The sequence below is a fragment of the Nitrobacter sp. CN101 genome, assembly GCF_055390255.1.
On sequence record NZ_AP038833.1, the window covers coordinates 1 to 57,437 of the forward strand.

49 protein-coding genes, 1 tRNA gene, 3 pseudogenes and 2 riboswitches are annotated in these 57,437 nt (G+C 61.2%); of the genes and pseudogenes, 27 read left to right on the forward strand and 26 right to left on the reverse strand.

Annotated features, from left to right (window positions below; genetic code table 11):
* The 5 genes from dnaA (at position 1) to gyrB (ending at position 9,194) form a co-directional block, all read left to right on the forward strand.
* On the forward strand, positions 1–1,428 hold the full coding sequence (dnaA, locus tag ACZ5IL_RS00005; RefSeq protein WP_464594443.1) for a chromosomal replication initiator protein DnaA: 1,428 nt from the start codon (positions 1–3) through the stop codon (positions 1,426–1,428).
* A gap of 202 nt (positions 1,429–1,630) precedes the next feature.
* The gene (gene dnaN / locus ACZ5IL_RS00010) at positions 1,631–2,749 is read left to right on the forward strand and encodes a DNA polymerase III subunit beta (protein ID WP_079445283.1); all 1,119 of its coding nucleotides are present in this window, start codon (positions 1,631–1,633) and stop codon (positions 2,747–2,749) included.
* A gap of 165 nt (positions 2,750–2,914) precedes the next feature.
* On the forward strand, positions 2,915–4,066 hold the full coding sequence (recF, locus tag ACZ5IL_RS00015; protein WP_464596959.1) for a DNA replication/repair protein RecF: 1,152 nt from the start codon (positions 2,915–2,917) through the stop codon (positions 4,064–4,066).
* A gap of 196 nt (positions 4,067–4,262) precedes the next feature.
* Positions 4,263–6,410, forward strand: coding sequence for a hypothetical protein (locus ACZ5IL_RS00020; RefSeq protein WP_464594444.1), 2,148 nt, complete (start codon positions 4,263–4,265; stop codon positions 6,408–6,410).
* Positions 6,411–6,752: 342 nt separating this feature from the next.
* Positions 6,753–9,194 (forward strand): DNA topoisomerase (ATP-hydrolyzing) subunit B, encoded by a 2,442-nt coding sequence (gene gyrB, locus ACZ5IL_RS00025; protein WP_464594445.1) that lies wholly within the window; start codon positions 6,753–6,755, stop codon positions 9,192–9,194.
* Between the two features lie 55 nt (positions 9,195–9,249).
* On the opposite strand, the gene ACZ5IL_RS00030 is transcribed toward gyrB, so the two are convergent.
* Positions 9,250–9,816, reverse strand: a complete 567-nt coding sequence (locus ACZ5IL_RS00030) for a PAN domain-containing protein (protein ID WP_464594446.1) — start codon at positions 9,814–9,816, stop codon at positions 9,250–9,252.
* 223 nt (positions 9,817–10,039) lie between these two features.
* Complete coding sequence (locus tag ACZ5IL_RS00035; RefSeq protein WP_464594447.1) at positions 10,040–11,410, reverse strand: glutamate--cysteine ligase; 1,371 nt, start codon at positions 11,408–11,410, stop codon at positions 10,040–10,042.
* A 636-nt stretch (positions 11,411–12,046) separates the two neighbouring features.
* On the opposite strand from ACZ5IL_RS00035, the gene ACZ5IL_RS00040 reads away from it, so the two are divergent.
* The 3 genes from ACZ5IL_RS00040 (at position 12,047) to ACZ5IL_RS00050 (ending at position 17,133) form a co-directional block, all read left to right on the forward strand.
* Positions 12,047–15,241 carry a tetratricopeptide repeat protein gene (locus ACZ5IL_RS00040; RefSeq protein ID WP_464594448.1) on the forward strand — a complete coding sequence of 1,065 codons (3,195 nt, stop codon included), beginning with the start codon at positions 12,047–12,049 and terminating at the stop codon, positions 15,239–15,241.
* A 180-nt stretch (positions 15,242–15,421) separates the two neighbouring features.
* A complete protein-coding gene (locus tag ACZ5IL_RS00045; RefSeq protein ID WP_464594449.1) occupies positions 15,422–16,348 on the forward strand; it encodes a sulfite exporter TauE/SafE family protein in 927 nt (308 codons plus the stop codon).
* A gap of 2 nt (positions 16,349–16,350) precedes the next feature.
* Positions 16,351–17,133, forward strand: a complete 783-nt coding sequence (locus ACZ5IL_RS00050; protein WP_464594450.1) for a TIGR02186 family protein — start codon at positions 16,351–16,353, stop codon at positions 17,131–17,133.
* Between the two features lie 19 nt (positions 17,134–17,152).
* Here ACZ5IL_RS00050 and ACZ5IL_RS00055 read toward each other — a convergent pair.
* The 4 genes and pseudogenes from ACZ5IL_RS00055 to ACZ5IL_RS00070 all read right to left on the reverse strand — a co-directional run.
* Positions 17,153–17,380 (reverse strand): annotated as a pseudogene (locus ACZ5IL_RS00055) (divalent metal cation transporter); the annotation flags it as partial.
* Positions 17,381–17,467: 87 nt separating this feature from the next.
* Entirely contained in the window at positions 17,468–18,133 is a 666-nt protein-coding gene (gene pdeM / locus ACZ5IL_RS00060) for a ligase-associated DNA damage response endonuclease PdeM (protein ID WP_464594451.1), read from the reverse strand.
* 4 nt (positions 18,134–18,137) lie between these two features.
* Entirely contained in the window at positions 18,138–18,350 is a 213-nt protein-coding gene (locus tag ACZ5IL_RS00065) for a hypothetical protein (protein WP_464594452.1), read from the reverse strand.
* Between the two features lie 32 nt (positions 18,351–18,382).
* Positions 18,383–20,920, reverse strand: coding sequence for a ligase-associated DNA damage response DEXH box helicase (locus ACZ5IL_RS00070; protein ID WP_464594453.1), 2,538 nt, complete (start codon positions 20,918–20,920; stop codon positions 18,383–18,385).
* Between the two features lie 304 nt (positions 20,921–21,224).
* Here ACZ5IL_RS00070 and ACZ5IL_RS00075 point away from each other — a divergent pair, with 304 nt between their 5' ends.
* The 4 genes from ACZ5IL_RS00075 (at position 21,225) to ACZ5IL_RS00090 (ending at position 28,431) form a co-directional block, all read left to right on the forward strand.
* Positions 21,225–22,601 carry an outer membrane protein gene (locus ACZ5IL_RS00075; RefSeq protein WP_464596960.1) on the forward strand — a complete coding sequence of 459 codons (1,377 nt, stop codon included), beginning with the start codon at positions 21,225–21,227 and terminating at the stop codon, positions 22,599–22,601.
* Between the two features lie 656 nt (positions 22,602–23,257).
* Positions 23,258–24,178 carry a zinc metalloprotease HtpX gene (gene htpX / locus ACZ5IL_RS00080; protein WP_464594454.1) on the forward strand — a complete coding sequence of 307 codons (921 nt, stop codon included), beginning with the start codon at positions 23,258–23,260 and terminating at the stop codon, positions 24,176–24,178.
* Between the two features lie 169 nt (positions 24,179–24,347).
* A complete protein-coding gene (locus ACZ5IL_RS00085) occupies positions 24,348–25,430 on the forward strand; it encodes an OmpA family protein (protein ID WP_464594455.1) in 1,083 nt (360 codons plus the stop codon).
* Between the two features lie 181 nt (positions 25,431–25,611).
* Complete coding sequence (locus tag ACZ5IL_RS00090) at positions 25,612–28,431, forward strand: hybrid sensor histidine kinase/response regulator (protein ID WP_464594456.1); 2,820 nt, start codon at positions 25,612–25,614, stop codon at positions 28,429–28,431.
* Between the two features lie 135 nt (positions 28,432–28,566).
* Here ACZ5IL_RS00090 and ACZ5IL_RS00095 read toward each other — a convergent pair whose 3' ends face one another.
* Positions 28,567–29,235 (reverse strand): MBL fold metallo-hydrolase, encoded by a 669-nt coding sequence (locus ACZ5IL_RS00095; protein WP_464594457.1) that lies wholly within the window; start codon positions 29,233–29,235, stop codon positions 28,567–28,569.
* Positions 29,236–29,525: 290 nt separating this feature from the next.
* Here ACZ5IL_RS00095 and ACZ5IL_RS00100 point away from each other — a divergent pair, with 290 nt between their 5' ends.
* Positions 29,526–30,017: an MmcB family DNA repair protein gene (locus ACZ5IL_RS00100; protein WP_464594458.1), complete on the forward strand. Its 492-nt coding sequence runs from the start codon at positions 29,526–29,528 to the stop codon at positions 30,015–30,017.
* A 124-nt stretch (positions 30,018–30,141) separates the two neighbouring features.
* On the opposite strand, the gene ACZ5IL_RS00105 is transcribed toward ACZ5IL_RS00100, so the two are convergent.
* Both ACZ5IL_RS00105 and ACZ5IL_RS00110 read right to left on the reverse strand, forming a co-directional pair.
* On the reverse strand, positions 30,142–30,696 hold the full coding sequence (locus tag ACZ5IL_RS00105) for an ActR/PrrA/RegA family redox response regulator transcription factor (RefSeq protein ID WP_464594459.1): 555 nt from the start codon (positions 30,694–30,696) through the stop codon (positions 30,142–30,144).
* Between the two features lie 91 nt (positions 30,697–30,787).
* A complete protein-coding gene (locus tag ACZ5IL_RS00110) occupies positions 30,788–32,128 on the reverse strand; it encodes an ActS/PrrB/RegB family redox-sensitive histidine kinase (protein WP_464594460.1) in 1,341 nt (446 codons plus the stop codon).
* 329 nt (positions 32,129–32,457) lie between these two features.
* Between ACZ5IL_RS00110 and ACZ5IL_RS00115 the strand changes: the two genes are divergently transcribed.
* Positions 32,458–33,765 carry a polyhydroxyalkanoate depolymerase gene (locus tag ACZ5IL_RS00115; RefSeq protein ID WP_464594461.1) on the forward strand — a complete coding sequence of 436 codons (1,308 nt, stop codon included), beginning with the start codon at positions 32,458–32,460 and terminating at the stop codon, positions 33,763–33,765.
* On the opposite strand, the gene ACZ5IL_RS00120 is transcribed toward ACZ5IL_RS00115, so the two are convergent.
* Positions 33,734–34,105, reverse strand: coding sequence for a hypothetical protein (locus tag ACZ5IL_RS00120; RefSeq protein WP_464596989.1), 372 nt, complete (start codon positions 34,103–34,105; stop codon positions 33,734–33,736). The two genes, ACZ5IL_RS00115 and ACZ5IL_RS00120, sit on opposite strands and share 32 nt — an antisense overlap.
* On the opposite strand from ACZ5IL_RS00120, the gene ACZ5IL_RS00125 reads away from it, so the two are divergent.
* A complete protein-coding gene (locus ACZ5IL_RS00125) occupies positions 34,020–34,856 on the forward strand; it encodes a M48 family metallopeptidase (protein WP_464594462.1) in 837 nt (278 codons plus the stop codon). The genes ACZ5IL_RS00120 and ACZ5IL_RS00125 overlap by 86 nt on opposite strands.
* Positions 34,857–35,065: 209 nt before the next feature.
* On the opposite strand, the gene ACZ5IL_RS00130 is transcribed toward ACZ5IL_RS00125, so the two are convergent.
* Together ACZ5IL_RS00130 and ACZ5IL_RS00135 are read right to left on the reverse strand one after the other, a co-directional pair.
* On the reverse strand, positions 35,066–37,249 hold the full coding sequence (locus tag ACZ5IL_RS00130) for a transglycosylase domain-containing protein (protein WP_464594463.1): 2,184 nt from the start codon (positions 37,247–37,249) through the stop codon (positions 35,066–35,068).
* Positions 37,250–37,544: 295 nt separating this feature from the next.
* Complete coding sequence (locus ACZ5IL_RS00135; protein ID WP_464594464.1) at positions 37,545–40,319, reverse strand: [protein-PII] uridylyltransferase; 2,775 nt, start codon at positions 40,317–40,319, stop codon at positions 37,545–37,547.
* A gap of 288 nt (positions 40,320–40,607) precedes the next feature.
* On the opposite strand from ACZ5IL_RS00135, the gene ACZ5IL_RS00140 reads away from it, so the two are divergent.
* Positions 40,608–41,612, forward strand: coding sequence for an Hsp33 family molecular chaperone (locus tag ACZ5IL_RS00140; protein WP_464594465.1), 1,005 nt, complete (start codon positions 40,608–40,610; stop codon positions 41,610–41,612).
* A gap of 18 nt (positions 41,613–41,630) precedes the next feature.
* On the opposite strand, the gene apaG is transcribed toward ACZ5IL_RS00140, so the two are convergent.
* Positions 41,631–42,026, reverse strand: a complete 396-nt coding sequence (gene apaG / locus ACZ5IL_RS00145; RefSeq protein ID WP_079445262.1) for a Co2+/Mg2+ efflux protein ApaG — start codon at positions 42,024–42,026, stop codon at positions 41,631–41,633.
* 204 nt (positions 42,027–42,230) lie between these two features.
* Here apaG and ACZ5IL_RS00150 point away from each other — a divergent pair, with 204 nt between their 5' ends.
* From ACZ5IL_RS00150 to ACZ5IL_RS00160, 3 genes are read left to right on the forward strand one after another with little or no spacing between them, the layout of a single operon-like run.
* Complete coding sequence (locus tag ACZ5IL_RS00150; protein WP_464594466.1) at positions 42,231–43,478, forward strand: OpgC domain-containing protein; 1,248 nt, start codon at positions 42,231–42,233, stop codon at positions 43,476–43,478.
* Positions 43,475–44,236, forward strand: a complete 762-nt coding sequence (locus ACZ5IL_RS00155) for an SGNH/GDSL hydrolase family protein (RefSeq protein WP_464594467.1) — start codon at positions 43,475–43,477, stop codon at positions 44,234–44,236. The genes ACZ5IL_RS00150 and ACZ5IL_RS00155 overlap by 4 nt, the downstream gene beginning before the upstream one ends.
* A 2-nt stretch (positions 44,237–44,238) precedes the next feature.
* Complete coding sequence (locus tag ACZ5IL_RS00160) at positions 44,239–45,201, forward strand: SGNH/GDSL hydrolase family protein (protein ID WP_464596961.1); 963 nt, start codon at positions 44,239–44,241, stop codon at positions 45,199–45,201.
* Between the two features lie 39 nt (positions 45,202–45,240).
* On the opposite strand, the gene ACZ5IL_RS00165 is transcribed toward ACZ5IL_RS00160, so the two are convergent.
* Positions 45,241–46,434, reverse strand: coding sequence for an O-succinylhomoserine sulfhydrylase (locus ACZ5IL_RS00165; protein WP_464594468.1), 1,194 nt, complete (start codon positions 46,432–46,434; stop codon positions 45,241–45,243).
* 70 nt (positions 46,435–46,504) lie between these two features.
* Positions 46,505–46,584, reverse strand: a riboswitch (SAM riboswitch).
* Between the two features lie 172 nt (positions 46,585–46,756).
* Between ACZ5IL_RS00165 and ACZ5IL_RS00170 the strand changes: the two genes are divergently transcribed.
* The 4 genes from ACZ5IL_RS00170 to ACZ5IL_RS00185 all read left to right on the forward strand — a co-directional run bounded on the left by ACZ5IL_RS00170 (position 46,757) and on the right by ACZ5IL_RS00185 (position 48,867).
* Positions 46,757–47,863, forward strand: a complete 1,107-nt coding sequence (locus tag ACZ5IL_RS00170) for a 2'-deoxycytidine 5'-triphosphate deaminase (protein ID WP_464594469.1) — start codon at positions 46,757–46,759, stop codon at positions 47,861–47,863.
* Positions 47,864–47,985: 122 nt separating this feature from the next.
* A riboswitch (Fluoride riboswitch) is annotated at positions 47,986–48,046 on the forward strand.
* A gap of 56 nt (positions 48,047–48,102) precedes the next feature.
* Positions 48,103–48,312: a hypothetical protein gene (locus ACZ5IL_RS00175; protein ID WP_464594470.1), complete on the forward strand. Its 210-nt coding sequence runs from the start codon at positions 48,103–48,105 to the stop codon at positions 48,310–48,312.
* The gene (gene crcB, locus ACZ5IL_RS00180) at positions 48,309–48,689 is read left to right on the forward strand and encodes a fluoride efflux transporter CrcB (RefSeq protein WP_087881084.1); all 381 of its coding nucleotides are present in this window, start codon (positions 48,309–48,311) and stop codon (positions 48,687–48,689) included. The genes ACZ5IL_RS00175 and crcB overlap by 4 nt, the downstream gene beginning before the upstream one ends.
* A 104-nt stretch (positions 48,690–48,793) precedes the next feature.
* A tRNA-Gly gene (locus tag ACZ5IL_RS00185) sits at positions 48,794–48,867 on the forward strand.
* A gap of 53 nt (positions 48,868–48,920) precedes the next feature.
* Here the strand turns inward: ACZ5IL_RS00185 and ACZ5IL_RS00190 are convergent.
* The 4 genes from ACZ5IL_RS00190 to ACZ5IL_RS00205 form a co-directional block, all read right to left on the reverse strand.
* Positions 48,921–49,934 carry a tyrosine-type recombinase/integrase gene (locus ACZ5IL_RS00190; protein ID WP_464594471.1) on the reverse strand — a complete coding sequence of 338 codons (1,014 nt, stop codon included), beginning with the start codon at positions 49,932–49,934 and terminating at the stop codon, positions 48,921–48,923.
* The gene (locus ACZ5IL_RS00195; RefSeq protein ID WP_464594472.1) at positions 49,921–50,121 is read right to left on the reverse strand and encodes a hypothetical protein; all 201 of its coding nucleotides are present in this window, start codon (positions 50,119–50,121) and stop codon (positions 49,921–49,923) included. Before ACZ5IL_RS00195 ends, ACZ5IL_RS00190 begins: the two co-directional genes overlap by 14 nt.
* Positions 50,122–50,125: 4 nt before the next feature.
* On the reverse strand, positions 50,126–50,953 hold the full coding sequence (locus ACZ5IL_RS00200) for a hypothetical protein (RefSeq protein WP_464594473.1): 828 nt from the start codon (positions 50,951–50,953) through the stop codon (positions 50,126–50,128).
* 207 nt (positions 50,954–51,160) lie between these two features.
* Complete coding sequence (locus ACZ5IL_RS00205; protein ID WP_464594474.1) at positions 51,161–51,955, reverse strand: hypothetical protein; 795 nt, start codon at positions 51,953–51,955, stop codon at positions 51,161–51,163.
* A 554-nt stretch (positions 51,956–52,509) separates the two neighbouring features.
* Here ACZ5IL_RS00205 and ACZ5IL_RS00210 point away from each other — a divergent pair.
* The 4 genes from ACZ5IL_RS00210 (at position 52,510) to ACZ5IL_RS00225 (ending at position 54,216) form a co-directional block, all read left to right on the forward strand.
* Entirely contained in the window at positions 52,510–52,731 is a 222-nt protein-coding gene (locus tag ACZ5IL_RS00210; RefSeq protein WP_464594475.1) for a hypothetical protein, read from the forward strand.
* A gap of 112 nt (positions 52,732–52,843) precedes the next feature.
* On the forward strand, positions 52,844–53,092 hold the full coding sequence (locus tag ACZ5IL_RS00215; RefSeq protein WP_464594476.1) for a DUF4160 domain-containing protein: 249 nt from the start codon (positions 52,844–52,846) through the stop codon (positions 53,090–53,092).
* 9 nt (positions 53,093–53,101) lie between these two features.
* Positions 53,102–53,599: a hypothetical protein gene (locus ACZ5IL_RS00220; protein ID WP_464594477.1), complete on the forward strand. Its 498-nt coding sequence runs from the start codon at positions 53,102–53,104 to the stop codon at positions 53,597–53,599.
* Positions 53,596–54,216: a DUF3102 domain-containing protein gene (locus ACZ5IL_RS00225; RefSeq protein WP_464594478.1), complete on the forward strand. Its 621-nt coding sequence runs from the start codon at positions 53,596–53,598 to the stop codon at positions 54,214–54,216. The genes ACZ5IL_RS00220 and ACZ5IL_RS00225 overlap by 4 nt, the downstream gene beginning before the upstream one ends.
* Here ACZ5IL_RS00225 and ACZ5IL_RS00230 read toward each other — a convergent pair.
* The 8 genes and pseudogenes from ACZ5IL_RS00230 to ACZ5IL_RS00265 all read right to left on the reverse strand — a co-directional run.
* A complete protein-coding gene (locus tag ACZ5IL_RS00230; protein WP_464594479.1) occupies positions 54,213–54,587 on the reverse strand; it encodes a DUF2190 family protein in 375 nt (124 codons plus the stop codon). The genes ACZ5IL_RS00225 and ACZ5IL_RS00230 overlap by 4 nt on opposite strands.
* Positions 54,588–54,589: 2 nt before the next feature.
* Positions 54,590–54,685: a hypothetical protein gene (locus ACZ5IL_RS00235; RefSeq protein ID WP_464594480.1), complete on the reverse strand. Its 96-nt coding sequence runs from the start codon at positions 54,683–54,685 to the stop codon at positions 54,590–54,592.
* Positions 54,686–54,818: 133 nt separating this feature from the next.
* Positions 54,819–55,478, reverse strand: a complete 660-nt coding sequence (locus tag ACZ5IL_RS00240) for a bifunctional DNA primase/polymerase (protein ID WP_464596962.1) — start codon at positions 55,476–55,478, stop codon at positions 54,819–54,821.
* Positions 55,411–55,560, reverse strand: a complete 150-nt coding sequence (locus ACZ5IL_RS00245) for a hypothetical protein (protein ID WP_464594481.1) — start codon at positions 55,558–55,560, stop codon at positions 55,411–55,413. The genes ACZ5IL_RS00240 and ACZ5IL_RS00245 overlap by 68 nt, the downstream gene beginning before the upstream one ends.
* A gap of 104 nt (positions 55,561–55,664) precedes the next feature.
* Complete coding sequence (locus tag ACZ5IL_RS00250) at positions 55,665–55,865, reverse strand: helix-turn-helix domain-containing protein (RefSeq protein WP_464594482.1); 201 nt, start codon at positions 55,863–55,865, stop codon at positions 55,665–55,667.
* A gap of 93 nt (positions 55,866–55,958) precedes the next feature.
* Entirely contained in the window at positions 55,959–56,612 is a 654-nt protein-coding gene (locus ACZ5IL_RS00255; protein WP_464596963.1) for a tyrosine-type recombinase/integrase, read from the reverse strand.
* Positions 56,613–56,684: 72 nt separating this feature from the next.
* Positions 56,685–56,780 (reverse strand): annotated as a pseudogene (locus ACZ5IL_RS00260) (phage integrase central domain-containing protein); the annotation flags it as partial.
* Positions 56,781–56,980: 200 nt separating this feature from the next.
* Positions 56,981–57,208 (reverse strand): annotated as a pseudogene (locus ACZ5IL_RS00265) (Arm DNA-binding domain-containing protein); the annotation flags it as partial.
* Positions 57,209–57,437: the final 229 nt, after the last annotated feature.

Here is a 57,437-nt window from a genome sequence, read left to right on the forward strand (position 1 = left end):
ATGTCAGACACAGAACAGGAACGCTGGTCGCGTGTGAAGGGTCGATTGCGCTCGACCGTTGGAGAGGACATCTATTCAAGCTGGTTCGCGAGAATGGATCTGGAGAGCGTCCATGCCGAGAGCGTCCGTCTGTCGGTGCCGACGCGGTTCCTGAAAAGCTGGATCCAGGCGCATTACGCCGAGCGTGTGCTGGCCTGCTGGCAGGCCGAACTGCCGGACGTTCACCGGATCGATCTTACCGTGCGCTCGGCCATGCGCTGCGCCGCGCCCGTCAGGGAAGCGCCTGCAACCGATGTGCATCGTCTCGAACGCAGTGAGGGCCGGAACGGCAATGAGCTGAAAACGGTTGCGACCGCGCCGGCGTCCGCCAACCACGACGCCCTCGGCGGTTCGCCCCTTGACCCGAGGCTGACGTTTCAAAGTTTCGTCACCGGCCGCTCCAATACGCTGGCCCACGCCGCGGCGCGTCAGGTGGCGGAAGGCCGGCGCGGCGACAGCGTGATGTTCAATCCGCTTTACATCCACGCCGGCGTCGGTCTCGGCAAAACCCATCTGCTGCAAGCCGTCACGTGGGCGGGCAATGCAGGCACCGAGCGCAGAGTGCTCTACCTAACGGCGGAGAAGTTCATGTATGGCTTCGTCGCCGCTCTCAAGACGCAGACAGCGCTTGCTTTCAAGGAAGCACTCCGCGGCATCGACGTTCTCGTCATCGACGACTTGCAGTTCCTGCAAGGCAAATCGACACAGGCCGAATTCTGCCACACATTGAATGCGCTCATCGATGCAGGCCGCCAGGTCGTCATTGCAGCCGACCGGCCACCGTCCGACCTGGAAAGCCTCGACGATCGCGTACGATCCCGGCTCGCCGGCGGGCTCGTGGTCGAAATGGGTTCGCTCGGCGAGGAGCTTCGGCTTGGCATTTTGAGATCGCGCGTCGAAGCTGCGCGCACGCATCACGCCAGTTTCGACGTGCCTGAGCAAGTTTTGGATTATCTGGCGAAAACGATCACGCACAACGGGCGCGACCTCGAGGGGGCGATCAACCGGCTTCTGGCGCACAGCAAGCTCAACGCCCAGCCGGTCACTCTCGAAATGGCAGAGCGCGAGGTCCGTGACCTGGTCCGCCCCCAAGAACCGAGGCGCATCAAGATCGAGGACATCCAGCGAATCGTCGCGCGGCAGTACAATGTCAGCCGCTCGGACCTTCTGTCTTCGCGCCGCACCGCCAATGTGGTGCGGCCGCGGCAGGTCGCAATGTATCTCGCCAAAACGCTGACGCTGCGTTCCCTGCCCGAGATCGGCCGCCGGTTCGGGGGACGAGATCATACCACCGTGCTGCACGCCGTCCGCAAGATCGAGGCGCTGGTGTCGAAAGACGTGACGCTCTCCGACGAAGTCGAATTGCTGAAACGCCAGCTTCAGGAATAGGCGCGGCGCGGCGGGAATTTTCTGCCAAAATGCCGGGAAAAGGCTGGACCGGAGCGAGCCGCAGGCTTGCGCCGGACGGGCTTCCGCGCCACCTTGCAGTCCCGCCGAATTTAAGCAAAATCGGCGTTGAACTCGGGGTTTACGTGCCGCGGTCCCGCGGCATTTTCAGCACATGACGGGAATTTGATCGGACGGATTTGCAATGAAGGTCACCGTCGAACGCGCGCAACTGCTGAAATCGCTTAGCCACGTGCATCGCGTGGTCGAACGGCGGAATACGATCCCGATCTTGGGAAACGTGTTGGTTCGCGCCGAAACCGCCAAGTTGTCGCTGAAGGCCACCGATCTCGATCTGGAGGTAACAGAAACGCTGGTGGCGGAAACCGGAACCGGCGGCTCGACCACGGTTCCGGCGCACATGTTCTACGACATCGTCCGTAAGCTGCCCGACGGTGCGCAAATCGTGCTGGAAGGCGACGGCGACCGCTCGGTTTTAACCATCCGCGCCGGACGCTCTCGCTTCACCCTGCAAACGCTGCCGGAGAACGATTTCCCGGATCTCGCGGCTGGCGACATGACGCATGCCTTTTCGCTGGCTGCAGCGGACCTGAAGCGGCTGATCGATCGTACCCAATTCGCGATCTCGACCGAAGAGACCCGTTACTATCTCAACGGCATCTACCTGCACGGCGCGGGCAGCGCAAAGAGCGCGACGCTGCGCGGCGTTGCGACCGACGGTCACCGCCTGGCGCAACTCGATCTCGCGCTGCCAAAGGGTGCTGAGGGAATGCCCGGCGTCATCATCCCGCGCAAGACTGTCGGCGAGGTGCAGCGGTTGATCGAGGACAGCGAGGCCGAGATCGGGATCGAATTGTCGCAGGGCAAGATCCGCTTCACGATCGGCCACGTGGTACTGACCTCCAAGCTGATCGACGGCACCTTCCCGGACTACGGCCGAGTGATCCCGCAGAACAACGATAAGGAACTGGTCGTCGACAAAAAGGACTTCGAGGCCGCGGTTGATCGCGTCTCGACGATTTCCAGTGAGCGCGGTCGCGCCGTGAAGCTGGCGTTATCAGCGGGCAAGCTGGTTCTGTCCGTGACCAATCCCGATTCCGGCAGCGCCACCGAGGAACTCGAGGTCGAATACGCCTCCGACGCACTCGATATCGGATTCAATTCACGCTATCTCCTGGACATCGCCGCGCAAATCGAAGGCGAAGCTGCGGTGCTGAAGCTCGCCGACCCCGGGTCACCGACGCTGGTGCAGGACAGGGATTCCAAGGGCGCGCTCTACGTGCTGATGCCGATGCGGGTGTGATGGCCCTTTAGCCGCTCCGGGCGACAGCGAACCAACATCAAAGTCACGCCCACGAAGGCGGGCATACAGCATTCGTTGGACATCCATTACCCGCATCGCACCTTACGGACTGCCGGATCATCGTGCCTTCGCGGATGATGACCGGGGATATGATAATTGTTGCCCATGATCCCCTCCCGCATTCGCCGTTTGAGCCTCACCCGCTTCCGCAACTATCGCGCCGCGACGTTCGAGACGCGTAGCGAGATGGTCGTGCTGGTCGGACCGAACGGTGCCGGCAAGACCAATTGCCTTGAGGCCGTATCGCTCCTATCGCCGGGACGCGGATTGCGGCGTGCCACGCGCGAAGACATCGCTGACAACACACACGACGGCTCCTGGGCGGTGTCGGCCGAGGTGCAAGGCGCGCTCGGTCTTGCGACGCTCGGCACCGGCATCGACGCGCCGAATGATGAAGCCGCACCAAGCGCCCGGCGCTACCGGATCGATCGCGAGCCCGTCGCATCGGCAGCCGCTTTCGGCGACCACCTGCGCATGGTGTGGCTGACGCCTTCGATGGACGGCCTGTTCGCTGGAGCGGCATCGGAAAGACGGCGCTTCCTCGACCGCCTGGTGCTGGCGATCGACAACGATCACTCTGGCCGCGTCACGGCGCTGGAGCGTAGTCTACGCTCGCGCAACCGCCTGCTTGAGATGCGCAACTACGACGATCTCTGGTGCAGCGCCGTCGAACGTGAAACCGCAGAGCTTGCCGTTGCGGTCGCGGCGATGCGCGCACAAACCGTCACGCGCCTTTCCGCCGCATTGGAGACGCGCGGCAGAGCCTCCTCATTCCCTTCGGCAAGAATCGGCATCGGCGGCTGGATGGAAAACGCGCTGCTCACCGACCCCGCAACGACGGTGGAGGATCGCTACCGCGAGGTCCTGCGCGCGAGCCGTGCCCGCGATGCCGCCGCCGGCCGGACGCTCGATGGCCCGCACCTCACCGACCTCGAAGTGATCTATGCGCCCAAGAACATACCGGCGAAGGATGCCTCCACCGGCGAGCAGAAAGCACTCTTGATCGGGCTCGTGCTGGCCCATGCGGGTCTCGTGGCCGAGATGACAGGGATCACACCGCTGCTGCTGCTCGACGAGGTGGTGGCGCACCTGGATCCCGACCGCCGCAGCGCGCTGTTCGGCGAACTCAAAGGTCTCGGCGCCCAGGTCTGGATGAGTGGAGCCGACCCGGCCGCGTTCGCCAACGTCGGCGCCGGCAGCGAGATTTTCGAGGTCGACTCGGGACGGATCGCCCGCCGGGCACCGGCATCGCTTTGAACCAAAGGTTCATCCTGCACGACTAGAGTTTGTGCAACGGCGTTGAATCAGATTCAATGCTCGTCCTTTTGAACGGGGATGATCCTATCCGAAAATCGGTTTTCATTTTTCGGGATCATGCTCCAGGTTTTGTACGACATCCTGACCGGCGCATCTTGCCGCCCGCCCCTTTTGGGGTTTTCCGGAGATATCAATCATGCCCGCACCGAAATGCCGACCTCACACGCCGGCGCGTCGATACGTTCTGGCTGCATTCTCGCTGGCGTGGATTGCCGGCGCCTCGGTAGCGATGGCGGAGAGCGGCATGGTCGAGGTCAACCAGTTGCCGCGCCTTCCGGACGCGCAGGAAACCACGGACTCGCAACCCGACCGCGTGGTCTACACGGTGCAGGGCGTGGTGCCTTCCACAGTCCAGTCGGTGAAGACTTTGATGGCCGACAATGGCTGGATGCAGTATGTGCGGCCACTTGAGGAGACGACGACCGGCCTGCTGTTCAAGAAGGGCGTGCATGGCCTGTCGGTATCCTTCACACAAGCTCTCGGCCGCGCGGACCGATCCGCGGTCCATTACAGCGCCAACCGGATCTACGCCGACGTTCCGTTTCCACCGGGAGCAACGGATATCGTCTACGATGAGCGCAGGCCTTACTTCAGCTGCACAGCCTCCGGCAACACCGACGCGAATCTTGATTTCTTCAATCGCGAACTCGCCGCAACCGGGTGGACGGCGTTATCCGCCGACGACGCCAAGACGCGCTGGCCGAATGCCGCAATCGACGACAAGATCGACAATGGTGCGCGCGCCTATTTCAGGCGTGACGATCGCGACAGACAGTTACCGATCATGGTGTCGTTACGGCGACTCGATGACGACAAAACCGCTGTCGACATCAGGGTCGCGCCATTTGCCCTGCCGCAGGATATCCAAGCGGGTCCCGATATGGACGGCCTGCCGCGGCCGGACCGTATCATAAACGCCGGAACCACCGGCAACGCGACGTCGGATCACCGGGAGGCGCACGCCACGGTGACCGCCGAGATGCCTGTCGTGCTCGCCTTCTATCGTCGCGAGCTGGCCGCGCGTAACTGGAAGGAAGAGGCCAAGGGAGCGATCATCACACCGGACGAGGTGTCGCTCAATTTCACCTCCCCTGAAGAGACCGGCACGCTCAAGCTCGGCCACAAATATGATCTGACCCTCGCGAGCTTCGTCATGCAGGTGACCCCGGCTGCGCGGGCCGCACGGGCGCAGGCGAAAAAGCAGGCCGACGACGATTTCATGAAGGACGCGATGTCGATGGCGACGGAGCTGATCGCAGCCGACAGTGCTCATCGCGCGCAACAATCCGCAAAGCTGTCGGATGCTCCCTTGCATGCGCAGTCCGGCAAGGCCACGCCAATCCCGCTGCCGGAAGGCGCCGAGAATGTCGAGTTCGATGGCTCGGACGGCAAACTCGAGTTCGAATCACAATCGAGTGTGAAGGCGCTTGCGGGTTTTTATCGCAGCGCCCTGAAGCCGCTCGGCTGGAAGGCGCAGCCGTCGGTCATCAACAATCCCAACATGGCCGCGATGCAGTTCTCCAAGGGCGGCAAGGAGATTTCGATCACCGTCATGCAGATGGGCCCGAAAACCAATGTCAGCGCGAACGGTTCGGGTCTCGAGATGGCGAATGCCGGCACCGATGCCGCCAATGATCAGTCGGCTGCGAAAGCGGCTCCAAAGCCGCTCGAAGCGGAGCCGGATTCCGCGTTGCCGGTCCCAAAAGAACATACCTTGAGTTTCCTCTCAACGGGCAAGCTGCCGGGCAGCGATGCTCCGTTCCGCCAGGAACTCGAGGCCAGTATTCCGGCCGATCTGGCTTCCGTGCTTGCCTTCTATCGCGAGGAACTGGGCAAACGCGGATGGAAGGAGTTGCCGGACCGCGCGATCACCCAACCGGATCGCGTCCAACTGACATTCACCTCTCCCGACGGCCCGGCCATGTTAAAGCTCGGCCGCCAGAACGCCGAGACCACAGTCAACCTCGCGCAGAAGATTCCGGCCGCCGCCGCCAAGGGCGAAGTGCTGCCGAAGCCGGGTCAGGCGAGGCTGATGCTGGGCAACATGGGACAATCGGACGCCACCATCACCATCAACAAGCAGACCATCAAGCTGGCGGCAGGCGCAGGCGGCCCGCAATCAAGCCAGCATCCCGCGCTCGATTTGCCGCCCGGCAAATACAAGTACGCAACGAAGGTGGCCGGACGCCCCGCCAAGTCGGGTCAGATTGAGCTCGGCGCCGACGATGCCTGGGGCCTGATGCTCGGGCCCGATGGCGATGTGCTGGCGCTGCAGGCTTACTGATGTAACGCGCATTTCTACGCCGAGGTTCAAACCAGCCAACTGACTTGCTCCTCGGCGACCATCAGCTCGATGTATCGGATCCGCTCCTGATGCGGTTGAGCGGGTTGTTATCCGCCGCAATCGGAATGCTGCCGGGCGGCTGTTTTCAGAGGCGCGAACCGGCGTTTTAAGGGCGCTGCGAATCGCCTTTTTCCGTCCTTGAAAAACCAGATAAAAATCACATCTATTCAATGACTTGAAGTGAGTCACTTTGCGCTAGGCGCGGTGCCGCTTTCATGCCAGAAATAGACTTCTCAGCCGCATGTACCGCATATGTCTCGGGACACCTTGTGAAGGCCTTTCATGATCGAACCTGCCCGGCAGCAAATTGCCGATACCGAACCTGGCACGCCAATCGAATATGGCGCGGAATCGATCAGGGTTCTCAAGGGCCTCGACGCCGTGCGCAAGCGGCCGGGTATGTATATCGGCGATACCGATGACGGCTCCGGTCTGCACCATATGGTCTATGAAGTGGTCGACAACGCCATCGACGAAGCGCTGGGAGGACATGCCACCGCCGTCGAGGTTATCCTCAACGCCGACAATTCGGTGACCGTACGCGACGACGGTCGCGGCATTCCCGTCGACATTCACAAGGGTGAAGGCGTTTCCGCGGCTGAAGTCATCATGACGCAACTGCACGCCGGCGGAAAATTCGATCAGAATTCCTACAAGGTCTCCGGTGGATTGCACGGCGTCGGCGTCTCTGTGGTCAACGCGCTCTCCAGCAAGCTGAGTCTGCGCATCTGGCGCAAGGACAAGGAACACTTGATCGAATTCGCCCATGGCGATGCGCTGGCGCCGTTGAAAGTCGTCGGCGACGCCGGCGGCAAGCGCGGCACCGAAGTCACCTTTCTCGCATCGACCGAGACTTTCACCAGCGTCGAATATGATTTCGCCACGCTGGAGCATCGTCTGCGCGAACTCGCGTTTCTGAACTCGGGCGTCAACATCCTGCTCTCGGACATGCGTCACGCGATCGAGAAGCGCGAGCAGATGATGTACGACGGCGGCGTCACCGAGTTCGTCAAATATCTCGACCGCAACAAGAAAGCGATGGTGCCGGATCCGATCATGATCCGCGCCGACATGAACGGCATCAATGTCGAGGCGGCGTTGTGGTGGAACGACAGCTACCACGAGAATGTCCTGTGCTTCACCAATAACATTCCGCAGCGCGACGGCGGCACCCATCTGGCCGGATTCCGCGGCGCGCTGACGCGGCAGGTCAACGGCTATGCCGAAGCCATGGCCAAGAAGGAGAGAATCGCGCTGACCGGCGACGACTGCCGCGAGGGCCTCACCGCAGTGCTTTCGGTGAAAGTGCCGGACCCGAAATTCTCGTCGCAGACCAAGGACAAGCTGGTGTCGTCGGAAGTACGGCCCGTGGTCGAGAACGTCATCAATGAGGCGCTCGCCGCCTGGTTCGAGGAACATCCCACCGAGGCGAAGCTCATTGTCGGCAAGGTTGTCGAGGCCGCTGCCGCCCGCGAGGCCGCGCGCAAGGCGCGCGAACTGACACGGCGTAAGGGTGCGCTCGACGTCGCCTCGCTCCCCGGCAAGCTCGCCGACTGCCAGGAACGCGACCCGGCGAAGTCGGAACTGTTCATCGTCGAGGGCGACTCGGCCGGCGGCAGCGCCAAGCAGGGACGCAACCGCGAATTCCAGGCCGTCCTGCCGTTGCGCGGCAAGATCCTGAACGTCGAACGCGCGCGCTTCGACAAGATGCTGTCGTCGGAGCAGATCGGCACGTTGATCACCGCGCTCGGCACCGGCATCGGCCGCGAGGATTTCGATCTCGCCAAGCTGCGCTATCACAAGATCATCGTGATGACCGACGCCGATGTCGACGGCGCACATATTCGCACGCTACTGTTGACCTTCTTCTTCCGCCAGATGCCGGCGCTGATCGAGGCTGGCCATCTCTATATCGCACAGCCACCGCTCTACAAGGTAACCCGTGGCAAGTCCGAGCAATACCTGAAGGACGAGCGGGCGCTGGAGGACTATCTGATCGAGACCGGCCTCGACGACTGCGTGTTCAAACTCGCCACCGGCGAAGACCGCAGCGGACGCGATCTGCTGGCGCTGGTGGAGGACGCCCGCGTGATCCGGAACGTGCTGCAGAATCTGCATAGCCGTTACAACCGCGAGGTGATCGAGCAGGCGGCGATTGCCGGCGTGATGAATCCGAGGATCACCGAAAATCTGGCCACTGCCAACGCCGCCGCCGATTACATCGCGAAGCGGCTGGACGCGCTCGCCGACGAAGTCGAACGCGGGTGGATCGGCCGCTTTGCGGAAGGTCAGGGCTTTTTCTTCGAGCGCACCGTGCGCGGCGTCAAGGACGTCGCCATCATTGACGACGCGCTGCTTGGCTCGGCCGATGCGCGCAAGCTGGATGAATACGCCGCGAAGCTGCAGGACGCCTATCCGCGGCCCGGCCTCTTGCGCCGAAAGGATACGGAAACCGCGATCCATGGTCCGGTCAGTCTGTTCGAGGCGGTGACCGACTCAGGGCGCAAGGGCGTGGCGCTGCAACGCTACAAAGGTCTCGGCGAGATGAATCCGGACCAGCTCTGGGAAACCACGCTCGACACCGGCGAGCGTACCCTGCTGCAGGTGAAGATCAAGGAGGTCGACGAGGCCGACGACATCTTCACCAAGCTGATGGGCGATGTGGTTGAACCGCGCCGCGAGTTCATCCAGGATAACTCGCTCAGCGCCAATGTGGACGTGTGAATCTGCGGCGCCTCAAAAGGCGCGGCCGGCCCAGCACGGATAGCGATTGCGTGAGCTATCGCACGACGCCGGACGTGAACCCCGGTCTGCGATGCGGCGGTTTGATTTCCTTTTTCAGGAAACATCGCGCGGCTTTGCCGGCGTATCCCGGCCGCGCATAGGTCCAGGCCCGGCACTTGCTATCGGTATCGCAGGCATGCCTGCAAATCTGATCGGCGTCGGCTCTATCGTCTTTCTTGACTTCGAAATTGCGATAGTCGCCGCCCGAGCGATCGGTGGAGGTTTCCACCGGGCCTATCCGTCGCTCGATCACACCCGCACCGCGGACACCGGACACGCAACACCGACTCGCGATCCGCGGCGGTACGGCATTCTTGAGCCAGCACACCGCGGTTTCCGACCGTTCGGTGGGATAGCTGAAGCTCCAGGCTCGGCAGTGGCGGTCGCGTTCACATGCCAAGCCGCAATCGGCCGGATCGCCCGAGCGCAGCGGCGTCCGCAGATAATCAGCGCCCGGCCGATCGAAATTCGTCTGGGCATAGGCCGAACGCGTCGCCGGAACGGAGACCGACAACAGCGCTGCCAGCAGCGTCAGGCCGACCTTGAGTGCATAGACTTTCATCACGTGCCGCAAAACGACGTATCCCGAACAAGGACGTGCGCGGATGAGATTCATTAAATCGCGACCTCGATGTACGTCGGATGAACAATTGCCACGAAACAACCCGCTGACCCAATGATCCCTCGATTCGGCAGAAGAATCTCCCACACCCGCAAAACAAACGGAACGGATTTGTATTTGTCGCCCATTCCGCCGCCTGTTCGTGACGCGGCCCAAAGCTCCTTTAAAAAGCGTATTCGCTATAGGCGGGTTCCACGGACCCAGCCCACGCGCCGTTGAACTTCTCCAGCATCTCCTCTGCCGGAGAGCGGCCCGAATCCAGAATTTGATCGAGCGGCTCCAGATGCCGCGACTCATCGCGACCGAAATGGTCGATACGGCCGCGCCGGCGCAGGCCTCCATGCGCCAGCATAAGGCACTCCTTGGCAATTTCGAACAGATAGTGATTCTTGATCCGAGCCTTGAACCCCAAGCGCGAGACGTCATCGCGCCACGCCTGCCGTTCCTGCGCATTCCAGCGCTTCGCGATGTCCCACGCGGCATCGAGACTGGCGTCGTCATAGAGCAACCCGACCCAGAACGCCGAAAGCGCCGGCAGACGCGTCCAAGGCACGCCGTCGGCGCCGCGCATTTCCAGATACCGCTTGAGCCGTACCTCCGGGAAAATTGTCGACAGATGATTGGCCCAGTCCGAAAGGGTCGGCCGCTCGCCGGGGATGGCCTTATTCCTGCCGTCAAAAAAATCACGAAACGAAGAGCCGGATACGTCGATATAATTTTCGCCGCGCTTGACAAAATACATGGGAACGTCGAGCGCGTAGTCGACCCAGCGTTCGAAACCCATGCCGTCCTCGAACGCCCAGGGGATCATTCCGGCGCGAGCGTTGTCCGTGTCGCGCCAGATTTCCGAACGATACGATAGGAAACCGTTCGGTTTTCCTTCGGTGAACGGAGAATTTGCGAACAGCGCCGTCGCAACCGGCTGCAACGCCACCGACACCCGCAGCTTCTTGACCATGTCGCTTTCGGACGAGAAGTCGAGATTGGTCTGCACCGTGCAGGTCCGAAACATCATGTCGAGGCCGTAGCGGCCGACCTTCGGCATGTAGTCGCGCATGATCCTGTAGCGGCCCTTTGGCATCATCGGAATCTGCGCCAGCGACCAAGAGGGCGTCATGCCGAGGCCGAGAAATCCAATACCGAGCGGCGTCGCGATCTCCTTGACCTGCGCCAGATGCGCTGCAAGCTCGGATTGGGTCTGATGCACTGTCTCGACCGGCGCACCCGACAGCTCGAACTGTCCTCCCGGCTCCAGTGAAATCGCACCACCCCCGGTGACGTCATAAAGACCGATGATGTTGCCCTGCTCCATGATCGGCTCCCAGCCGAGCAGCAGTTGCATACCTTCGAGCAAGGCGCCGATGCCGCGCGACCCTTCGTAAGGCACCGGGTCGTGGCCCTGAAGCGTGAACGCAGTTTTCTCGTGCTCGGTGCCGATGCGGAATTCGGACGAAGGCTTCGCGCCTGCCTCCAGCCAAGCCACGAGTTCGTCGCGCGATTGCAGCGGCGTCATATCGATCTGGTCACGCGCCATGAAAGATCCCGATGCGGGGCGTTGCGATCGAGCGCACGCGGTGTCGGTTTAGAAGAGTATCGAGCCGTGGCCCGCAATCGCGAAAGATGAAAGAGACATCATCGCGCGGACGCACCGTCTCTCACTGCAAGCGCCTGAGCCTCATTGCAGGAACAACCGGGCCGGTCAAGCAGCCCGCAAAGCATTGCGGCGTCAACCGAGAGTTTGGAGCCGACTTGCCGCCCGACCGCCGCCAGAATTCCGACGGACCCAGTTCGTGGTCGCTGACTCTTCGTTTGCGATGCAAAAGGTAGAGCTTACGAATCGGCTCGGCTTAAAATGACCTGACGGCTCCGGAATGCTTGGAGATAATCAGAGCACCATCACGAAAACCCCGGTCGCACGGTAGAACCGAAACAAAGCAATCTTAGGTTGTAAACATAAAAAATCTACACGCTTAAGGTGTTGATCCTGCACGTCACAGTCTCAAAATGACACTTTTGGCGAGCAGCGCCCCAGTCTTTAACTCCTTGTTTACCGTAACACGAAAAGGTTGAGCCTCGAGGGCGGGACCCGCGCCGGTTTGGAATTGTCTTATTCCAGACAGGCTCTGGGAACGTGAGGGCGCATCTTGCGCGGTCGACACTGGACGAAAGCATGAATTCGCGTGGATCGTCGAGCGACGACGGAATCGAACCATCCAATCGCGAGGGTGCGGACGCTGCCGCGCGGCGCGCCGGCGTATCCCGCGACGACGGGCTCGGCCCCGACGCTGGCGGTTTCATACCGGATCCAACGCAGCCGGTAGTCTCGAGCCAGGATGACCGCGACATGGCGGACATTCATCAGCGGCTGGATTCCATCACACGCCAGATCGATCAGTTGTCGAGCCCGGCCGCAAACGGCGAACCCGCGGTCGCCCGCCAGCTCAACGATGCCATTTCGCGGCTCGATGCCCGGCTCGCCCGAGTCGCCGCCCAGACACCCACAGAGAATACGCAGCAACATACCTACAGGGCCGATCGAGGCGTAGCCGAGGTTCGATCGCCATCACCGGAGTCGGTCACGCTCGAAGTTGCGATAGCGGAAGTCATCGCGCGCCAGCACGAACTCGATGAGACTTCACGTGCGTCGTCCTCTTACAGCTCAGCACCTGCAGCCTCAGCGATAAGAACACCGCGACCGGCGGCGGATTTCTCCGGCCTCGAACGGCAACTGTTCAAAATCACGAGCCAGATCGAATCGTTGCAACGCCCGGACGGGATCGAGCAGTCGATCGCCGCATTCCGCATCGAGTTGGCCGGTCTCCGTCATGTCATTACCGAAGCTATGCCGCGTCGTGCAATCGAGCCGATCGAAAACGAGATTCGTTTACTTTCGCAGCGCATCGACGAGATCCGTCAGAACGGCAGCGATGGTCAGGCGCTGGCGAATATCGAACGCTCCCTCAATGAAATCTACGACGCGCTGCGATCGCTGAAACCGGCGGAACAGCTCGCAGGATTTGACGACGCGATTCGCAATCTCGGCAGCAAGATCGATACGATCGTGCGCGGCGATACCGGAGCGATGCAGCAGCTCGAGAACGCGATCGGCGCGCTTCGCGGCATCGTCTCCAACGTTGCCTCCAATGACGCGTTGGTGCGGCTCAGCGACGAACTCAACATGCTGTCGTCTAAAGTCGATCAACTCGGCCGACCTGAGAGCCACGGTGATTCTTTCTCCGCGCTCGAACAGCGCGTGGCCGCACTGACGGAGACCCTCGAAAACCGCGAAAGCTCGGCCTCGGGCAGCAGTTCCGAACAACTTGAGGAGGCGGTGCGGGCGCTGTCCGAGCGTCTCGACCGGCTGCCGGCCGGCCACGACTCGTCCTCGGCGCTGGCGCACCTCGAACAGCGGGTCTCATTGCTGCTCGAACGCCTGGAGGCCGCCGGCGAACATTCAGGACCCAATCTTGGTCGCGTCGAGGAAGGTTTGCAGGACATTCTGCAATATCTGGAACGGCAGCAGACCGGTCTGGCGGCGATGGCCGAGAACGGTCCACGAAGCGCCGGCCCAACCATGGACAGCGAGGTCGTCGAGGCGATCAAGCGCGAACTGTCCGAGATGCGCTTCTGCCAATCGGAAAGCGACCGTCATACCCAGGACTCGCTTGAGGCCGTTCACAGCACGCTCGAGCATGTCGTTGACCGACTGGCGATGATCGAAAGCGACCTTCGCGCGGTTCGCGCCCAGCCCGTCCGGGCCGAGCCGTCCCACGACGGGATGCCGAAACAGGCGACAGGTTTGCCACCCAAGCCGGAATTGCCGAACCCCGTGCTGTCGCAGATGGCCACGCAGTCCGCTCCGGCCGTCACCGCAACAGCGGCGCCGATCCCGCCGCGCACGGTGGGTGAAGTCCTGATTCCGAGAGACACTTTCGATCCCGCGCGAGTTCCGCAATCCGCAACCACGCGGCCGCCGCAACCGCGCCCCGCGATTGATCCGGATCTGCCACCTGATCACCCGCTGGAGCCCGGCACCCGTACGACAGAACCCGCAGCTTCGTCGTCAGAGCGCATCGCAGCCTCCAAAAGCGTAATCGACGACATTGCCGCCGCGCTAGAACAATCGGGTTCAACAAATTTCATTGCCGCCGCGCGCCGCGCCGCTCAGGCAGCCGCCGCCACGGCGCCGTCGCCCGACAAGGCTGGCCGAACCAAGATCGCCATCGAACCGGCCCGTCCTGCCACAGGCGGATCCGGCATCACCTCCAATATCCGCTCGCTGCTCGTCGGAGCGAGCGTGGTGGTCATCGTCCTCAGCAGTTTCAAGTTCGCGATAACACTGCTCGACAGCTCTCCGCGCGAGACCCTCAGCAAGAGCAGCCCGGCCGCTCCCGTGACGAAGCCGCCAGCCGACGCCGAAGCCGGACCCGGCACTGAGACTCCGCCGTCGCCGTCGATGATCGAGCCCACACCGATCGACCGCCACTCGATGATTGCACCGTCGGCCGGCGACAGTGCGGCGCCGACCGCAAACCCATCAGATGCGGCGCCTGCGAGCCAGCCGGAGACCAAATCCGCCGACGTCACCGGTACGGTCCCGGACGCACACACGCTCGAACCGGCTGCAACTCCGCCTTCCGAATCCCTCCCCGAGAGCATCGGCGGCGCTACGCTGCGTACCGCCGCGCTCCATGGTGACGCCGCGGCCGCGTTCGAAGTCGGCGTTCGCTATGCCGAAGGCAAAGGCGTCACGGTCAATTACGACGAGGCCGCGAAGTGGTACGAACGGGCGGCGCATGCTGGCATCGTGCCTGCCATGTTCAGACTTGGCACCCTGCACGAAAAGGGGCTCGGCGCGAGTAAGGACGTCGATACGGCGCGGCGTTATTACATGCAGGCGGCCGACCGGGGTAACGCCAAGGCGATGCATAACCTCGCCGTACTTGATGCCGATGGCGGCGGCAAAGGCGCCAACTACACGAGCGCGGCGCAATGGTTTCACAAGGCGGCCGAGCGGGGAATAGCCGACAGCCAATTCAATCTCGGTATTCTTTATGCCCGCGGCATTGGCGTCGAACAGAATCTCGCGAAATCGTACAAGTGGTTCAGCCTCGCCGCCGCCCAAGGCGACGTGGATTCAGGGCGCAAGCGCGACGAAGTCGCCAAGCGACTCGATCCGCAGTCGCTCGCTGCGGCCAAGCTGGCGGTTCAAACGTTCGCGCCCACGCCTCAGCCCGACGATGCCGTCAACGTTCCAAGTCCTGCCGGCGGATGGGACAGCGCGACCGCAAAGCCCCACGCCAAAGCCGCGCCGCGCAAGTCCGCGACGGCAAATCCGACGATAGCGCGGAATATCGCGCGTTAATCCAGATTCATCAACTTCGGGTGTGACGGCGGAGAACAGACCCGGCCGTCCTCAATTCTTTAACCCCGGCCGCCGATGATTTCGGTTATGCAGGGGTGCGGCTCGCGGCCGTGCCGCGACTGAAGGTCCAAGCTGCGAAAGGCGCCGGCCAGCCAGCAGCCAAATCCGAAGACAACGCGCGTGCAGCTTTATCTCCCGATCGCCGATATTCCGGTCAACGTGTTCCTCATCCTGGCGATGGGGGCAGCTGTGGGGTTCGTATCGGGGATGTTCGGCATCGGGGGAGGCTTCCTGATGACACCGCTGCTGATCTTTGTCGGCATCGCCCCGGCGGTTGCCGTTGCAACGGTCACAAGCCATATCGCGGCCTCATCTTTCTCCGGAGCGCTGTCCTACTGGCGCAAGCGGGCTGTTGATCCGATGCTCGCGCTGGTGCTGCTGAGCGGTGGCATTATCGGAACCATATTCGGGGTCTGGACCTTCACGCGTCTGCGCTCGCTAGGACAACTCGATCTTTTGATCGCACTCTCCTACGTTGTGCTGCTGTCCGGCGTCGGCGCGGCGATGTCCTGGGAAGGGCTACGCGCCATGCTTCGGGCCCGCAAAGGAAGGACCCTTCCGCTGCGACGCTCGGGCGGCCATGGCTGGGTCCACGGCCTGCCGCTGAAAATCCGGTTCAAGCGCTCCAAGATTTATCTTTCGGCCATTCCGGTGATCGTCATCGGACTCTTGATCGGCTTCATCGGTGCGATCATGGGCATCGGCGGAGGCTTCATTCTGGTGCCGCTGCTGATCTACCTGCTGCGCGTACCGACGTCGACTGTGATCGGCACCTCCATGATGCTCACACTCATCACCATGACGTTCGCCACGGTGCTGCACGCCGCCACCAACCATCTCGTCGACGCTGTGCTGGCATTGATCCTGATGACCGGCGGTGTGACCGGCGCACAATTCGGCGCCCGCGCCGGCCAGCGCATCCGGGGCGAACACCTTCGGCTACTGCTCGGGCTGTTGATTCTGGCGGTCGGTGTTCGCTTCGCGATCGAACTGGGTATCCGACCTACCGATCTCTACGCCGTCCGCGAAGCGACGGGCGGCATATGAGGATGCGCGCAACATGGTCGGCCGGACTTGCGCTGTTGCTAGGCGTCATGCTCGGCGCGGACGATGCGCGCGCAGAGCACCTTATCGTCTCCGTATCGAACCATCGCGTCACCGTCACGCCGAACTATTCCGGCGAGGAACTGGTGCTGTTCGGCTCGATCGAGCGTGACGGCGGTGCGCCGCTTCCGTCCGCCGGCTACAATCTCGTCGTAACTGTCAGCGGCCCTCCCGCAGACATGATCACGCGCCGCAAGGAGCGGTGGTTCGGCATCTGGGTGAACGCCAGTTCCCGGCAATTCCTCCAGGTTCCGGCCTATCTTGCGGTGTTCGCCGACCGGCCGCTGGACAAGATCGCCGCGCCGGACATCCTGCGCCAGCAGCGACTCGGACTGAACAACGTGCTGCTGACGCAGCGCATCGGTCCCGACTACGCCGACGTGGTACCGAGCGATCCGTTCCGGCGCGCCTTCATAAGGCTGCGAAGCGAACAAGGGCTGTACCGCGAGAACACCTCGGCCGTGACTTTCCTGACCCCGACCCTGTTTCGTACCGGCATCCCGCTCCCGGCAGAGGTGCCGATCGGCACCTACACCATCGGAATCAAGCTGCTTGCCGGTGGCGCGCTGATCGCAAAAACCGATACGGCGTTCGAAATCGTCAAGGTCGGTTTCGAGCAGTTCGTGGCCACCGCCGCCAAACAACACGGCCTGGTTTACGGCGTGGCGACAGCGCTTATGGCGTTGACGGCCGGCTGGATGGCATCGATCGTTTTCCGCAGAGACTGAGGGTCTTGGAGTAATATCCCTACAGCGCCCATGCGATCGCCATCGCCACTACACCGAACGCCATTATGGCGGTGGCGAGCCAACCGAGCCAATACAGCGGGCCCCCTACCCTAAAATTGCCCATGATCTCGTGGTGCCTCACCACCAACATCAGCAGCACCATCACGGGCACCGCAAGCACACCGTTGATAACCGCGCTCCAGTAGAGCGCCTGAATGGGGTCTATGGGGGTGAAATTGAGGACAAGCCGGTTCCGGTTCCCCGTCCGTCTACGCGGCCGACGGCGAACGAGCGCCGCGCGGCGTTGTCCGAGTGAAATGAGCCGCGGCGGCTTTCAACAGCAGCGCGAGGCCGCTATCGCATGCATGTGGGTATAGCCGAGCACATGCGCGGTGAAATCGGCCGAGAAGATTCTGGCGAACGCTCTGTCTCGGATGCTCAAGCCTCCCGCATAGGCGCCGAACGCCGGCATCACCATGCGCGCGCCATCGCTGGCGAAACAACGCCGCTCTATCGAACGACCCCGCGTTGAAACCCGCGCCTTGGGATGCAGATGACCTGCGATTTCGCCGAAAGCGCCAGTCGGCTCATGGCGGAATACGATCTCACCCATCGCAACTTCTTCGGCGACAACGCCCCCGAGATCGGATGGCAACGCCGGATCGTGGTTGCCCGAAATCCAGATCCAGTCGCGGCGGGCCTGTAATACCGACAGCGCCTCGCGGTCCGGCGCGGACAGGCGTTCATGCGCGTCGCGATCGTGAAAACTGTCGCCGAGAGCGATCACCGTGCGCGGATCGTAACGCGCGATAACCTCCGCAAGCCGCGCAAGCGTCGCCACGGTATCGTAGGGCGGCAGCAGCACGCCGCGCATGGCAAAGCTCGAACCCTTTTCCAAATGCAGATCGGACACGACGAGCAGGCGCTCGTGTTCCCAGAACAGCGCGCCCGAGAGATCGGCGGTGAAGCTGATGCCGGCGACAATGAAATCGTTGAACATCATACTACTTGTCAGGGTCGAGGTCAGGAAACTGTTTTATAATTGGCCTCATCAGATCAAGATAAACGATGTTGCCTATTTCACCGATGGCTCGTCGAAAGCGCCTCTGTTCCTCCTGCTCGGGAAAATGAGAAATCGTTATTGTCGCGGCGTTCAAAGCTTCATTGATGCCCATGAAATTTATCATCAATCTCTCAGCGCTGTCGCGATCAATCATAGCGTCTCCTGACTCCGATAGTGGACGCTGCTTCAATCCCCTGCCATCGCTTCCTTGACGAGGCTCTCGGCGGCTTCGGCCAGCAGTTCGTCCGACGCCTCGCCATAGACCGCCTCGCGGCCGATTTCCAGCATCACCGGAACCGCGAGCGGCGAAATGCGGTCGAGCGGCTTGTGGGTAATCCGGCCTTTGATCCGCGTCAGCATATCGCTCAGGCGGCGAATATCCAGCAGTCCGGTCGCAGCGTCGGCGCGGGCCGCTCGCGGCAGCACATGATCGGGTTGATGCTTGCGCAGCACATCGTAAACAAGATCGGTCGAGAACAAGACCTGCCGTCGGCTCTTTTCCGCCCCGGTGAAACGGCGGGCGATCAGGCCCGAAATGATCGCGCAATTGCGGAAGGTGCGCTTCATCAACGCGGATTCCGCAAGCCATGCCTCCAGATCGTCGCCCAGCATGTCCGGATCGAACAGCTCATCCAGATTCAATCGGCCCTGCCCAATCATCGACGAAGCGTCGCCGAGCATCCAGATCGCGAGCGCATACTCGTTGGCGACAAAGCCAAGCGGTCGCGTACGCGCACGCTCCAATCGCCGCGTCAGCAACATGCCGAGAGTCTGGTGCGCTAGCCGACCCTCGAACGGATAGCAGACCAAATAATGTTTGTCGGCTCGCGGAAAGGTTTCAATGATCATCTCGCACGCATGCGGCACACGCGAGAAATGCGACTGCAGCATCAACCATTCGCGCACCTGATCCGGCAGGCCACGCCATGCGCGCTTATCGTCGAGCAGGTTGCGAACCCGCTCGGCCAGATAGGTCGAGAGCGGAAACTTGCCGCCCATGTAGGACGGTACCTTCGGGCTCTCGTCATTGGCACGCGAGACATAGACCTGATCCTCGGACAGCGCCTCGTAGCGCACGATCTCGCCGCCGAACACGAAGGTGTCGCCGGCAACCAGGCCTTCGATGAAATACTCCTCGATCTCACCTAACATCCGGCCGCCGCGTGCGATCGCGCCGGTCAAACCTTTAGCTCCGTTCTGGCCGCCATGCCGCGAACGCACCAGCCTCACCTTCAGCATCGCCTCCTCCACGATGGTGCCAACGTTGAGGCGGTAGCTTTGCCGCACCTTCGGATTGGCGACGCGCCAGCGCCCCTCTTTGTCCTGCCGGATGCGGGCGAAGCGTTCGTAGCTCTTCAGCGCATAGCCGCCGGTGGCGACGAAATCGATCACGCCGTCGAAATCAGCGCGTGTGAGATCCGCATACGGCGCAGCCGTCCGCACTTCGTCATAGAGTTGATCCGCGTGAAATGGTTCACCGCAGGCGCAGCCCAGAACATGCTGGGCGAGCACATCGAGCGCACCGGAGCGCAACGGCGGCGTGTCCTGTGCGTTTTCGGCGACCGCGTCGATGGCGACGCGGCATTCCAGCACTTCGAACCGATTAGCCGGCACTAAAACTGCGCGGGAGGCTTCATCAAGACGGTGATTGGCGCGGCCGATCCGCTGCATCAGCCGCGAGGCACCCTTGGGCGCACCGATATTGATGACGAGATCGACGTCGCCCCAGTCGACGCCAAGATCCAGGGACGACGTGCAGACCACCCCGCGCAGCCGGCCGTCCGTCATCGCCTGCTCCACCTTGCGGCGCTGCGCGACGTCGAGTGAGCCGTGATGCAGCGCGATGGCGAGACCGTCGTCGTTGATGCGCCAGAGATCTTGAAACAACATCTCGGCCTGGCTGCGGGTGTTGACGAACACCAGCGTGGTCCTGTTGCGCCTGATGAGATCGTAGACCTCGGTCAACGCATGACGCGCCGAATGTCCCGCCCACGGCAGTCGTTCGCTGGTGTCCAGCATCTCGACAATTGGAGCGGCTGCGCCGTCGGCCTCGACAATGTCAGCCGAAACGGCCTTGCCTTCGGGCTGCGGCACCAGGGATCGCGCCAGCAACTCCGGTTCGGCCACCGTCGCCGACAAGCCGATCGTACGCATTCGCGGAGCGAGCAGCCACAGCCGGGCGAGCGCCAATGACAACAGATCGCCTCGTTTCGAGGTCACCAGCGCGTGCAGTTCATCGAGCACAACGCGCCGCAACGACGAAAACAGAAACGGCGCATCGTCCGACGCCAGCAGCAGCGCGATCTGTTCAGGGGTGGTCAGCAGGATGTCCGGCGGATAACGCCGCTGCCGCTGCCGGCGTGACACCGGCGTGTCGCCGGTGCGGGTCTCGACCCGGATCGGCAGACCCATCTCGGTGATCGGGGTCTCCAGATTGCGGGCGATATCGACCGCCAGCGCTTTCAGTGGGGAAATATAGAGGGTGTGAAGGTGCCCTCCCTCTCCCACAAGAGGAGAGGGAGAAGAGATGTCCACCAGCGTGGGCAGAAATCCGGCCAGCGTTTTGCCAGCGCCGGTGGGGGCGATCAGCAGCGCCGAACGGCCGGCACGGGCCTTTCGCAGCAACGCCAACTGGTGCGCACGCGGCGACCATCCCCGCGCCGCAAACCAGCGCAGAAAGCCCTCGGGCAGCAGAGGCCGCTTTTCGCGATCAGCGATTCCCACGCTCCGAGAGGTAGGCCGTCCCGCCTGTCCGGTCGAGGTTGGACATGACGGATGCCGGGATCGAAAGCGAATCAGCAACCTCGCAAACGGTCGGAGTGGGGTTCAGCGCGGCTTGGGCGGCGCGGACAAGCCGCGATGGGGTCCGGCATTGTTATGCCAGATGGTGATTTTGATGCTGATTTTGCAAGGTTTTCGCCGTCACCACATCATTCCCTATCAGGTGTGGCTACCGAACCACAGACAAGTTTCCCGCCGAAGCGTACAATCTCACGGTCATTTGCAGTCGGGGACCATCATAATGAAAATGAAAAAAATTCTGCTCGGCGTTCTGCTGGCCAGCACCGCGATGAGCGCCCAGGCGGCGGATCTTGCACCGCGGCCCTACACCAAGGCTCCGCCGCTGGCCCCGGTCTATGACTGGACTGGCCTTTACTTCGGCGTGAACGCCGGCCTCGGGGTTGGTCGCAATCAAACCGTGCATGATCTTGGCCCCGGGGCAATTTCGACGCATCTGCAGCCGCTCGGCGCGGTTGGCGGCGGCCAGATCGGCTACAATTGGCAGACCAATTCGTTCCTGGGCCCGATCGTATTCGGCGTCGAAGCTGACCTCCAAGGCGCCGATATGACCGACACCCGGACCAATTTTGGCGGCGTCGGCGGGCTCCAGTACAATCAGAGACTCAACTGGTTCGGCACGGCGCGCGGCCGCGTCGGCCTGGTTAACGGTCCGATGATGACCTACCTAACCGGCGGTTGGGCCTACGGTAACGTTGGCACTACAGTCATTCAAGGTGGCGTGCCGTCCGCGTTCGGCGGCGGACGCAGCGGCTGGACCTGGGGCAGCGGTGTCGAAGCCGCGCTCGGCGGCAACTGGACCGGCAAGATCGAGTACCTTTATCTCGATCTGGGCAATCAAACCTTCGCCGGTCTTCCCGGTCAGACACTGCGTTCCGAGCTGCACGAGAATATCTTCCGCGCCGGCGTAAACTATCGCATTGGTGGCCCCGGCAGCCCGTACGTACCGACGGTCACGGCAAACTGGAACGGCCTGTATATCGGCGGCAATGCCGGCGGCGGACTCGGCCGCAACCGCAGCACCATCTCCGATGCGGCTGGAAATCCGCTCGCCCGGTTCAATCTCGCGCCCAGCGGCTTCATCGGCGGCGGCCAGATCGGCTACAATTGGCAGGCTGGTAACATCGTCTTTGGCCTCGAGACCGACTTCCAGGGCTCGACCCTGGAGGACAACAAGACCTGCTTCGGCTGCGTGCCGGGGGCCTCTGCCGATTTCAATTCGAAGCTGCAGTGGTTTGGCACCGCGCGCGGCCGCCTCGGCTACGCCATAGGATCTTCGATGTTCTACGCCACCGGCGGTTTCGCCTATGGCAACGTCAAGACCGCGCTCAACACCCCGCTCAACAATTTTAGCTTCTCCAACACCCGCACCGGCTACACCGTGGGCGGTGGCATCGAGACGCCGCTTCCCGTGGTGAACCTGTTCGGTGGGCCGCTGTTCGGCCCGAACTGGACCACGACGACGGAATATCTCTACGTCGACCTCGGCCGCTCAAGCTTCAATATCGGTGGTGGGCCGTTCGTGCTGACGACCGGCGCACAGGAGCATATCTTCCGCACCGGTCTGAACTACCACTTCAATGCGCCGGCGGTCGCGAACTACTGACCGCAAAAGGCCGGGGTCTTAAAGCTCTGGTCTGGCCGAATAAATCTTGGGGGAGTGGGCAAGAAAGCCGCATCGCATCGCGATGCGGCTTTCTTCATGAACCGGTCGCGAGCGAAGTGGAATCCGGTTCGCGTGAAGAAAACGCGTCAAATCAAAAGACTCTAGCCAGGCAGCGCTATTGCTCTACGATTGAGGGCTCCGCGGATGCGCTGTCCTTGCGCACGGCTCTACGATCATAATGTCCGGCACGGTACGGGTCCGGCCAACGGCAGTGCGTTATTCAGGGGAAGCGGAAATAGCCCTCGCGCCATACCCGATCCCGTGATCCGAGCCCCTTTGGGGAACCTTCTCGCCATTACCGAGTCCGATCACGCTGTCCGTTCCGTGACCGCGACCATCAAACTTGCCGGATCTCGCCGGATGACTCTGGACTTCGGAGCGCTGGAACGGCGACGTTTCTAGTCCTGGAACTGGCGGGAGCGTCGCAGGCCATGCCTATGCCGATCCTGAACCAGATTTGGCCAGCCGATCGCTTCATAGAAGAAAAATCGATCTCTCTGGCGCCGCGACGGGCCGCCGCACTTGCGCGCCCTGATACGCAATTCCCATGTTCTGGATGCCGGCCACCAAATCCGGTGAGGGTTTCGAGAAGTTTAATGAACTATTTCCGTACTGCGATCCTGCTGGCGGGGCTCACCGGCCTGTTCATGGGCGTGGGCTATTTGATCGGCGGCGCCAGCGGCGCGACGATCGCGCTCGTCGTCGCCGCCGCGACCAATATCTTCGCTTATTGGAACTCCGACCGCATGGTGTTGTCGATGTACGGCGCACATGAGGCCGATGCCGGCACCGCACCCGACCTGCACCGGCTGGTGTCCGAGCTTGCTGCGCGTGCCAGCCTGCCGATGCCGCGTGTGTTCGTGATGGATAATCCGCAGCCCAACGCTTTTGCCACCGGCCGCAATCCGGAGAATGCCGCCGTGGCGGTGACGACGGGACTCATGCAGTCGCTCAGCCGCGAGGAACTGGCCGGCGTGATCGCGCATGAACTTGCGCATATCAAACATCACGACACGTTGCTGATGACTATTACCGCAACCTTCGCCGGCGCGATCTCGATGCTGGCGCAGTTCGGCATGTTCTTCGGTGGCAACCGGGACAACAACGGCCCCGGTGTCATCGGCTCGCTGGCGATGATGATCCTCGCGCCGCTCGGAGCCATGCTGGTGCAAATGGCGATCAGTCGCACCCGCGAATACGCCGCCGACGAGATGGGCGCGCGCATCTGCGGCCAGCCGATGTGGCTCGCTTCAGCGCTGGCCAAAATCGACAATGCCGCGCATCAGGTCCCAAACATGGAGGCGGAGCGCGTGCCCGCGACCGCGCACATGTTCATCATCAACCCACTGTCGGGACACGGTATGGATAACCTGTTCGCGACCCATCCCTCGACCGAAAACCGCATCGCCGCATTGCAGAAGCTCGCCAGGCAGTCCGGCGAAGGTCTTGCCCCCCGCCCAGCGTCCGACTCCCGCGGCCCCTGGAACAGTGGCCCTCGCCGGGGTCCGTGGGGTTAAGGAGCCGCGGTCCGTCAAGTATTGAGCAACGGCAATCAGCGCCGTCGGGCGAGTCCGACGGCGCACGCCCATCGACTCCTTTTCCCCAGCGATCCTTCGGCGCGATAGTCCCTTGTCAGAGCACAGCCAATCGGCTTGGTGTGATGCTTTGCCATGGAGATTTCATAGAATGCTCAAGCAGATTGCCATGCTGACTGTTGCGATCGGTTTATTCGGTGCGACCACGGCTCGCGCCGACGCTGTCATTCCAACCAAGGATATTGCCGGTGCCAGCGATAACGCGCGGCTGAAGCGTTACGACGGCTCGTTCATCGTGAGCTATGAACGCCTCGCCTTCACCGATTTCAAGGTGCCGCTGTCAAGGCTTGAGAAGGCGGGCGACGATCAGCGCGATCGGATGAACAATCAGGTGTTCAAGCCGAAAGAGGAAATCGAAATCGAGGGCGCGCGCACTCGTATTGCCTATCTGCTACCGGCCGGACGCTCGCCGCTGGAGGTGTTGCGCAACTATCAGGACGTCGTGAAGGAGGCCGGTGGCGAAATCCTCTACACTTGCAAGAAGGAAGAATGCGGCGGCGATCCCGAGCGCTCCAGCGAGGGCGGCGGCGGCGAAATGAGCCTCATGATGTATTTCGTTTACGCAAACCAGCTGAAGGACGCCGACTTTTCAAACGGCAAATGCGCGCTGACATCCCATGTCGACGATCAGCGGTTCTTCGCTGCGAAGATCCCGCAAGGCGGCGGCGATGCCTATGTCACCGTGCAAACCTTTCAGGTCGAGGACAACCTGTACTGCAAGGCGTTTAATGAACGAACCGTGGCGCTGGTCCATATCGTCGAACCCAAGCCCCGCGAGCAGAAGATGGTCGTGGTTAAGGCCGAGGAAATGGCGCGGAGCATCGGTACGACCGGCCGAGTCGCGCTTTACGGCATCTTCTTCGACACCGACAAAGCCGAGCTCAAACCCGAATCCGGCCCCACGCTGGCCGAGATCGCAGGCCTGCTCAAGGGCGCCCCGAAGCTCGCAGTGCTGATCGTCGGCCACACCGACAATCAGGGCGCGTTCGACCACAACCTCGACCTGTCGCGGCGCCGGGCCGAGGCGGTAGTGAAGGTGCTGGCGGCAAACCACGGGATCGATCCGAAGCGGCTGCGCGCAGCCGGCGTCGGCATGATGGCGCCCGCCGCCTCGAATGACGCCGACGACGGCCGAGCCAAGAATCGTCGGGTGGAAGTGGTCAAGCTGAACTGACGGCTGTCCGTCCACCGCGAGAGCGAGGCGCGACGTCGGCTCCGGGGGTGCCGGCGTCACATCCGCGAAAATAATTGGAACCAAAGGGAGGGACAGCGCGTTCTGTTCCGATTGTGACCCGGTATGCGGCGTCATTGGGGTCACCCCTCCCGACGGGCTACCCAACAAAACTTGTCCATCAATGCTTGAGAAGGAAGGTGTCAGTTCCGGAGCCTTTCTCGCCGGAGGCGGGGAGATGGGTGATTTGACGCGCCGATTCGATTGGGCCTCTACATCGGTCGGCGCTTCCGATACCTGGCCCCAGAGTCTGCGCACGGCGGTTCGGATCATGCTGAACACCAACCACCCGATGTTCATCTGGTGGGGGCCGGATCTGATCCAGTTCTATAATGATGCCTATCGGCAGACCATGGGACCGGAGCGGCATCCCAGTGCGCTCGGTCAGAAGGGCAAGGAGTGCTGGACCGAAAACTGGGACATCATCGGCCCCCAGATCGAGCACGTCCTGGCCGGTCGCGGTGCAACCTGGCATGAGGAGCAGCTTGTTCCGATCACGCGGCACGGCAGGCTGGAGCAGGTCTATTGGACCTACGGCTTCAGCCCCATCGATAACGATGAAGGTGTTGGAGGCGTGCTCGTCGTATGCCGCGATGTCACGCGTGAACATTTTGCCAGACTTGCCTTGCAGGAGCGGGAGACCGAGCTCGCGCGCGTACAGGCGATTGGACGGATCGGCGGCCTCGAAGTCGATCTGCGCACCGGGCATCGCAGTCGCAAGTCGCCCGAGTATTTGAAGATACATGGCCTTCCGCCCGAAGCCGTCCACGAGAATCGTGAAGACTGGCTTCGCCGCGTTCATCCCGACGATCGGGCAATCGCCGAAGGGCAGTTCATCGATGCGGTGCGGGGCGGTGATCGCGAGTATGCGGTACGCTACCGTATCATCCGGCCGAGCGACGGCGAGACCCGCTGGATTTCCGCCCGATCTGTGATCGAGCGCGATGCGGAGGGGAAAGCCCTCCGTCTGTTCGGCGCGCACATCGATGTCACCGATCAGGTCGAAGCGGAGCGTTCGATCCGCGAGCGCGAACAGGAATTTCGTACGCTTGCAGAGGCGCTGCCGCATCACGTCTGGACCGCCACGTCCGACGGCTCATTTAACTGGTTCAATCGACGCTTCTACGACTATGTCGGTACAAAACCGGGCGAACTCAGCGGCCACGACTGGAGTAAGATCGTCCATCCGGAGGACGCATCGGCCGCTGCCGCCGCAAGAACCCGCGCGGTGAACAGCGGCGAACCCTATGAGATCGAGTTCCGGCTGCGGAGGTCTGACGGCAGCTATCACTGGTTTCTATCCCGCGCGGTGCCGGCGCGCGATGACGACGGTCGTATCACCCGCTGGATCGGCACCAACACCGACGTCCACGATCAGAAGCGGATCGCGGCAAAACTCGCCGAGTTGAATGCGACGCTCGCCGAGCGCGTCGAAGAAAAAACCCGCGAGCGCGACCGGATCTGGAACGTGTCCCGGGACTTGCTACTCGTCATGGACCAGAACGGCATCTGGCGCTCCGTCAATCCTGCCTGGACCAGGACGCTCGGCTGGAGCGAAGCCGAGCTGATGGAGCGCACCGCCGAATGGATCGAGCATCCCGAAGATATCGTTAAGACCCGAGTTGAGGTCCGCCGCCTTGCACGCGGCAAGGCTACCGTTCGATTCGAAAACCGGCTTCGTCACCAGGACGGCTCGTACCGGTGGCTGTCCTGGACCGCTGTTCCGGATCAGGACCTGATTTACGCCGTGGCGCGCGATGTCACTGCCGAGAAGGCGGCTGCCGAACGGTTGCGGGCGGCAGAAGAAGCGCTACGTCAATCGCAGAAGATGGAAGCCGTCGGCCAGTTGACCGGCGGCATCGCCCACGACTTCAACAACCTGCTCACCGGCATCGTGGGCTCGCTGGATTTATTGCAGACGCGTCTCAATCAGGGGCGGACCGATCGCGCGGGACGCTACATCGAGGCCGCAATGACCTCCGCCAATCGGGCCGCGGCGCTGACGCACCGCCTGCTGGCATTCGCCCGCAGACAGCCCCTGGTGCCGAAGCCGGTCAATGCCAACCGGCTGATCCTCTCGCTCGAAGACTTGCTGCGCCGGACGATCGGCGAGACCATCGAGCTGAAAATCGCCCCATCAGAACAGCTCTGGCCGACGCTGTGCGACCCCAATCAGCTCGAAAGCGCGCTGCTCAATCTCGCGATCAATGCACGGGACGCCATGCCCAACGGCGGTAGGCTCACGATCACCACGGCGAACGTAACCATCGACGCTGCCGAGTCCGGAGCCTCCGCCAAGCAACCGGGCGACTATATCTGCATTACCGTCGCCGACACCGGAACAGGCATGACCGCCGATGTAGCGGCGCGCGCCTTCGATCCATTCTTCACCACTAAGCCGATCGGACAGGGTACCGGACTTGGCCTGTCGATGATCTACGGATTCGCGCGGCAATCGAACGGCCACATCACCCTCGACACCGTGCCGGGACAGGGCACATCGATCAGCCTGTCTCTGCCGCGCCATGATAGCATTGCCGAGTCTAATCAAACGTCTCCCGTGAACAAGATCACCGCGACCGGAGAGACCGTGCTGGTGGTCGAGGATGAACCGGTCGTGCGCGGCATCATTGTCGAGATGCTGCACGATCAGGGTTATCTGACGCGCGAGGCTGCGGACGGAGCGGCGGGCTTGCGGATCCTGCAACTGGACACACCCGTCGATCTCCTGCTCACCGACATCGGGCTTCCGGGCATGAACGGACGCCAACTCGCGGATCAGGCGCGGGAACTCCGGCCAGATTTGAAAATCCTCTTTATGACTGGCTATGCCGACAATGCCGCAAACGCCAAAGGCTTCCTCAGGCCCGGCATGGACATGATCACCAAGCCGTTCGATCTCAGCCATCTCTCGCAGCGTGTCCGCGACATCATTTTCCGCTGATATCGGTTGCGAAGGTGTGTGTCAGGCACCATCCATCGCCGTGGAGATCGGAGTGGCGGCGGTCCTGCGCATGGCGTGATCCGTTCTGTGTCGAGACCGACAGGCGATCACTCTTGGTCTCGAACCTGGGAGAAGTCACACGTTGCCGGTCAGGAACGGATTGCTTGCGCGCTCGTAGCCGATGGTCGACCCCGGGCCATGTCCGCAGATGAAAGCAACGTCATCGCCAAGCGGCAACAGCTTGTCGGTAATCGACTTAATCAGCATGGCATGGCTGCCGCCGGGTAAGTCGGTGCGGCCGACAGAGCCGTTGAACAACACGTCGCCGACATGCGCAAAGCGCATCTCCGGGCTGAAAAAAACCACGCTTCCCGGCGAATGGCCGGGACAATGAAGCACATCGAATGCAAGTTGGCCGAACTCGACCCGGTCGCCTTCCTCGAGCCAGCGGTCCGGGACAAAATTGCGCATTCCGGTCATGCCGTAGTGGCATCCGCTTTCGACGACATGGTCGAGCAGAAACTTGTCGGCGATATGCGGACCCTCGATGGGGACCTTCAGCGCGTCGCGCAACTCCGCGGCGCCGCCCACATGATCAATATGGCCGTGCGTCAGCCAAATCCGTCCGACGCTCACACCGGCCTTTTTAATGGCGGCCCTGACGAGCGGAATATCGCCTCCAGGATCGATCACCACCCCATCCTTGGTGGCTTCGCACCACAACAGGGTGCAGTTCTGTCGGAACGGCGTCACCGGGATGATGGTGGCGCCGACTTTGGTGCTGCTTTGGTCGTCCTGGCTCATACGCGCACAATGCCGATTTTTACGGCCTCGCCAAGCGATTTAACAGCATGACCGGTGACACACCGAGCCTAACGCGTACTCCGCAAAAGTGGATACCGTTTTGCGATCAGAGTACGCGCACGTTATTGATTGAGAGCATTTTCGTACGGCTAACCGGATTCCACTTAGCTGGAAAATGCTCTGAGCCCTTCCGCTTCTGACGGAATCAGAAGTAGAGTTCTATGGTTTTGATTTGACTCGTTTTCTTCACGCGAACCGGCACCCACGTCGCTCGAAGACGCTATAGTCGCATGGAAACGAATGCCGCTCACATCGCCCTTGTGGCCCTGCCGGATCGTCGCCAGTCGGAGGCAGCGCTGGCGATCGCGCGCGGGACCGGGAGACTTTTGCGATCGCTTGGATTTGCCTGTCTCAGCGAATTGTCGCTCCCGTCCGGGCGTCGTGCCGATCTCGTTGCAGTAAATGCGCGCGGCGAGATCTGGATCGTCGAGATCAAGTCATCGGCCGAGGATTTGCGTGCGGACAGGAAGTGGCAGGATTACCGGGAGCATTGCGATCGCCTGTTCTTCGCTTTCACACGCGACCTGCCGTGCGATATTTTCCCCGGCGATACGGGGCTAATCGTTGCCGACGCTTATGGCGCCTACTTGCATTGCGAGGCGCCCGAGCACCGCCTGTCGGCACCGACGCGCAAGGCGATGATGCTGCGCTTCGGAATGGCGGCGGCGCAACGTCTCAATCGCCTGGCCGATCCGCAGGGCCACACCGACGGTGAATTCTGAGGCATGATTGCGACTCGAGAGCCACGCCCGCGCAAGGCGATAAGCCACTTCGCTCGAAACGCTGCGTCTGACTTAAAGCTGAAACGGCCGTCGCTCCCCCTGAAGAGAGGATGACAATTCAGTCTCAGCGAGGCGCGCGTTTCGCCAGAATACGTTGCAGCGTGCGGCGGTGCATGTTGAGCCGCCGCGCCGTTTCCGACACGTTACGACTGCACATCTCGTAAATGCGCTGAATGTGTTCCCAGCGCACGCGATCGGCCGACATTGGATTCGGCGGCAACTCGGATTTTTCCGTACCGCTGGCAAGCAGCGCTGCGACCACGTCGTCGGCGTCGGCAGGCTTGGACAGATAATCGATCGCCCCCATCTTCACCGCCGTCACAGCGGTCGCGATGTTGCCGTAACCGGTCAGCACGATCGCTCGAGCATCGGGCCGCTCGCGCTTAAGCGCTGACACAACGTCGAGACCATTGCCGTCGCCCAGCCGCAAATCGACCACGGCAAAAGCCGGCGCGGACTTTCCGATATGCGCAAGGCCATCAGAGACGCTGTCGCATGAGGTCACAGTGAAGCCGCGCGTTTCCATGGCGCGAGACAGGCGCTCCAGAAACGGTTTGTCATCCTCAACGATAAGCAGCGAGCGGTCGGCTTGCGGGATAACGTCGGGGGTGGCGTTCACATTGATACCTCGCGCGTGATTGGCCTGAAATCATATGATCGCTGAACCTCGCACCGCAAGCAATTGTTGCCCAAATTTGCGGCTGCGATCCCTATCCTATTGTCTCCGCAATCGTTTTTGCTGTTTCAAAACGGACACGTGGCCACACAATCCTGACCACCGCGCCATGCTCGGGAAACTTTCGGTTCTTGAAGGATACCTTAGCGCCGGTTCGTTCCAGCAAGGTTCGGGCGATAAAAATTCCAAGACCCAGCCCTGTACGTCCGCCCTGGGCATCACCGGCGTTGCGACGGCGCGACAGGTAAGGCTCGCCGATCCTCTTCAGAATGTCGGGGACAATGCCCGGTCCGTCGTCCGCAATGACGATCTCAACGCTGTCTCTGTCCCACCAGGCATTCACTTCGACCGCGCTGCGGGCGAAGTCGACGGCGTTCTCGAGAATGTTGCCGACGCCGTAAAGAATCGCGGGGTTACGCATGCCGACCGGTTCGTGGTCACCTGCGGCCTCGATCCGGGTCTTGATGTCGATGCCGAAGTCACGATGCGGGGCAACGGTTTCCTCAATCAGCGTCGACAGCGGCATGCGATCGAAGGGCGCGCCAGATGAGGACAGTTGCGCGATCTTGGCGAGAATATCGCGGCAACGCTGCGCCTGCTCCCGTACGATCCCGAGATCGCCGGCGAGCCGCTGTGGATCCTGAGCGCCATTCTCCTGCAAGGCTTTTTCCAGCTCGCGCGAAATCAGAAAGATGGTTGAGAGCGGTGTTCCGAGTTCGTGGGCGGCCGCGGCAGCAAGGCCGTCGATCTGGGTCAGATGCTGTTCGCGGGTCAGCACCAGTTCGGTCGCCGCCAGGGCATCGAACAGCTTGCGTGCCTGCTCCGTCACCTGGAATGTGTAGAGGCTCGTGACACCGATCGCCAGCACGATCGATAACCAGACTGCTATCAGATAGATCGGCGGCAAGACGAGCGGATTGGATGCATCCCACGGCAGTGGCAAATGCGTGAAGCCCAGGACCGTCGCACAGGCGACCGCGAAGCCGCCGAGCGCCATGGTCATTTGCGTCGGCAAGGCGGTGGCCGAGATCAGTACCGGCGCCAGAAACAGATAGGAGAACGGATTCTGCAAACCGCCGGTGAAGAACAGCAGGGCGGCCAGTTGAGCAATGTTCAGCGCAAGCAGCGCAGCCGCATGCCAAGGCTCGAGCCGCTTCATCGGATTGAAGCTGACTTGCAAAACGAGATTGAGTAGCGACGACAACCCGACGATCGTCAAACAGGGAGCGGTTGGCAGATCGAACTCAAGCCCCTGCTCGACAACGAAGATCGCCGTGAGTTGCCCCAATACCGCAAGCCACCGCAGCCGCAAGAGGGTGTCCAGCCGGACGTAGCGGCGGGGATGGCGAAAATCGGAAGCAGCAACGTCGGTCATTCTCGAAGACTAGAGCATCATTCTGAAAGGTGAGAACTGCTTTCGGAGAACACATCTCAAAATAAAATGCGGAGTCGGCTTTCATTTCATGGGACCGGGCATAGCCGGAGCTGTGGCCGGGCCAAGCCCGCATGAAATTTCCGAGACTGATAAAGCAGCGCCACCTTGCGCGGCATAGCAGCGTTCTGGCCTCAAACGAGGCCGGACAGAGATTTTTTCCATCTCAGGTTTCTCTAAAAGCATCAACCTACTATATCTAGGCAAGCGGTGGATTGACGCTCTGTATCGCAACGGTCACTATGTTGCGACGCAAAAAGGGGAACAAGCCAATGCCGATCGGTGAATTTGGACGGCCGCCGGAGATGCCGGCGGAAGTCAGCCCATCGATGACGGCGCCGATGTACTGGATGTACGAAATGGCTCAGGCGTCGCTCAATCCGGCTCGCGCCATCACCGATGCAACCAGGATGCTGTTCCAGAACCCGCTCAATCCGTGGGCGCATACCGAGTTGGGCAAATCCGTCGCTGCGGGTTGCGAACTGTTCGAGCGCACCACCCGCCGTTACGCGAAGCCGGAATGGGGCCTCCACGAAACCGAGGTCAACGGTGTGCGCACACCGATCGAGATCCGCTCGGTCTGGGAGAAACCCTTTTGTCGTCTGCTCCACTTCGATCGAATGCACACACGTCCACTGCGCGTGCCGCAGCAGCGCCTGCTGCTGGTGGCTCCGATGTCGGGTCACTACGCCACCTTGCTGCGCGGAACCGTCGAAGCGTTCATGCCGACGCATGACGTCTACATTACCGACTGGTCCGATGCCCGAATGGTACCGGTCGCCGAGGGGCGCTTCGACCTCGATGATTTCGTCGACTATCTGATTGAGATGCTGCATGTGCTCGGCGGAAACGTCCACGTCATCGCTGTCTGCCAACCGTCGGTCCCGGTGCTGGCCGCCGTGTCGGTGATGGAGGCCGAGCGCGATCCGTATGTTCCGCTGTCGATGACGTTAATGGGGGGGCCGGTTGATACCCGCAAGAATCCGACCGCGGTCAACAATCTCGCCGCCGAGAGGGGCACCGATTGGTTCCGCAATAACGTCATCACCAAGGTGCCGTTTCCGCACCCTGGGGTGATGCGCGACGTCTATCCCGGCTTCTTGCAGCTCAATGGCTTCATCAGCATGAATTTCGATCGCCACATGAATGCGCACAAGAGTCTGTTCGAGAATCTCGTTAAAGGCGACGGCGACCTGGTCGACAAGCATCGCGATTTCTATGACGAATATCTCGCTGTGATGGATCTGACCGCCGAGTATTATCTGCAAACGGTTGATCTGGTTTTCGTCAAGCACGCGCTGCCCAAGGGCGAGATGACCCATCGCGGCCGGCTGGTCGAACCTTCGAAGATCACGCGCGTCGCGTTGATGACGGTCGAAGGTGAGAAGGACGACATTTCCGGCCTCGGCCAGACCGAAGCGGCGCACGCGTTATGCACATCGATCCCAAACAACCGGCGAACCCATTACGTGCAGAAGGATGTCGGTCACTACGGGGTGTTTAACGGGTCGCGGTTCAGATCGGAGATCGTCCCTCGCATCAATGACTTCATACAGTCGAACGCCAGACAGCCAGCGTAAGCATCGCACGCTGCGGCCGCTGCATCGATCGCACGTAAATCCGAACGGAAACAATCACCTGATCGATCCCGCAGTCAGGGGCGCGGGGATCCTGCGGCAACCCTCCAATGATCGGTTCACTTCTTTCGTTTTCAAGAAATGAATTAATTTTCATCACTTCGAGGGTCAACTCAGCCGAATGAAATACAAATTTTCTTGTTCCTGCACCCCTTATATAGCCAATCAGGGATGGATTACCCCTGTATATTGGGCAAATGATTTGTTTTTGCGCCGATCGATTTGAGTGGCGCCGGATATGGCAGAATCCGGGCGAGATTTCCCGTCCCGGATTTGCAGACATGGCCCGTGCGCTCCTATATCGACGTCCCGCCGAACCGTCCCGGCTTCTCATCAAGCATGGATCCCAGGTTTATTCAGTCCGCTTGCGCCGGCATCGCCGCGCGCGCCGCTACACCTTGCGAATCCATCCGAGTGACCGCGAAGCGATCCTGACAATGCCGCCGCGAGGAACGCTCGCGGAAGCAAAAGACTTTGCGCAACGTCACGGCGGCTGGATCGCGGCGCGTCTCGGGCGGCTGCCGAAGGCGGCACCCTTCCACCACGGCGCGGTCATTCCGCTGCGCGGCATCGCCCATCGGATCGTGCATCGCGCCGGCGAGCGCGGTACCGTGTGGACCGAGACGCGCGATAGCGGTGAGCGTATTCTTTGTGTCGCCGGCGAACTCGAATATCTCGACCGGCGGGTCCATGATTTCCTGAAACGGGAAGCAAGACGAGACCTACAAAAAGCCTCGCAGCGCCATGCCGACGCGCTTGACGTCAAGGTCAAGCGCCTTTCGATCCGCGACCAATCGAGCCGCTGGGGATCATGCACGTCCTCCGGATCGCTCTCATTCTCATGGCGGCTCATCCTGGCGCCGCCATTCGTGCTGGATTATCTCGCCGCGCACGAGGTCGCCCATCTCGTTGAAATGAATCACTCGCCACGGTTTTGGAAGGTGGTGGCTCGCATCTGCAATCATGTCGAGCGGGCCAAGAAGTGGCTCGACGTTGAAGGCAACGACCTCCATCGCTACGGTATTCAGGACTGATCGGACCGACAACACTTTCGCTATAGCGTTTCGAACGAAGCATGTGCTCGGGCGCGACCCGAGGATGGATACCGGCCCACCCAATGGAGTGAAGGACCTAGGTGCCGTGCGTTCTTATGAGAGCGCATTATCGGAAGCACCGTGATCTCCCAACTCCGTGAGAAACTGACGACTGCGTCGTCACGATTTCCGCGCAAGACGGGGCTGCCTCAGTGACCGCCAAACAGCCGGTCCACGAGCCAGCCATCCAGACCGCCAGCAGCTTCCGGCCGCACATTGGTCCGCACCGGCTGCGGCTGGCGCTCGACCGCAGGCGAAGCCGCCGGGACCGGTACGTCGACGGGTTGGCCGAACTGCGCGACTTCAGGCAGGAAGCCGCCCCGCTGTGTGCCGGGAATCGGCTTGGGCCGCACGCCCTGGTGAGCGGCTCGCATAAAGCGGGTCCAGACCTCCACCGGCAAGCCGCCGCCGGTCGCCTTGCGGGTCGGCGTATTGTCATCGTTGCCGAGCCAAATCCCGGTCACGAGCCGCGCGGTATAACCGATGAACCATGCATCGCGAAAATCCTGACTGGTGCCGGTCTTGCCGGCGGCTGTCCATCCGGGAATCTCGGCTTTGCGCGCGGTGCCGCTGATGAGCGTCTGCTCCATCATCGTGTTCATCATGGCGACCCCGCGTGGATCGATCACCCGGTCGGGTGCTTCCTTCCCGCGCGCATAGAGAAGCTTGTTCCCGTCGACGGTGCGGATGCGCTCGACGACATGGGGACTGGCGGCATATCCGCCGTTTGCGAATGGCGCGTAGGCCCCGACCAGCTCCAGCGGCGACACCTCTGAAGTGCCAAGCGCAATTGATGCGTTCGTCTCAAGTTTTGATGTGATGCCGAGGCGGTGCGCGGTTCGCACCACTTTTGCAGCACCGACTTCCAGTCCGAGCCGGACGGCGACGGTATTGAGAGACATTGCGAGCGCCTGGGTTAGCGTCACCGCGCCGAAATATTCATGAGAGTAGTTCTCCGGCCGCCAGCCTTTGACGTCGAGCGGAGCGTCCTGACGGATCGTCTCGGGCGTGAGCCCGGCCTCGATCGCGGCCAGATACACAAACGGTTTGAACGCGGAGCCGGGCTGACGTTTTGCCATGGTCGCCCGATTGAACTGGCTGTCGGCGTAGTTGCGGCCGCCGACCATGGCGCGGACCGCGCCGTCGGGCGTCATCGCCACCAATGCGCCCTGGCTGACATTGAACTTGACGCTTTTCGCGGCCAGTTCGTCGATCAGGGCGGCTTCCGCCACGCTCTGCAATTTCGGATCGATGGTCGTTTCGACAACAATGTTCTGATCGACTTGGCCCACCAGATCATCAAGGACATCGCCGACCCAGTCGGCAACGTAGTTGGTGGTACCGGCGCTGGCCGGCTTCACGGCGTAGGAGGGTTGGGCGGTCGAGGCGTGCGCCTGTTGCGCCGTGATGAGGTGAGCGTCCGCCATTGCCGCGAGCACGATCTTTGCGCGGGCTTCGGCACCTTCCGGGTTGCGATCCGGCGCGAGCCGCGACGGCGACTTGACGAGACCGGCCAGCATGGCGGCCTCGGCGAGCGTGACGTTCTTCGCGGGCTTTCCAAAATACTTCTGCGCCGCCGCTTCGACACCATACGCGCCAGACCCGAAGTAAACGCGATTGAGGTAAAGCTCGAGAATCTGCGCTTTGGTGTGCTTGCGCTCCAGCCAGAGCGCGAGTTCGACTTCCTGGAGCTTCCGCTCAAGCGTGCGTTCCTGGGTCAGGAACAGATTCTTGGCAAGTTGCTGGGTCAGCGTTGAGCCGCCCTGCGATACGCCGAAGTGCAGCACGTTGGCAACGGCTGCGCGCAGGATGCCGATCGGATCGACGCCGTAATGCGAATAGAACCGGCGATCCTCGATCGCGATGAAGGCGTTCGGCAAATAGGACGGCACGTCCTTGAGCAAGACGTTGTTTCCGGCCATTTCGCCGCGCGTCGCCAGCACGCTGCCGTCCGCAGCGACAACCTGAATGGTCGGCGGACGTTTTGGAATTTCGAGCGACTGGATTGGCGGCAGATGCGCGCCGATGTAGATCAGCAGGCCGACGACGGCGATAACCGCCCACAATGCGAGTACGGCACCCCAATAAAACAGCCGCGAGAGACGCGCGCGTGTACGCTTCTTCGCTCGCCGTCCACCCTCACCCGGAGGCCTGCGCGGGCCTTCAGTATTCGGAGCGGCTGCTTTGCGCGGGCGGGCTCGCCTGTCCGGCGGCTTGTCGTCAGCAATCGTAACGCGGTCGAGCGGATTGATGCGCAACTCCGAAAGCGAAGCTGCGAACCCACTGAATACCGGCTCTTTGCGCCCGCTACGCTTTTTTTGTCCCCACGCCATACGCAACAACGCTCACGCCGACCCTGCACGCCAGTGTGCCGATTTCGAAGTTCGCACGTTCTTGCAGCAACCGTTGATGCGAACGTCAAAATCAGACGGACCCTAGCGGCCGGGCTTTAAGGCGCGGTTACCTGAAAGTTAATGCAACATTAGGGCTGGAACCGCCGACCCAAGTCGAACAAGCCGCGTCCTGTCATCCGCGCGACGTTCACAGCCCGACCGGCTGGTCCGGCCAGAATGAGGGCCAAACCCATTGCAAGGCGAAGTTTGCAAGACGCTGCCACCCGACGGCGAATTATTTCGCAGTGCTGCCGTTAGCGAGCAGATGGACCAGCGCGCGCTTGATCGCGGTCTGCCGTGTCGGAGCGGTGATCCGGGCGCCGAGCAGGTCGGTGACGTAGAACACGTCGCGCGCGCGCTCGCCGAATGTCGCCACGTGGGCCGAGGCGATGTTGAGGTTGAGCTTCGAGATCGCCGTGGTGAGCTGAAACAGAAGCCCAGGTCGATCAAGCCCTGAAACCTCGATCATGGTGTGTCGGTCCGACCATTGATTGTTGATGGTGACCTTGGGTTCGACCACAAACGGCCGCAGCCTCTTTCCCCCGGCGCGGCTCGGTATCACATCGGGCAGGCGCAACCGGCCTTCGAGTACCTGCTCGATGATCTCGGCGATGCGGCCAGCGCGCCGGCCTTCGTCCTCGTCGCGCTCATATTCGCGTGAGATCGCGATGGTATCGAGCGCCTGCCCGTCGATGGTCGTATAGATCTGGGCATCGACGATATTGGCGCCGGCCGACGCGCATGCTCCCGCAATGATCGACAGCAGCCAGGGATGATCGGCGGTAAGGATCGTCAGCTCCGTGACACCGCGCCCCTCATCGAAGCCGACGTTGATGTTAAGCTTCTTGCCGCTTCTTTCGCTGGCGCGCAGGAAGCGCGCGTGCCTGATCTTGTGCTCGAGATCGACCTTGAGCCAGTAGGCCGGATAATGCCGGACAATGTAGGCATCAAGCTCATGGTCGGGCCATTCGGTGAAAGCGGCACGGAACTCGGCCTCAGCCGCTGCCATGCGCTGCGCGCGATTGACCTCGGAGAAGCCGCCGGTCAGCACGGGTTCTGTCTCATAATAAAGAGTTCGGAGCAGCTGGGCCTTCCAGCCATTCCAGACGCCGGGGCCGACGCCGCGAATGTCTGCGGTCGTCAGGATGGTCAAGAGCTTCATCCGCTCGACCGACTGGACCACGGCCGCGAAATTCTCGATGGTCTTGCGATCGGATAGGTCGCGAGACTGGGCCACTTTGGACATCGTCAGATGCTGTTCGATCAGCCACGCGACCAGTTCGGTGTCGGCTGCGTTGAAGCCAAGGCGCGGGCACAATCTGCGCGCTACCTTGGCGCCTGCGATCGAATGATCCTCGGGCCGGCCCTTTGCAACGTCATGAAGCAGTGTGGTGATGTAGATGACAGGCCGGTGTTCGGGAAGAATCTTGCGCATCAGCTCGCTGGCGAGAGCGACCTCGTCATTGTCGCCGCGCTCGATATCCTGAAGGATGCCGATGCAGCGAATCAGATGCTCGTCCACCGTGTAGTGATGGTACATATTGAACTGCATCATCGAGACGATCGTGCCAAAGGCGCGGATGAACTGACCTAGCACCCCGGTCTCGTTCATCCTGCGCAGCACGGTCTCCGCGTCATTCGAGGTCAGGATCTCCATGAACAGCCGGTTCGCTTCCGGGTTTTCGCGAAGCTCCGCGTTGATCAGCCGTCGCGACCGCGTCACCAGCCGCAAGGCGTCCGGATGGAAAGCCAGGTTGTTCTTCTGCGCGAGGCGGAACAAACGGATCAGATTGACAGGGTCGCGCTTGAAGAGATCGGGCGTCGCGAGATTGATGCGGTTGTTGTCGATGATGAAGTCGTCGTTGTCCGGAACCCGCCGAACCTCCGTGCCCCGCGGCCACAACATCACGCGGCTGAGAACCGGTGCCGGCTTGGCCTGCTGATCCTCGAGCTTCGCGCATAGAATTGCGGTGAGGTCGCCGACATCCTTGGCGGTCAGGAAGTAGTGCTTCATAAAGCGTTCGACATCCTGCATCCCCGGATGAGACGTATATCCGAGCCGGACCGCGATCTCCCGCTGCAAGTCGAACGACAACCGTTCCTCCGCCCTCCCCGTCGCGAAGTGCAGGTTACAGCGTACCGACCATAGAAAATCGGCGCAGCGGCTGAACGTCCGGTATTCGCGAACATCGAACACATTGCACTGGAGCAATTCGTGGCTTTCACGCACCCGGTAGACATACTTCGCGATCCAGAACAACGTATGCAGGTCGCGTAATCCCCCTTTGCCATCCTTGACGTTAGGCTCGACCAGATAGCGCGACTGGCCAGCGCGGTGATGGCGCTCCTCGCGCTCGGCAAGTTTGGCAGCGACGAATTCCGCCGCTGTTCCCCGCACCACTTCGGTGTCGAAGCGGCTAACCAGTTCGTCGTATAGCGCCCGGTCGCCGGTGACGAAGCGGGCTTCCAGAATTCCGGTGCGGACGGTCATGTCGCCCCGCGCCTGCCGGATCGATTCATTGACCGAGCGCGTCGCGTGACCGACGTTCAACCCCATGTCCCATAGACAATACAGGATAGCCTCGGCGACCTGTTCGCCCCACGCCGTCTGTTTGTAAGGCAGAATGAACAGCAGATCGATATCCGAGTCCGGCGCCATCAGACCGCGCCCGTAGCCGCCGGTCGCCACCACGGCCATGCGCTCGCCATCGGACGGAATGGGGGAATAATAGAGATGACGGGTCGCGGCCGAAAACGCCAGACGAATGATTTCGTCTTGAACGAAGCAAAGCCATTCGGCGCAGCGCCGCCCGTGGCGGTCAAGCAGAAGCCTCGCCTGCGCCGCATCGCGCACTTTCGCGAGTTCGACCTTCAACAACCTGGACACGGCAGAACGGAAAACGTCCCCGTGCCCAGCGTGCTTCTCGGCCAGCGCATCGATGTCGCCGATGATCCGGACGGTATCGAAACCGGCGCCGTCCGCCGCTTCTTTTGTCGTTGCGAGGTCCATCGCTTATCCGGATAACGGAGGCCGCGCGCGCTGTCACCGCAGTTTGTGAACTGCATGTGACGGATCCATGCTTCAACCCACCGGTTTGAGCAATGATGCGCTCCAGCCGGCGTCTCCAGAATATCTGTTTTCTCGTTGACGGAAATCCCCTAAATATTTGAAACGCGTGACTTTTATTTCTCCGCTGCTGCGCCGATATTCCGCAGCCCATCCTCAAACGGAGCTTTATGTGACGCTCCTCCCTGTCATGGGGTTTCGATCCCGGCCAGTCGACCCCAGATAGAGGGCATGACCTCACAAATGCCCGACCCCGCCACGTCGCGTGAAACCCCCGTGCGTGCGCCCTCATCCATTCCGGTCGACGACGCCGTGATTCCGTTTGAGGTGAGCACACTCGACCTGCGCGGACGACTGACCCGGCTAGGGCCGGCGCTCGACGAGTTGCTGGTCCGGCACGACTATCCCGCACCGGTCGCCAAGCTGCTCGGCGAGGCGATCGTGCTGACGACGCTGCTCGGCTCATCGCTCAAGTTCGAGGGCCGGTTCATCCTGCAAACCCAGACCGATGGACCGGTGTCGTTCCTGATTGTCGACTTTCGAGCCCCGGCCGGGCTGCGAGCCTATGCCCGTTTCGACAAGGCCCGGCTCGGCGATGCTTCCGACTCGGGCGCGCTGCTGGGCCGCGGCCATCTCGCGATGACCATCGATCAGGGTCCGGACATGAACCGCTATCAGGGTCTCGTGGCACTGGAAGGCGGCAACCTCGAAGATGCGGCGCATGAGTATTTTCTGCGATCGGAACAGATTCCGACGCGGGTCCGGCTCGCGGTCGGCGAGGAGTGGCGCCGGGAGGGGGATGGACCGAAGCGCGGCTGGCGTGGCGGCGGCATGCTGCTGCAATTCCTGCCCACGGCGCCGGAGCGCGCGCGCCAGGCCGATCTCCATCCCGGAGATGCCCCCGACGGTGGCGCCGTGCATACGGTGAGCGAGGATGATGCCTGGGTCGAGGGTCAGTCGCTGATCGGCACCGTCGAGGACCTCGAACTGATCGATCCCGACTTGTCCGGTGAACGTCTGCTTTATCGCCTGTTCCATGAGCGCGGCGTCAGGGTGTTTTCGCCGCAAGCGCTGCACGCGCGGTGTTCCTGCTCGCGCGACGCCGTGGCGGCCATGCTGAAGAGCTTCACGCCGGAGGACCGCTCGGGCATGGTGCAGGACGGCAAGGTCGCCGTGACCTGCGAGTTCTGCAATTCGGTGTACGAATTTACCCCGCAGGAAGCCGGCGTGGAGTAGGCGCGATTGGACGCGACCTTAGTTCAGCACGCGCTTGCTGTCGGGGCTGTCGAGCGAGAAGGTCGGAACGTCTATTTCGAAGGGTTCGCCGCTTCGGATCGAGATCATCTGGTAGCGGCCACTCATGAAGCCGGTGGCGGTCGGCAGAGGAACCCCGCTCGTGTATTCGAAGCGCTCGCCGGGCGCAAGCACCGGCTGCTCGCCCACGACGCCCTCGCCGCGGACTTCCTGCTTCCGCCCCGAGGCATCGGTGATGATCCAATGCCGGGTGCGCAACTGCACGGTCTCGGGACCGGCGTTTATGATAACCACCGTATAGGACCAAAAAAAATGGCCTCGCTCGGCGGACGACCTCTCCGGCATGAAATTCGGTTCAACGGTGACTTCGATCTGGCGGGTAACGGCACGGTACATCGCAAACTCTCTAGTATTCGAGCGATCATAGCCAAAACAGGCGCATGAACCAGCCCCCTTCGTTGTGATCGTGCGTCAGCCTGGTTCCACACTATGATCCCGGCGGCAATATTGATTTTTTGCCACCGTTAGCGTGAAGCTGTCCTCCCGTAAATCCATCTCGATCGCGCAGGCGATTGAGATGGCCTTATCGAAGCCGAGCGTATGCCGCCAGTTACCGATCAGGTTGTCGGAGCGCGCACGAGGGCGGCCCCTGCGGGCGTCACGCGCGATGCGCCGGCCGTTTCGATTCCGACCCCGCCGCGCGAGCGCGAGCTGAGGCTCGATCTGTTTCGCGGGCTCGCGCTATGGTTGATTTTCATTGACCATCTGCCGCAGAACCTCCTGACCTGGCTCACTCTCCGCAACTATGGCTTCAGTGACGCCACGGAGATTTTCATCTTCATCTCGGGCTATACCGCAGCCCTCGTTTACGGACGCGCTATGCGCGAGCGCGGATTTGTCGTCGCCGCCGCGCGCATTCTCAAGCGCGTCTGGCAGATCTACGTAGCACATATCTTTCTATTCACGATTTTCCTCGCGGAAATTTCCTACGTCGCGAGCAGCTTTGAGAACCCGCTTTACACCGAGGAAATGGGCATCCTCGATTTTCTCAAGCAGCCCGACGTCACGATCGTGCAGGCGCTGCTTCTGAAATTCCGCCCCGTCAACATGGACGTGCTGCCGCTCTACGTCGCGCTGATGCTCTTTTTTCCGCCGGTGTTGCTGGTGATGCAGCGCAAGGCTGATCTGGGGCTGGCGCTGTCGGTCGGTTTTTATGCACTCACCCGGTGGTTCGACCTGGCACTGCCCGCCTATCCCAACGGGGTCTGGTTCTTCAATCCGTTCGCCTGGCAACTGCTGTTCGTGTTTGGCGCATGGTGCGCGCTCGGAGGTGCCAAGCGCATGTCGCGCATCCTGTCTTCGCAGGCAACGCTTTGGATTTGCATTACCTATCTGCTGTTCGCTTTCTACACCACGCTGACCTGGTATGTGCCGCAGCTCAATCATTTGATGCCGGACATCGCCGAACGGTGGATGTATCCAATCGACAAGACCAACCTCGACGTGCTGCGCATCCTCCACTTTTTGGCGCTCGCCGCGCTGGCCGTCCGCTTCCTGCCCAGGAACTGGCCGGGATTGGCCTCGCCCTGGCTTAAGCCGCTGATCCTGTGCGGCCAGAATTCGCTCCAGATCTTCTGTATCGGGGTCTTTCTGGCCTTCGCTGGGCAGTTCATCCTCGCAGAGTATTCCGGCGGCGCCACGATTCACCTCATTATCAGCATTTGCGGAATCCTGATCATGTCCGCCGCCGCATGGGTGTTTTCGTGGTACAAGAAAGTTGCAGGCAAAGGCGGAAGCCGCGCCAAACCTGCCGATGGCGACTCGGATCTTGCGGGAGGAGGAGCATGAGGACCGGCTTGGCGTCGGTCTTGATCGCGCTGGCCGCTTCATCGGCCAGCGTCTCCGCGTGTGCTGACGATGTGACCAAAAGCTGCGCCGTGCCGGCCTATCTGCTGACCAGCGATAGTCCATTGTCCCGAGTCGCCTCGGCGGTCAGGGCGGGCGGCCCGCTCAACATTCTGGTGGTAGGCAGCCGTTCCTCATCAATATCCGGAGCCGAGGAGGAAGCCTATCCGGCGAAATTGCAGGCTGCACTTCGCGAGAAATTGCCGGGCATTCTCGTGAACGTGTCCGTGGAACTGGCTCTGCGCAAGACTGCCGAGGATGTCGCGCCGAGCCTCGGCAAGCTCGCTGAGGCAAAAAAATCAACTCTGGTGGTGTGGCAGACCGGCATTGTCGATGCCATCCGGTCCGTCGACATCGACGACTTTCGCGAGGCCCTCGACCAAGGCGTGACCTCATTGCAGAAAGCGGGAGCGGATGTCGTGCTGATGAACATGCAGTACAGCCCGCGCACGGAAACCATGGTTTCAATGACATCTTACATCGACAACATGCGCGTCGTCGCGCAGCAGCGCGACGTTCCAGTGTTCGACCGCTTTACAATCATGAGTAAGTGGAACGAGAGCGGTGAATTCGATCTATTCAGCCCAGTGCGGGGAGTAAGCCTTGCCAAACGCGTTCACAGTTGTCTCGGTAGCGCCTTATCGACCTTCGTGATCGAGACCGCTCGCATCACCCCCACCGAACTCGGGACCAAGCGTTGATGATGATCCTCCGCTTCCGCAGAACCCTCGGCCCGGCCGCGGCGGTCATACTGGTGGCAGCATCGGCCTCCACCGCGCTCGCACAAACGGCGCCGGCCAACGCCTCCGCGCTGTCGACAGGCAGCACCGCACCCGTTTCTTCGGTCGCAACCGCGCAATCCGACACGCCGACGCAGAGCCTGTCCGGAAGGGCGATCGACAAGGTAGCGGCAATTGCTGCCCGCGCGCGCGACATCTTCAATCGCGTCCCTTGCCTGCCGCCGAAGGGTGTCTCGCAGTCGGTGGGATCACTGCCGCATGTGGCGGCCAAGCTTGCCGCCAACAAACCGGTTGTCATCGTCGCCTTCGGCTCGTCCTCGACGCAGGGTTACGGCGCGACGTCGCCAGAATTCAATTATCCGAACCGGCTGGCGGCCCAATTGCACCGCAAATATCCGGCCGCCGCCATCACCGTGCTCAATCGCGGCAAGGGCGGCGAGGACGCGCCCGAGATGATGAAGCGGCTGCGAACGGAAGTGATCGATGCCAAGCCGGACATGGTGATCTGGCAGGTCGGCACCAACGCGGTGCTACGCAATCTGGATCCCGCGAGCACCGCGAAAACCGTCGAAGACGGCGTCGCGACCATTCAGGCCTCCGGCGCCGATCTGGTCCTGATCGATCCGCAATACGCGCCCGCCGTCAACGCCAAGAGCGAGAATGCCGGCAGAATGGTCAGTCTGCTGAACCGGGTCGCGCACTACAGGCATGTCGGGATTTTCCCGCGCTTCGAGGTCATGCGCGACTGGCACGACCGGCAGTCGCTACCGTTCGACACCTTTGTGACCAAGGACGGCCTTCACATGAACGACTGGGGTTATGCCTGTTTCGCCCAGTTGCTCGGCGACAACATCATCAAGTCGGTGGATCAGGTCCAGGCTGGCGTCAGTTTACCGGTGGCCGCGACTGTCAATCGGCCGTTGTGAGACTTTACCACCTCTCCTTGTTGGAAAGGGAAGAAAGCCTCACACCTTTTCCAGCGCGGCAACGAGATCCTCGATCAGGTCGTCCTTGTGTTCGAGACCGGCCGAATAGCGGATGAAGCCTTCACCGATCCCGAGCCCGGCGCGGACTTCCGGGCCGAGCCGCTGGTGAGTAGTGGTTGCCGGATGGGTGACGAGACTCTTGGCGTCGCCGAGGTTGTTCGAGATGCGCGCGAGCTTCAACGCGTTGAGACAGCGAAACGCCGCCGCCTTGCCACCCTTGACATCGAAGCCGATCAGCGTCGAGCCGGCGCGCATCTGCTTTTTCACCAGCGCCGCCTGCGGATGGTCCGGCCGGCCGGGATAGATGAGGCGGGACACTTTCGGATGCGACGCCAGCACCTCCGCGATCGCCGCGGCGCTCTCGGTTTGCTGGCGCACGCGGACGCTGAGCGTCTCCAATCCCTTCAGGAGAATCCAGGCGTTGAATGGCGAGATCGACGGCCCGGTCTGGCGTATAAAGGTCTGGAGATGATCCTGGACGAAAGCGTTCGACGACAGGATGACGCCGCCGAGCGTCCGTCCCTGGCCATCGATGTGCTTGGTGGCCGAATACACCACGACGTCGGCGCCGAGCTCCAGCGGGCTTTGCCAGATCGGTGTCGCGAACACATTGTCGACGATCAGCCGCGCTCCAGCCTGATGCGCGATCTCGGCGATGCCGCCGATGTCGAGCACGTCGAGCGTCGGGTTGGTCGGACTTTCGATGAAGCAGGTTTTGGTGTTCGGCCGCATCGCCTTGCGCCATTGATCGAGATCAAGGCCGTCGACCAGCGTGGATTCGATGCCGTAGCGGGGCAGCAGGTCTTCGACCACATAGCGGCAGGAGCCGAACAAGGCCTTTGCCGCCACCACATGATCGCCCGCCTTCAGCGGCGCGAGCATCGCGGTGGTCACCGCGGCCATGCCCGTCGCGAGGGCGCGCGCGGTCTCCGCGCCTTCGAGCGCAGCCATGCGCTGCTCGAACATCGCGACCGTCGGGTTGGAGTAGCGCGAGTAGATGAAGCCGGGATCGTCGCCCTTGAATCGCGCCTCACACTGTTCGGCGGTGTCGTAGACGTAACCTTGCGTCAGAAACAGGGCTTCCGAGGTCTCGGCGAACTGCGAACGCAGCGTGCCGGAATGAACCAGCCGGGTTTCAGGGTGATAGCGGGGTGCGGACTTGGTCTCGGACATATGATCTCCTGCGGAACGCCGTGGAAAGCGGCCACAAAAAAACCGGCCTGGGAGAATTCCACAAGCCGGGATCACATTGTCCCCGGCCTGTTTAGCGACTTATTTAACGTGGCTGCAAGCCGGCCGGCTCAAATCACCACGGAACGCTGTCATGCCTAGTCCCGCCTCTCCCGTCCGTCAAGCCAATCAATTGACATTCGCAATCGGCTGGCTGCAAATCCGGATTTAGACGCCAGAACCCTGCCTCTCGCCGACGGACAAGCACTAAAAGCCCCTGCTCCTGTTTTCGGGTCGATATCGCCCAGGCCGTAAAGACGACATCGTGTCATTCTCGCTCCCTCCCGACGCCAACGGCATTCTGCCCGACCGCATGATCGCGGCGATGGCCGACGCAGGCCTGATCCTGCCGGAATATCCATTTGTCGAGAGCCAGATCCAGCCGGCAAGCCTCGATCTGCGGCTCGGCGCCATGGCTTATCGGGTGCGCGCCAGCTTTCTGCCGGGGCCGGACGCAACCGTCGCTGAACGCATCGACGAGCTCAAGCTGCACGAAGTCGATCTTTCCGATGGCGCGGTGCTGGAGACCAACTGCGTTTACATCGTGCCGCTGCTGGAGAGCCTGGCCCTGCCGCCCGAAATCATCGCCGCCGCCAATCCAAAAAGCTCGACCGGCCGCCTCGACGTGTTCACACGCGTGATCGCCGACGGCACCCGGCGCTTCGACATGATTGGCGCCGGCTATCACGGGCCGCTCTATGCGGAGATCAGTCCCAAGACGTTTCCAGTGCTGCTGCGCGAGGGATCGCGGCTCTCGCAGGTCCGCTTCCGCACCGGAGACGCCGTTCTCGATGCCCACGAGCTCGAAGCCTTGCACGGACGGGAGCGGCTCGTCGATGTCGACGACGCCGATCTCGTCAACGGCGTGGCGCTCAGCGTCGATCTTTCGGGCGATTATGCCAACGGCTTTGTCGGCTATCGCGCCAAGCGCCATACCGGCGTGGTCGATATCGACCGCCGCGGCGGCTATGCGGTCGGTGAGTTCTGGGAGCCGATCGCGGCGCGGTCGGACGGCAGCCTGATCCTGGATCCCGGCGAGTTCTATATTCTCGCCTCGAAGGAAGCTGTTCAGGTGCCGCCGGACTACGCCGCGGAAATGGTGCCGTTCGATCCGCTGGTCGGCGAATTCCGCGTGCACTACGCGGGCTTCTTCGATCCCGGCTTCGGCTATGCCGGCGCGGGCGGACAGGGTTCACGTGCGGTGCTCGAGGTGCGCTCGCGCGAGGTGCCGTTCATTCTCGAGCACGGCCAGATCGTCGGCCGCCTCGTCTATGAGAAGATGCTGTCGCGGCCCGACGCGATGTACGGCCAGCGCATCGGCTCCAACTACCAGGCCCAGGGTCTCAAGTTGTCGAAGCATTTCCGAGTGTAAGATCGCAAGGGCCTGCTGCTGATTCCATCAGAAGCGGAAAGGCACTAGCCTCATCCTGTGATTGAGCATGATCTCATTTGAAAACCGGCTTCCACTTTTCCGGATCATGCTCTAGCATAACCGAAATCGATGGGGATGGAGTCCCCCGATAACCGCCGCAAGGCTAATGACTCCTACCGGGCGCCTTTGCGTCGGTAGGAGCTATTTCCTTCCCCGCTGCGCCCGAGAAAGGGCGCGTGATGAACAGACTTCCGAGTTCGCTGTCGGTCTCGTTGTGGGGCGTCGGCATCTGCTGGGTTGCCGTTGCGATCGGCTACCTGATGGAATCCGAGACACTCCCGGTGATTTCCCTGTTGATCTCTCTGGCTGTTCTTCTGGCGATCCCACTGGTGGTCATCGGCGTCTTGGGCGGTATGGCCGAATGGCCGCAGAAGGAGCAAAAGCCTTGAAGTGGACGTATATCCTGGCCGTCGCAGCCGGCGGGTCGCTGGGATCGGTGGCCCGCTATCTCGTCGCCATCGGTTTCGGCAAATTGCTGGGCCCGAAGTTTCCGTGGGGAACGCTGGTCATCAATGTCACGGGGTCGCTTCTGATCGGACTGTTCGCCGGCCTGTTCGCTGTCCGATGGAGTCTGCCTCAAGCCGTACGCATCTTCCTTATCGTCGGAATCTGCGGCGGCTACACCACGTTCTCCACGTTCTCGCTCGATTCATTCTATCTGATCCAGCGGGGCGAAGTGGCTGCCGCCGCCTTTTACATGATCGTTTCCGTCGTGCTATCGGTTGGCGCGGTGATCGCGGGCTTACAGATCGTGCGGGTGCTTTAGAACGATCCTTCGGACATTTCCCCGCTGTTGCGGAGCGGTTCGCTCGCTTGACGTCTTGGCGGGCTGACCGCCATCGGTTACATCAGGGGATGGAGAGCCGGTAAGCGGGCGTAGTTCAATGGTAGAACGGCAGCTTCCCAAGCTGCATACGAGGGTTCGATTCCCTTCGCCCGCTCCAAGACTTAGCCGATTTCGGCGCGGCGGTTTTGTCATCGGTTTTGCAGAGTTTGTTCATTCTTTGGCCTCCAACTTCTTGATCCGCGCCTTGATAGCCGCCGCACGGCCGACATATCGACGGATGATTTTCTCCACAGATTCCTCTTCCCAGGCGAGCGTCTCCGCGATCTCGCGCATGCTAAAGCCGGCGATGTAGAACTTCGTTGCTGCCGTCCCTCGCAGGTCATTGAAATGCAGATCTTGTCCGGACATACCGGCATCGATCTTTGCTTTGTTGAATGAGCTGCCGAAGCCGTCGGCGGTCCACGGCCGTCGCTTGCTACTGGTGAGGATCGTTGTGGCGCGCTTGGGAACGCGCGCCAGAACGTCGCGCAGCGCGCCGTAGAGCGGAATGATGGCCTCGCGCCGGTGCCGGCTCTTGCCGGTCGTAAGCACTATTGCATCGTCGCCGACATGCGACCAGGACAGGCGTAGGAGATCGCCGAGCCGAAGTCCCGTATGCGCAGCGAGATCGATGCCATAGGCGATCTCGGCCGAGCAAGTTTTCCTGATCAGCGCCAGGTCCGTATCGGTCCAGATGATCTCCGACCGGTCATTGCTGTAGAGGTGCTTGATGCCTTCGCAGGGATTGCCGGCAATTGTGCCGAGCTCGACAGCATGGGCGAGAACGCGGGACAGCACCTGCATGCCATAGTCGGCTGTCCGCGGCCGATCCGCCCATTGACCGCGCCAACGACGAATGACGGGCCGGATTTTCGCCGGACGATCAAACTGAGCGATACGGAGCTCACCGAAATAGAGCGCAATCCGGTCGAGCCACTTGCCCCACTGATCGCGCGTGGAGTCCGCGAGCTTCTTATAGTCGGCGCTTCCTTTGTAATCGGCGACGACGAAACGAAAGCGACTCTCATCGAGCGCACGAAGCTGTTCGACGGCTTCGTTATAGGATGCGACGAATTCGGGGGAGCCGGGTTCACCACGCAGGCGGGGCCCGCCACGCCACGCATAGTAATAGATGCGGCCCTTCGCCCTGACCTTTGCAACGCCCTTAAGATCAACCTTGACCATGACGCACCTCGAACTCTGCTAGCTCCTGGTCGAGATCGTCCGCCGGCGCGGGATGCGTGTCACCCGTCACCACGACGATGGCGCCTTGTCTGATCTCGATTCGCTGCACCGTGATGCCAGCCTCGACGGCTGCGCGAAGCGCGCATGTCAGATCTCGCTGCCGGAAATTGCACGGGCCGCGCGCCATCGCGTCAGTCTCTGCCGGCCCTGTCGTCATGCGCAGGGTCGGAAGATGATGAACGAAGCTGCCCGAGCTTACGCTGTGCCCAGGCGTCGAGCTCGTCTACTGGATAGACCGGAGAGTTGTTGTACTTCCGATAGTTTGGCCCGGTGCGAAGTGTCGCCATTTTGTTCAGCGTCGCCGTCGCGCACCGAATGCCGTAAACAAAGTCCAGGTATTCCGACGCCTCCCTGCGACGTAGATTGGGCTTACGAAGGTGCCGCGGCAGCTCGGCAAGTGTATTTCGACCGATTTGTGCTGTGCTTCCGATAACGGGAGCGACGCTAGTTAGATCGCCTGATCCGCATGGCAGATCATCCTCTGCTTGCCAATCGGCAAGCAACTTTCCTGTGGCCTCTGCAAGAGCACCGAAAACAGCCTTGCGGCCGTCGACGAGCCGATCCGCCCCCAGATCTATGAGAGCATCCAGCGTCCGCATTTGAATATCGTAGAGATCAACCACCGCAATTACGGCCGACGACAGCGGCACTTCTGTAGTATTATGAAAACTCAGCGAGATGGAATCGCGCGGCTTTCCGGTAACCACCGCTATGCGTTTATCGTAGAATTCAAGAGCGGCTTCTTCGTTGTCCAGACATTCAAAGCGCGCCGTGAGCTTGTTCGCCACATCGACCGCCAATTGGGTCGAGACCCCCTTGTCAACTAATTCTCGCGCGGCTTGCGCCGCGCAGATATCAGCTATCGAATACCGCGCCCAACTTCCCTTTTTTTCGCGATGGCCAAGAAACCCATTGCGCCGACGCATTGCATTAAACGTGACGGGATTGAAGCCGGCCACGGCAACGATCGTCGATAAAAGGTAATCTTTGTTATGATAGAATAACCTCATAGCAATACCCCTGAATCACTTCTGAAATAGTGCGCCGCGAAAGTCTGTCGGCCGCAAGGAATAATATGCGTGTAGGGCTAGTTAGTTTTTCTGGGGTTTTCTCCCGTTGGATCGTGGCGACGCGCGGTACACGCACCGCAACGATGAGACCCTTGGTCAGGCAGCCGCGACCGCCGCGCACAAGCTCAAGCTTTTTAGCAGTGCAACGAGCTGACCGCACGTCACGAAGGATGCTTGATCATCTAGGTTGCCACAACACTCCGTCTGGATCACATGCACGGCATGTTGAATCAGCGCTTCTCGGCCGGCCGGAGTATGAGGCGACGTTCGGAAAAATGCATCCGTCGCCGCGATCTCCTTGTCATGGAGGTCGTTGAGTACTTCATCGTCGTGAAGCGCCTCATCCATGCAGAGATGCGCATTTAGCTGCGTGGTCGAGCGTTGTTGTGCCTCGATCGCATCGAAAACAGGATCGAATTCAGTCATTCGCTCGGTTGTCGTATCACCGCTCGACAATGACGCCGGCAAAGCCGTGACATCGGGAAACACTCTTGCGCGCGCGAACTCACAAAGCCGTTCAGTCAGCCGCCGGAAGGCAAGCGCTCCCGGGTTAGCGTTTTCGATTGTGCAAATATCCGTCCAGAGTTCGTTATTCTCAGCCGCGCAGATGCGGGCTTGAAGAACGAGATCTGCCATCGTCACCGGAAACTTGTCGAGAATCAGCCGTGCCAAGTTGTATTGTTCAGTCGATATCTCGCCCCATTCGATCAGATCAGGATCGTCGTGATGCTCTCCTGTGCACAGCTCATCGAGCTCGCGACGCCGACGCCAGCGCGCGTAATAGCGTTCGAAACGCTCCGCTAGATCGGGCCATGAGCAGTCATTCCCGGTTGCTGCAATCGAGGGCGATGCGACAACGGCCGTCGCCGTGGTGACGGAAGCGATAGTCATGAATTTTCTCCGAGATACTGTTGAACTAACCACGGCCGCACGGCCGGGCGGGATCGTTGTGTCGGAGGGTGGCGCATCGGTCTGCACTGATTGGTGTGCATAGTTAAGGGCGCTCTCGTGCGAGAGCGGTGAACAGGCAGGATAGCGACGGGACATTTTGATTGCTCTTCACGTCTGGCTTTCTACAGCCGTCGCCAGCGTCAGGCTGGCAGCCGGGGGGTAGAAACCTGCTGAAGAGACAGGTCGGCAGCGCTTTTAAGCCTTTCGGCTCTGGACATGGCGCACCGCCCCCGGCCATATTGGCCAGGTCGGCGCGCCCGCCAAGGCGCTCCTAAGCGCCTAGAAAACCCGCCAAGGTTTCCTGCGCGCATGTAGGCCGCTACCCCGCCAAGGGTTGCAGGCCGCATCTTCAGTCCGGGTTTCTACACCCACGGACAGATTCCCCTGATTTGCACCGAAAATCAACTCCCCTTGGGGGAGTGCCACGCTTGTTACTTGAAACGCCGCTTCGAATCGGCCGGGAGTTCGTGTGCAGCTTGAAACTGGAGCAAGAAATGACGCGAGCGATCAATTATAACCATCAGCATGTTGCGCGGGGATCCGGGATTTCAGGTAGCGCAGACGGCTATTTAACGGTCGGTGACCTGCGTGACGCCATCGCGAACCTGCCCGACAGCGCCGAAGTCATTTTTGGCATATGTGAGCACGGTGAGCCGTTGAAGTTCGGCCGCTTCAAGATGCGCGGCGAAAATCTCCTATCGATCGAGTTTGGTTGATCTCGCACGGCGGTTGCCCGAGAGTAAAAACCCATCCAAGATCGGGATAGGATATTGAATGGCTTATAGAGCCGGACTACATTGACGGTTCGGAGAAAGCGCGCCGGCGACGATGGGTAAGCTGCACCAGATCGGTAAGACGATCATCACCGTTTATGCCAACGATCATCTGCCGCCGCACTTTCACATTATCCACCCGGATTTCGAAGCGTTGGTCGAGATTCGCGAATTCCGGCTCTACGCCGGGCAGTTGAAGGGAAAGCCCGCGCAACGCGCGATTGACTGGGCGGCCGCAAATGTCGATCGCATCAAGGCGGAATGGAACAGAATCAATCCCCGGTATCCGGTCGGCCGAACGTGAGAGATGAAGATGGTCAAGGAACTGCCGCGAATCGAGACCGTCAAGCCTGAAGCCGGGTCCGTCGTGCGCATACGCTGGCGCGGCCGCCGCGCCAGCGACACCGTCAATCTGGCCGGCTGGATTGCGACCGGCGGCGACGTCCTGAAGGCGCTACGCGATCCGGCCGTGTTCGCTCGTGCCCACGTCGAAAACCACGGCGCAGCCGTGGCGTGGGATGACGGCGACCTCGCGATCGATGCGCATCACCTCAAGACACTCGCCGAGGAACAAAAGCCGTTTGACAAGGCAGACGCCATTGCCTGGCAGGCTGCGCTTGAACTCTCCAACAACGAGGCAGCCACCCTCCTCGGCATCGGGGTCAGCACATGGAACGCTTACAAAGCGGGAACGTCGCCCATTCCGGCGCCCCTGGCGATGCTCTGCCGCGCGATGCTGCGCGACCCCGTGCTACTGCAGGCGCATTACCGGCCGCGCATAGCTGGCAGGCCACGCCGGGAGATTGCATGACACATATCGACAGGAATAATCGTCTCTCGCATTTGCGCGCCGAGATCGTCGCCCGGGACGCCGACGTGCGCGCTGCCGCGAAGGCAGGGATCGTCGCCGCAATCGCCGCCGGCGCCGCCCTGATCGAATCCAAGGCCATTCTAGGGCACGGGCAATTCTCACGGTGGATCGAAGCCCAAACCGGGCTCGCACCGCGTACCGCGCGCCTCTATATGAATTTGGCGTCTCACCGGAACCGCATCGAAGCCAAACTGGCAACGGTTGCCAGTTTGACGATCCGGGAAGCTGCCCGCCTGGTCGCTGGGCTGGGACAGAGAGCAGTGCGCCACAGATTGGAGCCGCGCGACGGTCATCTGTTGGTTGCAAGTGGCACCGCTGCCGCCGTCAAATATCAGATCGTCGTCCATCCGAGCATGCGCGCCGGATTTTTCCATCTTGCCTGCATTATTGATCCGACTGACGGCGGATCGTCGGAGCTATGCACGACGGAGAAGGCGGTTTCCGCCGCAGCCTTCGCATATTTGGAAGAGAACCTTGGCACGACCTCGATCGAGCTTTCGATTGAAGAGCATTTGAGCTCACCCGTTCGCAAGAACCCCTTCGCTGAGGCCGCTTAACTTCGTCTGAGGCGAGTTGAAAAAGTTGCCATGCCAAGGAAGGAGGCAAAATCTGCCGGCGCTACGCCGCCATCCAAGGCTCGCGCATGGCGCGATCCCGACGACGCGCCGGAAATCACGGACGCCATGTCCGTCGCGGTGGTGGTTGCTTCGCTGCCGTCCCAATAGATCGCTACGCCGACCGTCCAGGCCTGCGCGCTGGTTTTCGGCAGCGTATAAACGCCTTCAGTGCAAAGAACGCAGGGTGCCCCGCTGGGCGCGTCGTTATCTGCGATGCCGAACAATGCGCCGACGAACACGAGATCGCCCGACTTCACGTCGGCAGGCGCGGGTACGGTGATGTAGCTGCCGGTTTGAATGAAATTCTTCACGTTCAGATTCCTTTGCTGAAAGTTGGGAGAAACGTCATGACCCGGCGGCCTTGAAGCGCGGCGATCTCGCGATCGATGGAGGCGATGGCCGCAGCCATCTCCGCATCCGTCCGATAGGTGACTTCCTGATCGTCAAAGCGCGCTCATTTGATTCCGGCCATCCGGTTCGCAACCAGAAGCGCGCGTTGGGCTTCAAGCTCCGCCAGCGTCGTCACCGTCAGGCCCCCGCGTTCAGATAAGAGCGCACAGGCTTTGAGCGACGCGCTGAGCCGGGAAGAGGATGCCGAGACGCCGGACGAGATCGAGGAGATCATTGCCGAATATCAGAAACAGCGCGGCCCCCAACCAAACATCAGCTATTTTGCCTTCACCGCAACGCCTCGCAACGTCACCCTTGAGCGGTTCGGTATTCCTGCTCCCCTCTGTCGAGGTGGTGACTTTTTTCGTTTCTTCTTTCAACGCTACTGCTGCATAACGGCGCTCCCTGTCGGTGGGTGTTTCGTGTCGCGTTTGCGGCGCACTATCGGAGGCTGGGCTAGGCCATTGCTTGCTGATGAGCGTTTGCAGCCAAGCTGGTACAACAGGCAGAGTGCCCCAATTGGCCATTTCATAGGTGCGCCCGTCTGGCAGAACTGATCCGCCTGCGATCACGTAACCGCCATCGCCGCGTATGTCTATGCCCTGCGGTAAGTCGCCCGTGCGGTTGCCAAGGCGTTTCCTTGGGTCCTGCCGGAAATAGATATGTTGGCCACCGCGCGGTGTATTCACAACGTAGTGTGCGCTCATATCGTAACCATAAAACAGACATAGCACTTCCCACGCATCAACGCCGTCCACGTTGCCATGCCGGTCGCAATCGACGACAAACGTATTTTGATTTAGAAAGATCAAGACCAACGAGACTGTCTGGCCAGCGCATCCACCATTGTTGGATGATCGCGCTGTCTATGGTGCTTTCATCGCTCCATTTCACGCGCGGCTTCTTGTCGGGAAAGCACGGAAAAACAGCATATCCGGTGCGTGAGTGCGGTGTGGAGATTCTTAGCAGTAGTCATGGATGCGCGCTCTGATTTTTCTTCACGCTTCGCGGCCTACCGTCGGCAGATTCGAAATAAATTGCTGAAGATCGCCGGACGCAATCAACGTGCGCCTGCCATTTTTACGGGCAATCAAACGGCCAGATTTAATTGCGGCGAAGATAGCGGTTCGCCCAATGACGGTGGCCTTAACGGCCTGCTCGATTGTGAACGAAAGTTTTTGTTCGAGAGAAGGATTCATGTTCGTTCCTGCGGACTGAGTGAAGCGCAGGAACGAACCAACATCGAATCAAAAATCGGCGCTAGAAAAAACTTTGTCCACGCAAAAGTTGTTCTATGTAAATCTCTTGTACGCGCTTTGTCTTATGCGCGTCGCGCGTCCATCGGAATAACTTTGCCGATGACTTTCAAGCCATCGAGATGATCTCGACCACCATGTCATCATCTGCACACGCTCCGCCCAATGCTCGCCACGCGCATAAGCCCGGCGCACATCGTTGTTTTCGACGTGCGCCAACTGTCGCTCGATAGCATCGGCGTTCCACTTGCCAGACTCGTTTAGGAGCGTTGAAGCTGTCGCGCGGAAACCGTGCGCGGTGGCTTGATCCTTTGAATAACCTAAACGACGTAGTGCAGCGTTCAATGTATTCTCGGAAATTGGCCGTGCGGTGGTTCGTACGCACGGGAAAACGAGCCTACCGTTGCCTGTGACTTCGCCAAGGGCTTTCAGGATAGGAACGGCCTGCCGTGGCAACGGTACACGGTGGACCCGGCGCATTTTGGTCCGCATGGCGGGTATCGTCCACACGGCTGCATCAAGATCGAACTCGGTCCACTCCGCCATCCGCAACTCGCCCGGACGCGGAAACAGCAGCGCCATCAGCTTGAGCGCGGCATGGGTGGTCGGCTGGCCATCAAATCCGTCAATCGCCCGCAGCAAAGCACCAAAAGCACGAGGATCGGTCACAGCAGCACGTGGCTTGACCACCGGCGTTGTTAGCGCACCCCGAAGTGCGAACGTCGGACCGTTGTCTGCCCGCGTAGTTGCCACCGCATAGCGGAAGACGCTGCCGATAGTCGAGCGCAGCCGTCTTGCCGTTTCATGCCGTCCGCGACGCTCGACCTTCTGTAGTGCTGCCAACACATCGGCAGGCATGATTTCCTTGATGTGCCGATCCCCGATGAGGGGATCGGCGAAATTGTCGTATCAGCGCGCCTTTCCCGCTTGAGTTTGGCGACATATTCGCCCGCGATGGCGCGGAAGGTGGATTCCCGGCTTGCTTGGGCGGCCTTGGTGGCGCGCTTCACCTGGGATGGGTCGCCACCGAGGGCAAGGGTCCGCTTTGCCTCGTCGCGTACCTGCCGGGCATCGGCCAAGGAAATAACTGGATAGGCCCCAATGGCGAGTAGTTTTTGCTTGCCGCCGAACCGGTAGGCGAACCGCCACAGCTTTGCTCCGTTGGGCTGTACCCACAGTTGCAGCCCGCCACCGTCCGACAGCTTGTAAAGCGCGATTCGCGCCTTTGCATTCCGGCAAGCAATGTCTGAAAGCGCCATTCTTCCGCTCCCTGCCGATACCAACATCGGCGCGTTTCGATACCAACCATGATACCAACAAATGATCGGGCTGCACGCGTACCCATGCGAACGCCCACAACAAGAAAGGCCCGGAAACCGAGCCTTTTTTAGATTATCGCGAACAGCAGTGAGCGTCTATGAATGGGAAAATGGTGCCAGGGGCGGGATCGAACCACCGACACTGCGATTTTCAAAACCATCAGCGTCGCAACGACTCTGTCAATCACCTGACGGC

What these genes read in the sequence shown, in the direction of transcription:
- dnaN (WP_079445283.1), top strand. Translation starts at nt 1,631, where the DNA reads ATGAAGGTCACCGTCGAACGCGCGCAACTGCTGAAATCGCTTAGCCAC.
- ACZ5IL_RS00085 (WP_464594455.1), top strand. Translation starts at nt 24,348, where the DNA reads ATGCTCAAGCAGATTGCCATGCTGACTGTTGCGATCGGTTTATTCGGT.
- ACZ5IL_RS00165 (WP_464594468.1), bottom strand. Translation starts at nt 46,434, where the DNA reads ATGTCCGAGACCAAGTCCGCACCCCGCTATCACCCTGAAACCCGGCTG.
- ACZ5IL_RS00235 (WP_464594480.1), bottom strand. Translation starts at nt 54,685, where the DNA reads ATGGCTGCGGCCATCGCCTCCATCGATCGCGAGATCGCCGCGCTTCAA.
- ACZ5IL_RS00210 (WP_464594475.1), top strand. Translation starts at nt 52,510, where the DNA reads ATGACGCGAGCGATCAATTATAACCATCAGCATGTTGCGCGGGGATCC.
- ACZ5IL_RS00215 (WP_464594476.1), top strand. Translation starts at nt 52,844, where the DNA reads ATGGGTAAGCTGCACCAGATCGGTAAGACGATCATCACCGTTTATGCC.
- ACZ5IL_RS00195 (WP_464594472.1), bottom strand. Translation starts at nt 50,121, where the DNA reads ATGGCGCGCGGCCCGTGCAATTTCCGGCAGCGAGATCTGACATGCGCG.
- ACZ5IL_RS00115 (WP_464594461.1), top strand. Translation starts at nt 32,458, where the DNA reads ATGCCGATCGGTGAATTTGGACGGCCGCCGGAGATGCCGGCGGAAGTC.
- ACZ5IL_RS00175 (WP_464594470.1), top strand. Translation starts at nt 48,103, where the DNA reads ATGAACAGACTTCCGAGTTCGCTGTCGGTCTCGTTGTGGGGCGTCGGC.
- ACZ5IL_RS00135 (WP_464594464.1), bottom strand. Translation starts at nt 40,319, where the DNA reads ATGGACCTCGCAACGACAAAAGAAGCGGCGGACGGCGCCGGTTTCGAT.
- ACZ5IL_RS00065 (WP_464594452.1), bottom strand. Translation starts at nt 18,350, where the DNA reads ATGATTGATCGCGACAGCGCTGAGAGATTGATGATAAATTTCATGGGC.
- ACZ5IL_RS00100 (WP_464594458.1), top strand. Translation starts at nt 29,526, where the DNA reads ATGGAAACGAATGCCGCTCACATCGCCCTTGTGGCCCTGCCGGATCGT.
- htpX (WP_464594454.1), top strand. Translation starts at nt 23,258, where the DNA reads ATGAACTATTTCCGTACTGCGATCCTGCTGGCGGGGCTCACCGGCCTG.
- recF (WP_464596959.1), top strand. Translation starts at nt 2,915, where the DNA reads ATGATCCCCTCCCGCATTCGCCGTTTGAGCCTCACCCGCTTCCGCAAC.
- pdeM (WP_464594451.1), bottom strand. Translation starts at nt 18,133, where the DNA reads ATGTTCAACGATTTCATTGTCGCCGGCATCAGCTTCACCGCCGATCTC.
- apaG (WP_079445262.1), bottom strand. Translation starts at nt 42,026, where the DNA reads ATGTACCGTGCCGTTACCCGCCAGATCGAAGTCACCGTTGAACCGAAT.
- ACZ5IL_RS00020 (WP_464594444.1), top strand. Translation starts at nt 4,263, where the DNA reads ATGCCCGCACCGAAATGCCGACCTCACACGCCGGCGCGTCGATACGTT.
- ACZ5IL_RS00075 (WP_464596960.1), top strand. Translation starts at nt 21,225, where the DNA reads ATGAAAAAAATTCTGCTCGGCGTTCTGCTGGCCAGCACCGCGATGAGC.
- gyrB (WP_464594445.1), top strand. Translation starts at nt 6,753, where the DNA reads ATGATCGAACCTGCCCGGCAGCAAATTGCCGATACCGAACCTGGCACG.
- ACZ5IL_RS00035 (WP_464594447.1), bottom strand. Translation starts at nt 11,410, where the DNA reads ATGGCGCGTGACCAGATCGATATGACGCCGCTGCAATCGCGCGACGAA.
- ACZ5IL_RS00140 (WP_464594465.1), top strand. Translation starts at nt 40,608, where the DNA reads ATGACCTCACAAATGCCCGACCCCGCCACGTCGCGTGAAACCCCCGTG.
- ACZ5IL_RS00160 (WP_464596961.1), top strand. Translation starts at nt 44,239, where the DNA reads ATGATCCTCCGCTTCCGCAGAACCCTCGGCCCGGCCGCGGCGGTCATA.
- ACZ5IL_RS00095 (WP_464594457.1), bottom strand. Translation starts at nt 29,235, where the DNA reads ATGAGCCAGGACGACCAAAGCAGCACCAAAGTCGGCGCCACCATCATC.
- ACZ5IL_RS00040 (WP_464594448.1), top strand. Translation starts at nt 12,047, where the DNA reads ATGAATTCGCGTGGATCGTCGAGCGACGACGGAATCGAACCATCCAAT.
- ACZ5IL_RS00090 (WP_464594456.1), top strand. Translation starts at nt 25,612, where the DNA reads ATGCTTGAGAAGGAAGGTGTCAGTTCCGGAGCCTTTCTCGCCGGAGGC.
- ACZ5IL_RS00190 (WP_464594471.1), bottom strand. Translation starts at nt 49,934, where the DNA reads ATGGTCAAGGTTGATCTTAAGGGCGTTGCAAAGGTCAGGGCGAAGGGC.
- ACZ5IL_RS00155 (WP_464594467.1), top strand. Translation starts at nt 43,475, where the DNA reads ATGAGGACCGGCTTGGCGTCGGTCTTGATCGCGCTGGCCGCTTCATCG.
- ACZ5IL_RS00250 (WP_464594482.1), bottom strand. Translation starts at nt 55,865, where the DNA reads ATGAATCCTTCTCTCGAACAAAAACTTTCGTTCACAATCGAGCAGGCC.
- dnaA (WP_464594443.1), top strand. Translation starts at nt 1, where the DNA reads ATGTCAGACACAGAACAGGAACGCTGGTCGCGTGTGAAGGGTCGATTG.
- ACZ5IL_RS00150 (WP_464594466.1), top strand. Translation starts at nt 42,231, where the DNA reads ATGCCGCCAGTTACCGATCAGGTTGTCGGAGCGCGCACGAGGGCGGCC.
- ACZ5IL_RS00110 (WP_464594460.1), bottom strand. Translation starts at nt 32,128, where the DNA reads ATGACCGACGTTGCTGCTTCCGATTTTCGCCATCCCCGCCGCTACGTC.
- ACZ5IL_RS00225 (WP_464594478.1), top strand. Translation starts at nt 53,596, where the DNA reads ATGACACATATCGACAGGAATAATCGTCTCTCGCATTTGCGCGCCGAG.
- ACZ5IL_RS00125 (WP_464594462.1), top strand. Translation starts at nt 34,020, where the DNA reads ATGATTTGTTTTTGCGCCGATCGATTTGAGTGGCGCCGGATATGGCAG.
- ACZ5IL_RS00220 (WP_464594477.1), top strand. Translation starts at nt 53,102, where the DNA reads ATGGTCAAGGAACTGCCGCGAATCGAGACCGTCAAGCCTGAAGCCGGG.
- ACZ5IL_RS00130 (WP_464594463.1), bottom strand. Translation starts at nt 37,249, where the DNA reads ATGGCGTGGGGACAAAAAAAGCGTAGCGGGCGCAAAGAGCCGGTATTC.
- ACZ5IL_RS00030 (WP_464594446.1), bottom strand. Translation starts at nt 9,816, where the DNA reads ATGAAAGTCTATGCACTCAAGGTCGGCCTGACGCTGCTGGCAGCGCTG.
- ACZ5IL_RS00120 (WP_464596989.1), bottom strand. Translation starts at nt 34,105, where the DNA reads ATGTCTGCAAATCCGGGACGGGAAATCTCGCCCGGATTCTGCCATATC.
- ACZ5IL_RS00205 (WP_464594474.1), bottom strand. Translation starts at nt 51,955, where the DNA reads ATGACTATCGCTTCCGTCACCACGGCGACGGCCGTTGTCGCATCGCCC.
- ACZ5IL_RS00050 (WP_464594450.1), top strand. Translation starts at nt 16,351, where the DNA reads ATGCGCGCAACATGGTCGGCCGGACTTGCGCTGTTGCTAGGCGTCATG.